The organism is Malikia sp. (assembly GCF_028687635.1).
Classification (GTDB): domain Bacteria; phylum Pseudomonadota; class Gammaproteobacteria; order Burkholderiales; family Burkholderiaceae_C; genus Malikia.
Map to the genome: position 1 here is coordinate 1 of NZ_JAQTZS010000023.1, position 46729 is coordinate 46729.

36 protein-coding genes and 1 pseudogene are annotated in these 46729 nt (G+C 67.5%); 17 read left to right on the plus strand and 20 right to left on the minus strand.

Going from position 1 to position 46729, the window contains the following annotated elements:
* Positions 1–109 (plus strand): IS4 family transposase (locus PHR85_RS12010; protein ID WP_300054644.1); only part of this gene is annotated, 109 nt, incomplete at its 5' end.
* A gap of 290 nt (positions 110–399) precedes the next feature.
* On the plus strand, positions 400–1029 hold the full coding sequence (locus PHR85_RS12015; protein ID WP_300054592.1) for a hypothetical protein: 630 nt from the start codon (positions 400–402) through the stop codon (positions 1027–1029).
* Between the two features lie 253 nt (positions 1030–1282).
* Here PHR85_RS12015 and PHR85_RS12020 read toward each other — a convergent pair whose 3' ends face one another.
* A complete protein-coding gene (locus PHR85_RS12020) occupies positions 1283–2413 on the minus strand; it encodes an ISAs1 family transposase (protein ID WP_300054594.1) in 1131 nt (376 codons plus the stop codon).
* A gap of 254 nt (positions 2414–2667) precedes the next feature.
* Here PHR85_RS12020 and PHR85_RS12025 point away from each other — a divergent pair, with 254 nt between their 5' ends.
* The 4 genes from PHR85_RS12025 to dut are packed head-to-tail and all read left to right on the plus strand — an operon-like array spanning position 2668 to position 7066.
* Positions 2668–3576: a polyprenyl synthetase family protein gene (locus PHR85_RS12025; protein ID WP_300054596.1), complete on the plus strand. Its 909-nt coding sequence runs from the start codon at positions 2668–2670 to the stop codon at positions 3574–3576.
* Between the two features lie 53 nt (positions 3577–3629).
* Complete coding sequence (dxs, locus tag PHR85_RS12030) at positions 3630–5504, plus strand: 1-deoxy-D-xylulose-5-phosphate synthase (protein WP_300054597.1); 1875 nt, start codon at positions 3630–3632, stop codon at positions 5502–5504.
* Positions 5501–6580, plus strand: coding sequence for an ABC transporter substrate-binding protein (locus tag PHR85_RS12035; RefSeq protein ID WP_300054598.1), 1080 nt, complete (start codon positions 5501–5503; stop codon positions 6578–6580). The genes dxs and PHR85_RS12035 overlap by 4 nt, the downstream gene beginning before the upstream one ends.
* Positions 6581–6616: 36 nt before the next feature.
* On the plus strand, positions 6617–7066 hold the full coding sequence (gene dut, locus PHR85_RS12040) for a dUTP diphosphatase (RefSeq protein WP_300054600.1): 450 nt from the start codon (positions 6617–6619) through the stop codon (positions 7064–7066).
* A gap of 70 nt (positions 7067–7136) precedes the next feature.
* Here dut and PHR85_RS12045 read toward each other — a convergent pair whose 3' ends face one another.
* Complete coding sequence (locus tag PHR85_RS12045) at positions 7137–7679, minus strand: peptidylprolyl isomerase (RefSeq protein WP_300054602.1); 543 nt, start codon at positions 7677–7679, stop codon at positions 7137–7139.
* A gap of 14 nt (positions 7680–7693) precedes the next feature.
* On the opposite strand from PHR85_RS12045, the gene PHR85_RS12050 reads away from it, so the two are divergent.
* Positions 7694–8842, plus strand: coding sequence for a cupin domain-containing protein (locus tag PHR85_RS12050; protein ID WP_300054603.1), 1149 nt, complete (start codon positions 7694–7696; stop codon positions 8840–8842).
* A gap of 619 nt (positions 8843–9461) precedes the next feature.
* Here PHR85_RS12050 and bamC read toward each other — a convergent pair.
* The 5 genes from bamC to PHR85_RS12075 all read right to left on the minus strand — a co-directional run bounded on the left by bamC (position 9462) and on the right by PHR85_RS12075 (position 13550).
* Complete coding sequence (gene bamC, locus PHR85_RS12055; protein WP_300054645.1) at positions 9462–10493, minus strand: outer membrane protein assembly factor BamC; 1032 nt, start codon at positions 10491–10493, stop codon at positions 9462–9464.
* Positions 10494–10647: 154 nt separating this feature from the next.
* Positions 10648–11535, minus strand: coding sequence for a 4-hydroxy-tetrahydrodipicolinate synthase (gene dapA, locus PHR85_RS12060; RefSeq protein ID WP_300054605.1), 888 nt, complete (start codon positions 11533–11535; stop codon positions 10648–10650).
* Between the two features lie 38 nt (positions 11536–11573).
* Positions 11574–12182, minus strand: coding sequence for a bifunctional 2-polyprenyl-6-hydroxyphenol methylase/3-demethylubiquinol 3-O-methyltransferase UbiG (locus PHR85_RS12065; protein ID WP_300054606.1), 609 nt, complete (start codon positions 12180–12182; stop codon positions 11574–11576).
* Between the two features lie 10 nt (positions 12183–12192).
* Positions 12193–12318 carry a hypothetical protein gene (locus tag PHR85_RS12070; RefSeq protein WP_300054607.1) on the minus strand — a complete coding sequence of 42 codons (126 nt, stop codon included), beginning with the start codon at positions 12316–12318 and terminating at the stop codon, positions 12193–12195.
* Positions 12315–13550 carry an MFS transporter gene (locus PHR85_RS12075; protein ID WP_300054608.1) on the minus strand — a complete coding sequence of 412 codons (1236 nt, stop codon included), beginning with the start codon at positions 13548–13550 and terminating at the stop codon, positions 12315–12317. Before PHR85_RS12075 ends, PHR85_RS12070 begins: the two co-directional genes overlap by 4 nt.
* 111 nt (positions 13551–13661) lie before the next feature.
* Here PHR85_RS12075 and PHR85_RS12080 point away from each other — a divergent pair, with 111 nt between their 5' ends.
* Entirely contained in the window at positions 13662–15650 is a 1989-nt protein-coding gene (locus PHR85_RS12080) for a DNA topoisomerase IV subunit B (RefSeq protein WP_300054610.1), read from the plus strand.
* A gap of 405 nt (positions 15651–16055) precedes the next feature.
* Positions 16056–17327 (plus strand): transposase, encoded by a 1272-nt coding sequence (locus PHR85_RS12085; protein WP_300054612.1) that lies wholly within the window; start codon positions 16056–16058, stop codon positions 17325–17327.
* 76 nt (positions 17328–17403) lie between these two features.
* Here PHR85_RS12085 and PHR85_RS12090 read toward each other — a convergent pair whose 3' ends face one another.
* The gene (locus tag PHR85_RS12090; RefSeq protein ID WP_300054613.1) at positions 17404–18204 is read right to left on the minus strand and encodes an SHOCT domain-containing protein; all 801 of its coding nucleotides are present in this window, start codon (positions 18202–18204) and stop codon (positions 17404–17406) included.
* Positions 18205–18491: 287 nt separating this feature from the next.
* On the opposite strand from PHR85_RS12090, the gene parC reads away from it, so the two are divergent.
* Positions 18492–20903, plus strand: a complete 2412-nt coding sequence (parC, locus tag PHR85_RS12095) for a DNA topoisomerase IV subunit A (RefSeq protein ID WP_300054615.1) — start codon at positions 18492–18494, stop codon at positions 20901–20903.
* A 58-nt stretch (positions 20904–20961) separates the two neighbouring features.
* Here parC and PHR85_RS12100 read toward each other — a convergent pair whose 3' ends face one another.
* Positions 20962–21855: a calcium-binding protein gene (locus tag PHR85_RS12100; protein WP_300054617.1), complete on the minus strand. Its 894-nt coding sequence runs from the start codon at positions 21853–21855 to the stop codon at positions 20962–20964.
* A gap of 623 nt (positions 21856–22478) precedes the next feature.
* Here PHR85_RS12100 and PHR85_RS12105 point away from each other — a divergent pair.
* Complete coding sequence (locus PHR85_RS12105) at positions 22479–22778, plus strand: PilZ domain-containing protein (protein ID WP_300054618.1); 300 nt, start codon at positions 22479–22481, stop codon at positions 22776–22778.
* 44 nt (positions 22779–22822) lie between these two features.
* Here the strand turns inward: PHR85_RS12105 and PHR85_RS12110 are convergent, their stop codons facing one another.
* From PHR85_RS12110 to PHR85_RS12140, 7 genes are all read right to left on the minus strand, one after another.
* Complete coding sequence (locus tag PHR85_RS12110) at positions 22823–23575, minus strand: sulfite oxidase heme-binding subunit YedZ (protein ID WP_300054619.1); 753 nt, start codon at positions 23573–23575, stop codon at positions 22823–22825.
* A 121-nt stretch (positions 23576–23696) separates the two neighbouring features.
* Complete coding sequence (locus tag PHR85_RS12115) at positions 23697–24899, minus strand: ammonium transporter (protein ID WP_300054620.1); 1203 nt, start codon at positions 24897–24899, stop codon at positions 23697–23699.
* 152 nt (positions 24900–25051) lie between these two features.
* Positions 25052–25519, minus strand: coding sequence for a RidA family protein (locus PHR85_RS12120; protein ID WP_300054621.1), 468 nt, complete (start codon positions 25517–25519; stop codon positions 25052–25054).
* Positions 25520–25571: 52 nt separating this feature from the next.
* Entirely contained in the window at positions 25572–26522 is a 951-nt protein-coding gene (locus PHR85_RS12125; RefSeq protein ID WP_300054623.1) for a transglutaminase family protein, read from the minus strand.
* A gap of 20 nt (positions 26523–26542) precedes the next feature.
* A complete protein-coding gene (locus PHR85_RS12130) occupies positions 26543–27634 on the minus strand; it encodes a transposase (RefSeq protein ID WP_300054625.1) in 1092 nt (363 codons plus the stop codon).
* Positions 27635–27742: 108 nt separating this feature from the next.
* Positions 27743–30280, minus strand: a complete 2538-nt coding sequence (locus PHR85_RS12135; RefSeq protein ID WP_300054627.1) for a circularly permuted type 2 ATP-grasp protein — start codon at positions 30278–30280, stop codon at positions 27743–27745.
* An 80-nt stretch (positions 30281–30360) separates the two neighbouring features.
* Positions 30361–33825: a DUF2126 domain-containing protein gene (locus PHR85_RS12140; protein ID WP_300054628.1), complete on the minus strand. Its 3465-nt coding sequence runs from the start codon at positions 33823–33825 to the stop codon at positions 30361–30363.
* A 137-nt stretch (positions 33826–33962) separates the two neighbouring features.
* Here PHR85_RS12140 and PHR85_RS12145 point away from each other — a divergent pair, with 137 nt between their 5' ends.
* The 3 genes from PHR85_RS12145 (at position 33963) to PHR85_RS12155 (ending at position 38855) form a co-directional block, all read left to right on the plus strand.
* Positions 33963–36347, plus strand: a complete 2385-nt coding sequence (locus PHR85_RS12145; protein WP_300054629.1) for a DNA internalization-related competence protein ComEC/Rec2 — start codon at positions 33963–33965, stop codon at positions 36345–36347.
* 86 nt (positions 36348–36433) lie between these two features.
* Complete coding sequence (locus PHR85_RS12150) at positions 36434–37882, plus strand: circularly permuted type 2 ATP-grasp protein (RefSeq protein WP_300054630.1); 1449 nt, start codon at positions 36434–36436, stop codon at positions 37880–37882.
* Positions 37883–37895: 13 nt separating this feature from the next.
* The gene (locus tag PHR85_RS12155) at positions 37896–38855 is read left to right on the plus strand and encodes an alpha-E domain-containing protein (protein WP_300054631.1); all 960 of its coding nucleotides are present in this window, start codon (positions 37896–37898) and stop codon (positions 38853–38855) included.
* 14 nt (positions 38856–38869) lie between these two features.
* Here the strand turns inward: PHR85_RS12155 and mltB are convergent, their stop codons facing one another.
* From mltB to PHR85_RS12175, 4 genes are read right to left on the minus strand one after another with little or no spacing between them, the layout of a single operon-like run.
* Positions 38870–40090 (minus strand): lytic murein transglycosylase B, encoded by a 1221-nt coding sequence (gene mltB, locus PHR85_RS12160; protein ID WP_300054633.1) that lies wholly within the window; start codon positions 40088–40090, stop codon positions 38870–38872.
* A 22-nt stretch (positions 40091–40112) separates the two neighbouring features.
* Entirely contained in the window at positions 40113–42167 is a 2055-nt protein-coding gene (locus PHR85_RS12165; protein ID WP_300054635.1) for a DUF3488 and transglutaminase-like domain-containing protein, read from the minus strand.
* The gene (locus tag PHR85_RS12170) at positions 42161–43201 is read right to left on the minus strand and encodes a DUF58 domain-containing protein (protein ID WP_300054637.1); all 1041 of its coding nucleotides are present in this window, start codon (positions 43199–43201) and stop codon (positions 42161–42163) included. Before PHR85_RS12170 ends, PHR85_RS12165 begins: the two co-directional genes overlap by 7 nt.
* A 10-nt stretch (positions 43202–43211) precedes the next feature.
* Positions 43212–44135, minus strand: coding sequence for an AAA family ATPase (locus tag PHR85_RS12175; protein ID WP_300054638.1), 924 nt, complete (start codon positions 44133–44135; stop codon positions 43212–43214).
* Positions 44136–44164: 29 nt separating this feature from the next.
* On the opposite strand from PHR85_RS12175, the gene PHR85_RS12180 reads away from it, so the two are divergent.
* From PHR85_RS12180 to PHR85_RS12190, 3 genes and pseudogenes are all read left to right on the plus strand, one after another.
* Positions 44165–45118 (plus strand): histone deacetylase family protein, encoded by a 954-nt coding sequence (locus PHR85_RS12180; RefSeq protein ID WP_300054640.1) that lies wholly within the window; start codon positions 44165–44167, stop codon positions 45116–45118.
* Between the two features lie 73 nt (positions 45119–45191).
* Positions 45192–46511 (plus strand): mechanosensitive ion channel domain-containing protein, encoded by a 1320-nt coding sequence (locus PHR85_RS12185; RefSeq protein WP_300054642.1) that lies wholly within the window; start codon positions 45192–45194, stop codon positions 46509–46511.
* 55 nt (positions 46512–46566) lie between these two features.
* A pseudogene (locus PHR85_RS12190) lies at positions 46567–46729 on the plus strand (electron transfer flavoprotein subunit beta/FixA family protein); the annotation flags it as partial.

A 46729-nucleotide genomic window follows, 5' to 3' on the forward strand; every position in this document is an offset into this window, starting at 1 on the left:
ACGAAAGGGTGACGGAGAACCGGGAGCCAAGGCGATCTGGCTGGGCATGCAGGATGTGGCCGTCTTTGTCGAAGGCATACGGTATGCGCGCCAAGCCGGTGGGATCTGACTTATGTATAACGGGATGGGCTTCAGGGCATCGGGAGTCAGCACGACCGGCACAGGCGCAGTTCTCCAAAATTTCTTGCAACTTGGTGGCATTTGCCTCATGCTTATTGGCGGACTTGATTGGTGGATATTCTCACGTGGTCGGTAGCATAGTGTTTTGAGTTCTTGTAATCAGCACGTCGTACCCTCTAGCCGCGTCATCGCAATGCCGTCCGACCTGATAATCCTTAGCTGCACCTGACTCGCCTACGGCGAGCCGGTGAACTAACACGTTAGCCTCCAGGAGAAAGTATGCAGAGTTACCTCTACCTCAATGAGAATCGTATCAAGAGCGTATTCTCTCAGTTAACGGATGGGCTAGTCACTAAGACGAATGTCGAGTCGTCAAAGTCCGTCGAAGCCGGGATTGGCGCGAGCCTGCTGGGGATGCTCACACCTTCACTGAAGGCGACCAAGGCTGGAAAGCAGTCAACAGAGAAGGTGATGGCACCCGAGAACATGGTCGCACACCTCATAAAGATCATTCCCAAAACGGGGAAGGCCAAGTTGCTTACTACACAAGAGGACTGGAGATCTGTGTATAAAGGAGATCTAGTTGTGTTTCATGGAGAACTCGAATTCGATTCATTTGGGCATACAAAGCAGGAACTCTGGGATGCCTCATGCGAAGAACTGGGACAACGGAAGTTGCGTCACGACCTTCGACTAAAGGGCCAGATCGGCGGAAAGTATGTTGAGATACCTTTCTCATCTAACTGGGTAACAGGCCCGTCTCAATTCACGATGCTTTGTCACGCGGAGTTTGATTCACTAGAGGGCCTTGCAATCGTCATGACAGACCCGGAAAGCAAGCCGGTAATGCTTCAGCCGTTGGCATTTGGGAATTGTTTCATTGCGCCCGACGGAGAAACTGAAGGCTAACCCTTCATTCCAGCTGACCACCTTCCGCGGACGCTGAATTCAAACGTTGAACGACAGCTTTCCTCAAAGCTCAATGTCGGCATTGGGTCGAAACCTGCCGGTCGCGGCGAAGTTTTTTCTGACCGCTCCTAGCCTGAACCCGTCATCGACTCAACGGGTTCGGTGGTGGTCAACTGCTGGCAGATTTCCGTCGATCATTGCACATACGGTGTGCTCAGTCACGCCCATGACTATCGTTCCCAGGGCGATCGCGCTATGTTGAGTCTGGCGAGATTTGACCGAACAGGATCTGCTGGCGGTAGTCGAGGCTGGTGCCGGCGCGCATCTTGCGCCGGCGTATGCTCACGTTGCTGCTGTCGTTGTCGCGCAGCAGGTTCAGCGCGGCCCGGCGAATGACGGCCAGATTGGCCGCCGAATGGTCCTTGCGCGCCCGATGGGCATCCTCGCCGAACTGCACGTCCAGCACCCAGTGCTGCTGGTTCTCGATGCGCCAGTGCTCGCGTATCGCCTGCGCGATGCGCGCGGGCTCCCTGATCGAGCACAGGTAGTAGCGCCGCTGCACGCTGGCATGCAGACGGGCCTTGCCGGCAGGCTCGCGCGTGGACTCCACCATCGCCACGGCCTTGAGCCCCGCCCATTCGGGCTTGGCTTCGAGCCAGTCGAGCTCGGTGCTCACGACCACGCGGCGCGTCTCCAGCCGTCCATGCTCCTTCTCGACGGACTCGACCTGATACACATCGCCGCTCGCATCACAGTAATCGAGCCAGCTCGCGACGTCCTCGTGCAGCGTCGGGTGGTTGTCCTTGAGGGCCAGCACATAGTCGGCCTTGTGCTCGACGATGGCCTGTGCGACCGACTTCTGGCAGCCCATGGCATCGATCGTCACGACCGCGCCGGCCAGCTCGAGCTGGGCCAGCAGATCCGGAATCGCGTTGATTTCGTTGGACTTGTCCGCCACCGCCTGCACGCCCAGCACCAGGCGCGCCTGCGTGGCGAACGCGCTCATCAGATGTACCGGTGGCTGCTGCCCGTCCCGACTCCCTCGCAGGCTTTTGCCATCGAGCGCGACCTGCTGCCCCGCCAGAGCTGGCAGGGACTGCCGCATCCACTGACCAAAGGCGCTCGCAAACGCCTGGCGATCGATGCGTCCCATCACGTCGCTCAAGGTGTCGTGCGACGGAATGCCGTTGCGCAGCTCCAGGAAACCGCGCAGCCAGGTCTCGTTCTCGCAACCGAAGTCCTCGATACTGACCCAGTCCTCGAAGCCGCACAGCACCGCGCACAGCGTGATCATCACGATGTCCTCGAGCTTGTGCAGCTTGTTGCGGGTCTGCCGCCTGGGGTCGGGCAACTCGGCGAAGTAGGTCTGGGGGTTGGCAAGCATGCCTTCAGTATCCACCCGGCCAGCTCAATAGCCCAGTCTCAGATCATTCCCGGGCTACATAGCGCAATCGCCCTAGGCCAATCCGGCCCGGATCGAGCACGTCGGTTGGCAGGCTCTAAAATGAGACTTTTGACTTCCTGTCGCCTGCGGCCCATTCCCGCAGCGGCCTCATTCATGGCCTCTATCCTTGCGCTCCGGGAGCTTGTCCCGTCCGCCTGCCGTTTCGGCCTGCCCCTCAAGCGGGGGATGGCGCAATGAGCGGGACCTCCGCCGATTTCAGCCAATGGAGCACGGCGCGTCTGGCCGAGGTCGAGCGCCTGCTGGAGCAGTGGGTGCCCGCGGCGGCTCCGGCCGGCCTGGGCGCCGCGATGCGCTATGCGGTGCTCGACGGCGGCAAGCGCCTGCGTCCGCTGCTGGTGCTGGCGACCGCCGAAGCGGTGGCCGGCGCGCTGCCGCCTGCGGGCGCCGCCGCCTGGCGCGCGGCCTGCGCGCTTGAGCTGATCCACGCCTACTCGCTGGCGCACGACGACCTGCCTTGCATGGACAACGACGTGCTGCGGCGCGGCAAGCCGACCCTGCATGTGCGGTTCGGCGAGGCGCTGGCGCTGCTCGCGGGCGACGCGCTGCAGGCGCTGGCCTTCGAGCTGCTGTTGCCGCCAGAGGCCTCGCTGGAGCCGGCGCTGATGGTGCGTCTCTGTCGCCTGCTGGCGCGGGCCGCGGGCTGGGACGGCATGGCCGGCGGCCAGGCGATCGACCTGGCCGGCGTGGGCCAGCTGCTGGACCAGACCCGGCTGGAGGACATGCACCGCCGCAAGACCGGCGCGCTGCTGCTGGCCAGCGTCGAGATGGGCGCCGTCGCCTCCGGTGCCAACGAGTCCGCGCTGCAGGCGCTGGGCCGCTATGGCCGCGCGCTCGGGCTGGCCTTCCAGGTGGTCGACGACATCCTGGACGTGACCGCCGACTCGGCCACGCTGGGCAAGACCGCCGGCAAGGACGCCGCCGCCGACAAGCCCACCTTTGTCTCGCTGCTCGGGCTGGAGGCGGCGCAGGCCTATGCCGACCGCCTGCTGGCGCAGGCGCATGAGGCGCTGGAACAAGCCGGCCTGCGACGGGCCGATCACCTGCACGCCATCGCTGACTGGGTCGTGCGCCGCAATCACTGACAAGCCAGCCGCTGCGCTGCCTGCCGACCCTCGCTACACGAGAACCCCGAACAATGACCGGTTTGCTGTCCACCATCGATTCTCCGGCCGATCTGCGCCGACTGACGCGCGCCCAACTGCCCGCGCTGGCGACCGAGCTGCGCGATTTCCTGCTGCACAGCGTCGCGCGCACCGGCGGCCACCTGAGCTCCAACCTCGGCACGGTCGAGCTGACCATCGCGCTGCACTATGTCTTCAACACGCCCGAGGACCGCATCGTCTGGGATGTGGGCCATCAGACCTATCCGCACAAGATCCTGACTGGCCGGCGCGAGCGCATGGGCAGCCTGCGCCAGCTCGGCGGCATCAGCGGCTTTCCGCTGCGCAGCGAGAGTCCGTACGACGCCTTCGGCACCGCGCACTCGTCGACCAGCATCTCGGCCGCGCTCGGCATGGCGATGGCTGCCAGGCAAAAGGGTGAGGACCGGCAGGCGATCGCCGTCATCGGCGACGGCGCGATGACCGCCGGCATGGCCTTCGAGGCGCTCAACAACGCGGGCGTGCTCGACGGCAAGCTGCTGGTGATCCTGAACGACAACGACATGTCGATCAGCCCGCCGGTCGGCGCGTTGAATCGCTACCTGGCCCAGCTGATGAGCGGGCGCTTCTACTCGGCGGCCAAGCAGGTTGGCAAGCAGGTGCTGGCCAAGGCGCCGCACCTGTTCGAGCTGGCCAAGCGGCTGGAGGAGCAGGCCAAGGGCCTGGTGGTGCCGGCCACGCTGTTCGAGAAGTTCGGCTTCAACTACATCGGTCCGATCGACGGCCATGACCTCGAATCGCTGCTCCCGACGCTGGAGAACATCAAGCAGCTCGAAGGCCCGCAGTTCCTGCATGTGGTGACCAAGAAGGGCCGGGGCTACGACCTGGCCGAGGCCGACCCGGTGGCCTACCACGGCCCGGGCAAGTTCGATCCCAAGGTCGGCCTGCAGCAGCCGGCCACCGCCCCGAAGCCGACCTTCAGCCAGGTGTTCGGCCGCTGGCTGTGCGACATGGCCGCGCATGACCAGCGCCTGGTCGGCATCACGCCGGCGATGCGCGAGGGCTCGGGCATGGTCGAGTTCCACCAGCGCTTCCCGGACCGCTACTACGATGTCGGCATCGCCGAGCAGCATGCGGTCACCTTTGCCGCCGGCCTGGCCTGCGAGGGCATCAAGCCGGTGGTCGCGATCTACTCGACCTTCCTGCAGCGCGCCTACGACCAGCTGGTGCACGACGCCGCGCTGCAGAAGCTGCCGATGGTGCTGGCGCTGGACCGCGCCGGCCTGGTCGGCGCCGACGGCCCGACCCACGCCGGCGCCTACGACATTCCCTTCCTGCGCTGCATCCCCAACGTCAGCATCGCCTGTCCGGCCGACGAGGCCGAGTGCTACCGCCTGCTGTCGACCGCCTACGCCCAGGATCACCCGGTCGCGGTGCGCTACCCGCGCGGCAGCGGCACCGGTGCCGCCTTGCCCGATGACCTTGCAGGGCTGCCGTTCGGCAAGGGCGAGCTGCGCCGTCAGGGCCAGCGCGTCGCGATCCTGGCCTTCGGCACCCTGCTGCAGCCGGCGCTGGTGGCCGCCGAGGCGCTCGACGCCACCGTCGTCAACATGCGCTGGGCCAAGCCGCTGGACCGCGAGCTGCTGCTGCAGGTCGCGCGCAGTCACGAGCTCATCGTGACGATCGAGGAGGGCGCGATCGCCGGCGGCGCCGGTTCGGCGGTGCTCGAAGCCCTGCAGGTGGCGCGCCTGCCCTTGCCAGTGCTCCAGCTGGGACTGCCCGACCGCTTCATCGAGCATGGCGACCACGGCCAGCTGCTGACCGGGCTGGGCCTGGATGCCGAGGGCATCGAGCGCAGCGTGCGCGCCTGGCTGGCGCCCGCCGAGCCGCAGCCAGGAGTCGCAGCTTGAGGCGTCGCCGCGTCGTGCAGCAAGCCGGCCTGGCCGGCATCCTGGCCGCCTGCGCTGCGCCGGCCGTCCATGCCCAGCCGGTCGTGCGCTGGCGCCTGGCCACGGCCTTTCATGCCACGCTCGACGCCATTCATGGCGGCACCGAGCAGTTCGCGCGTCAGGTCGGCCTGTTGTCGGGCGGTCGGCTCCAGGTCACCCTGCTGCCCAACGAGGAGCCGATCCCGCATCTGGCCCAGCTTGAGGCACTGCAGCAGGGCGAGATCGATGCGTTGCACGCGGTGCCCAGCTATTTCGTGGGCCTCGACGAATGCTTTGCCTTCGACAGCGCCATTCCCTTCGGCCTCAACAGCCGGCAGATGAACGCCTGGCAGCTCGAAGGCAATGGCCTCAGGCTGCTGCGGGATTTCTACGCGCCGCACCAGATCGTCAACTTCCCGATGGGCAACTCCGGCGCGCAGATGGGCGGCTGGTTCCGGCGCGAGTTGCACTCGGCGGGCGATCTGCAGGGGCTGCGCATGCAGATCGACGGACTGGGCGCGCGCGTGCTGCAGGCGCTAGGCGGCTCGCCGCAGCAGATGGCGATGGGCGAGCTCGTCGGTGCGCTGGAGCGCGGCGCGCTCGATGCCGTTGAATGGGTGGGGCCCCACGACGACCGCAAGCTGGGTCTGGGCCGGGTCGCGCGTCATTACTACTACCCGGGCTGGTGGGAAGGCGGATCCCAGCTCAGCCTGTACTGCAATCTCAAGGCCTGGCGCGCCCTGGCGCCCGAACTCAAGGCCGTGGTCGAGGCGGCTGCCCAGTGCGTCCATGCCACCATCCAGGCGCGCTACGACCTGCTCAACCCGGTGGCGCTCAAGCAGCTGGTGGCGGCGGGCGCCAAGGTCAAGGCCTTTCCGCTGCCGGTGATGGATGCGGCCTTCAAGGCTTCCAGCGCGCTGCATGCCGAACTGTCGCGCCGCAACCCGAACTGGCGGCGCATCCATGCCGATTTTTCCGCCTTCCGGCGCGAGCAAAACCTCTGGCACCGGCTCGCCGAGGCTTCCTTCGACCGCTACATGCAGTCGGCCCGGCTCTGATGCCCTCTGATGCCAGGCTCAATTCACCCATTCAAGATGCAAATCGACGTCAAGATCCTCGACCCGCGGCTCGCGCAGCAGCCGCCCGCCTACGCCACGCCCGGCAGCGCCGGCCTCGACCTGCGCGCCTGCCTGGAGCAGCCGCTCACGCTGGCGCCCAACGCCTGGCAGCTGGTGCCGACCGGCATGGCGATCCATCTGGCCGATCCGGGCTTTGCGGCGCTGATCCTGCCGCGCTCGGGCCTGGGCCACAAGCATGGCATCGTGCTGGGTAATCTGGTCGGGCTGATCGACAGCGACTACCAGGGCCAGCTGATGGTCAGCGCCTGGAACCGCAGCGAGGTGGCGTTCACCATCGAGCCGATGGAGCGCATTGCCCAGCTGGTGATCGTGCCGGTGCTGCAGGCCAGCTTCAACATCGTCGATGATTTCGCTGCCGCGACCGAGCGCGGCGCTGGCGGCTACGGCTCGACCGGTCGCGGTTGAGTCCTGGCTCCTGACCCCAGCTACCCGGCGCCGATCGGCCGCCGGGTAGCGGGCCGGTGGCTGGTCGTCCTCAGTGCAGGGTCTGGCCGCTGCTGTTGACCAGGCCCTGGTTTTCCGAGGCCTGGCCGCCGAGGCGGAAGAAGCCCGTGCCCATCGTGCCCTGGCCGATCTCCTCGGCATAGGCCTCGCGCACCTCGTGCACCTTCAGCTGCAGCCGCAAGGCGATGCCGGCCAGCGGGTGGTTGGCGTCGAGCACCACATGCTCGGGGTAGATTTCGCTGACGAAGTAGACCAGGTCGCGCGGCGCCTCCGGGTTGCAGCCCTCGGGCAGGCCCTCGAAGGTCATGCCTTCTTCCAGCTCCTGCGGGAAGGCCGCGCGCGGCTCCAGGAACAGCTTGCGGTCGTCGAAGTCGCCGAAGGCGTCCTCGGGCTCCAGGTGCAGCTCGAGCTCGGCCTCGGGCTCCAGGCCCTGCAGTTTTTCCTCGATCTTGGCCAGCAGATCGTCGCCGCCGAGCAGGAATTCGACCGGCTCGTCGAGTTCGTCCAGCGTTTCGCCCAGGGTGTCTTTGAGCGTCCAGGTCAGCGACACGACGCATTGTGGAGTGATTTTCATCGCACAATTGTCCCATGATCGCCACCTATCTGCCTTTCCCCCCCGAGTCCGACCAACCGCTCGCCTTGCTCGGCGGCCTCACGCCAGCCCAGTTCATGCGTGACTACTGGCAGAAGAAGCCGCTGCTCGTGCGCGGTGCCTTGCCCGGCTTTCAGCCCCTGCTGTCGCGCCCGCGACTGTTCGCGCTGTCCGGCCAGGACGATGTCGAGTCGCGCCTGATCGTGCAAAAGCCCGGCCAGGGCTGGACGCTCAAGCATGGGCCTTTCGCCAAGTCGGCCTTTCCGGCCTTCAAGCAGCCGCACTGGACGCTGCTGGTGCAGGGTGTCGACTTGCACGACGACGGCGCGCACGCGCTGATGCAGCAGTTCCGCTTCCTGCCCGATGCCCGGCTGGACGACCTGATGATCTCCTGGGCCAGCGAGGGCGGAGGCGTCGGTCCGCATTTCGACAGCTATGACGTGTTCCTGATCCAGGCCCAGGGCAAGCGCCACTGGCGCATCGGTCGCCAGGACGACCTGAGCCTGGAGGACGACGTGCCGCTCAAGATCCTGAGCCACTTCAAGGCCGAGGAGGACTATGTCTGCGAGCCTGGCGACCTGCTCTACCTGCCGCCAAAATACGCCCATGACGGCGTGGCGATCGAGGGTGAGTGCATGACCTACTCGGTCGGTTTCCGGGTGCCGCAGCGTGGCGGCCTGGCCGGCGAGATCGCGCAGCGCCTGGCCGATGATCACGAGGACGAGACGCTGTACGAGGACCCCGACCAGCCCGCGACCCGCCAGCCCGGCCGCATCCCGGCCGGTCTGCAGGCCTTCACGGCCGACGCGCTGCGCCGCCTGCTCGAACAGCCCGAGGACATGGCACGCGCGCTGGGCGAAGTCATGACCGAGCCCAAGCCCAAGGTCTGGTTCGACGAGCCCGAGGGCGACTGGGAGCCCGACGCTGTTCGGCTCGACCGTCGTACCCGCATGATGTACGATGAGCGCCATGTGTTCATCAACGGCGAGGCCTACCGTGCCGGTGGCGAGGATGCCGAACTGATGCGCCGCCTGGCCAATGAACGGCGCCTGGACGCGGCGGCCGTGCGTGACGCGAGCGAGGATGCCCAGGCGCTGCTGGGCGAGTGGTTCGTGGCGGGCTGGCTGCACGCGCGGGAAATCTGAGCCCGACCGGCCGGCCGGCGCTGCGATCCCGGGGCGCCTGTTGACAATTTGCTACAAAAAAAGGGGGGATCAGGGTTATCCCTCTCTTATTTTGGCGATATGATTGAAAATGAACTTGTGATCACTGACTCCGCTTGTCAGCATCGCGAAAGTTTCACTGGCGGCCATACCAGGATGGTGGCACCAGCTGATTCAAATGATCGTCCTGGTTGATTTTTTTTGGACCGTAACATGAACAAGACTCTCGTTATCGCTGCTCTGATGGCTGCCGCTGCTCTGTCCGCTTGCGGCAAGAAGGAAGAAGCTGCTGCTCCGGCACCGGCACCCGCACCCGCTGTTGAAGCTCCCGCTGCTGCTCCGGCCGCCGCCCCGGCTGCTCCGGCCGCTGAAGCTGCTCCCGCCGCCGCTCCGGCTGCTGAAGCTGCTGCTCCGGCTGCTGCTGCTCCGGCCGCTGAAGAGAAGAAGTAATCCCTTCTGCTCCCGGCAAGGAAACCGCCGCAAGGCGGTTTTTTTTCGCCTGCTTGATGTCCCCAGCCGAGCTGTCGCGGATTCATTTCCGGACACCGACGGAAAAAACAGCCCCTGTAAAGGGGCCGTTGCGCTGGATGCAAGCCGTGGCTTACTTCAGCTCGTCGGCCAGCAGTTGCAGGATCTTCCTGGCCGGAGCCGACCCGTCAGGCTGGCCGGCGGCGTCGAGTACCGACACGGTGCTCTGGGAGGCCGCGCTGTCGACCTTGATGCGGTAGCGCTGCGGCGTGGCATCCTGGGACTTGGAGCCGAACAGGCTGGCGAAGAAGCCGGGCTTGTCCTTCGCGGTGTCCGCTTCGCTGGGCACATAGCGCACGAAGTAGACGCCCTGCGTGCGGTCGCGGTCCTCGACCGTGAAGCCGGTCCGGTCCAGCGCCAGGCCGACGCGGCGCCAGGCGCGGTCGAAACCCTCGCTGACTTGAAGGGCGGACACGCCGTCCACGCTCGCGAGTCTGGAGGCCTGGGGCTGGGTCCCGGTTGTCAGCACGGCCTTGGCCTGCTCGGCCGAGGTGCCGAGCTTGATCATCAGACGGCGCAGGAACTCGGCTTCGAGTTCGGGGTCGGACGGGCGCGGCTGCCAGGCGGTCGACTCCTTCTTGTCGCTGGTGTAGACCTCCTGCATGCCGCGATGGCTGATGTAGATCTCGCTGTCGCCCTGGGCATTGCGCTCGATGCGGGTGCGGAACTTGTCGCGCTCGCCGCTCGAATACAGGTTGTCGAAGACCTTGCCTATGGTCTGGCGGATGAAGTCCTGCGGGATCTTGGCGCGGTTTTCATTCCACTCGGTTTCCATGATGCCGAGATTTTCCTGCTCAAGCGTGAGGGTGAAGCCGCTTTCCTCCCAGAACGATTTCAGCGGCTCCCAGAGCTTCTCGGGCGCGCGGTCGATCACCAGCCAGCGCTGGCTGCCGGCGCGCTCGATGCGCAACTCCGACTTGACCGGAGCCGCCACGACGCCCGCCGTGGCCTGGGCCGCTTTCGGCGCCTGCATGCTGGAGGCGGTGACCGAGGCACCTGGCGCGATGTAGCGGGTGTCGCGGCTGAGCTGGGTCAGGTCGGGCGGCACCTCAAGGGTGCTGACTTTCTTGGCGCTGCGGTAGTCGATCTTTTCCTCATCGAGCATGGCGCAGCCCGTCGCCAGCAGGGCCGCCAGGCTGACGGCTCCCCAGCGCAGGGCAGCGTGGGGGCGAGGGTCGATTCGGTGGCCGGCTTGGCGCTGAGAGGAGGGCAAGGTCATACAGGCAGTGGCTGGGTCAGCGAAAAAATAGGGACTGGTTTCAGAGCAGGCCGCAGGCGCGCAGCGCCGCCTCGACCACCGGCTCGCAGCCAGCCGACAGCCGGGTCATGGGCAGGCGCATGGCGTCGTTGCACAGGCCCAGGCGCTTCATGGCCCACTTGACCGGGATCGGGTTGGCCTCGACGAAGAGGTGCTTGTGCACCGGCAGCAGCTGCAGCTGGATCGCCATCGCGCGCTTGACGTCGCCGGCAATCGCCGCGACGCAGAGCTCGTGCATCAGGCGCGGCGCGATGTTGGCCGTCACGCTGACGTTGCCCTGGCCGCCCATCAGCATCAGGCCGACCGCAGTCGCGTCGTCGCCCGAGTAGACCGAGAAGCTGGCCGGGGTTTCCTTGATCAGCCACTGCGCGCGCTCGAGGTTGCCGGTGGCCTCCTTGATGCCGAAGATGCCGTCGACCCGGGCCAGGCGCAGCACGGTGTCGTGTGCCATGTCGGCGACCGCGCGGCCCGGCACGTTGTAGAGCATGACCGGCAGGTCGCCGCCGGTGGCTTCGGCGATGGCCTTGAAGTGCAGGTACTGGCCTTCCTGGGTCGGCTTGTTGTAGTAGGGCACGACCTGCAGCTGGCAGTCGGCGCCGACCTTGCGCGCGAATTTCGCGAGCTCGATCGCCTCGGTGGTCGAGTTGGCGCCGCAACCGGCCAGGATCGGCACCCGCTTGGCGGCCTGTTCGACCGCGACGCGGATGATCTCGCAGTGTTCCTCGACGTTGACGGTCGGGGATTCGCCGGTGGTGCCGACCACGCCGATGCAGTCCGTGCCTTCGGCGATATGCCAGTCGATCAGCTTGCGCAGCGCCGCGTAGTCGACGCTGCCGTCCTCATGCATGGGAGTGACGAGGGCGACGATGCTGCCGGTGATGGGTTTCATGGGCGGAGTCTCGAGAGTTTTGAATATCGACTTACATTCTACCCAGCGCCGTGCAGGGCATGGCGGGGCGGCGCGACGGCTTTGTCACCAGTGGTGACGGCTGGTTCTGCCGCGCCGCTCTCGCGCACCGCGGCGATGCGCTGCACATAGCGCTCGGGATGGGTCAGGAAGCCGTCCTCGTAGGCCACCACGCGCAACTCGGCACAGGCCCGCAGCAGCTCGCCAGGCTGCAGCAGGAAGTCGGGCCGCGATGGCCGGCCGACGCTGGCGTTGCCGTGGGCGAAGGTTTCGTGGATCAGCAGGCCGCCGGGCGCCAGGCTGGCCAGGATGTCGGGCCAGAGCGGGCGCCAGAGGTAGTTCGTGACGACGACCGCCTCGAACTCGCGGCCCGCCAGCGGCCAGGGGCCGTTCTCGAGATCGGCCCGCAGCGTGCGCACCCAGGGCGCGAGCTCGGCCAGGCCGGCCAGTGCCTGCGCGTCGCGGTCGACCGCGGTCACCTGGTGGCCCTGTCGCATCAGCCAGCGACTGTGGCGCCCCGACCCGCAGGCCAGGTCCAGTACGCGCGCGCCGCCGGGCCGGTCGGGAACCAGATGGCCCCAGCGGCGCACCCAGTCGGAGGGGGCCTGTGTGTTGTGCTCGATCGTCATGTCCCGGATTCTAGAGACAGGACCAGATCAGGTCGGCCATGTCGCGCATGAAGTCCGGTTGCCGGTAGAGCGAGAACACGCCCAGCAGCGCCAGCAGGCTGACGCTCCAGAGCAGGACGCGCAGCCACGGTGTCATGGCGCGCTGGTGGCGACGCGTTGCGGCGCGCGCGGGATCGCGGTCTCGCGCACCGGCAGGCTGACGGCGGTGGCGAGCAGGCCCAGGCCGATCGAGATCAGCCAGACCAGGTCGTAGTTGCCGTTGCGGTCGTACAGCAGGCCGCCGAGCCAGACCCCCGTGAAGCTGCCGACCTGGTGGCTGCAGAACACGAAGCCGCTGAGCATGGAGAAATGCCGCACGCCGAAGATCTGCGCGACGATGGCATTGGTCGGCGGCACGGTCGACAGCCACAGCAGGCCCATGCAGGCAGCGAACAGGTAGACGCTCCAGGGCGTCAGCGGCGCCAGCAGGAACAGCGTGATCGCGACCGAACGCGTGCCGTAGATGCCTGCCAGCAGGTAGCGCTTGGGCCAGCGCTGGCCCAGCAGGCCGACGCCGTAGCTGCCGAAGACGTTGAACAGGCCGATCAGTGCCAGCGCGGTGCTGGCGACATGGGGTGCCAGGCCCTGGTCCCTGAGGTAGCTCGGCAGGTGCACGCCGATGAAGACGACCTGGAAGCCGCAGACGAAGTAGGCGGCCATCAGCAGGCGAAAGCTCGGATAGCTGGCCGCCTCGCGCATGGCTTGCCAGATGCCCTGGTGCTGTGCTGCCGCGCCCGGTGCAGCTGCAGGCGTGGCCGGCTCGCGCAGCAGCAGCGCCAGCGGCGCGATCAGCAGCGTGGACGCGCCCAGCACCAGCAGCGCCTGCTGCCAGCCAAAGCTGCTGATCAGCCAGCCCTCGGTCGGCACCAGCAGGAACTGGCCGAAGCTGCCGGCTGCCCCGGTCAGGCCCATGGCCCAGGAGCGCTGTTCCGGCGCGATCTGGCGTCCGATGATGCCGTAGAGCACGCCATAGGTGCTGGCGGACTGCGCCGCGCCGATCACCACGCCGGTGCTGAGCGTGAAGGCCAGCGGCGACTCCGACAGCGCCATGCCGCACAGGCCCAGCGTCCACAGCAGCGCGCCGCCGAGCAGCACCCGCCAGCCACCCCAGCGGTCGGCCAGCATGCCGGCACCGATGCCGAACACGCCCCAGGACAGGTTTTGCACCGCGATCGCCCGCGAGAAGGCCTCGCGCGTCCAGCCCTGGTCCTGCGTGATCGGCTGCATCCAGAGCCCGAAGCCATGCCTGATGCCCATGGCGAGCGTGAGGATCAGGCTGCTGCAGATCAGCAGTCGCAGCAGGGGCAGGTGGCGGGGGGTGGAATTCATGTCTCGATCGATAGGGTTATGGTTATGGCTGGCATTCTAGGTCGTGCGTGCAGTCCGACTCGGGCCAGGGGTCGGATCGGACCCGATCGCTCTCTACAATCGCGCTCCATCATGGCAGACAAACCGAACTCGACGAATTCCGCCGGCATCGCCTACGCCGAGGGCTCGATCCGGGTGCTCAAGGGCCTGGAGCCCGTCAAGCAGCGCCCCGGCATGTACACCCGCACCGACAACCCGCTGCACATCGTGCAGGAGGTGCTCGACAACGCCGCCGACGAGGCGCTGGCCGGCCACGGCAAGAAGATCAAGCTCACCTTGCATGCCGACGGCTCGGTTGCGGTCGAGGACGACGGGCGCGGCATCCCGCACGGCATCCACCCGGAGGAGGGGGCGCCGGTGCTCGAACTCGTCTTCACCCGGCTGCACGCGGGCGGCAAGTTCGACAAGGGCTCGGGCGGCGCCTACAGCTTCTCGGGCGGCCTGCACGGCGTGGGGGTGAGCGTGACCAACGCGCTGTCGACCCGGCTCGAAGTCAGCAGCCACCGCGACGGCCATGTCGCGCGGCTGGTGTTTGCCGGCGGCGACGTGGTCGAGCCGCTGAGCCGCCGCCCGCTGGAGTCCGGCGAGCGCAAGCAGGGCACGACGGTGCGCGCCTGGCCCGATCCGAAGTACTTCGAGTCCGCCGCCCTGCCGTCGGGCGATCTGCTGCAGCTGCTGCGCTCCAAGGCGGTGCTGATGCCGGGCGTCTCGGTCACGCTGGTCAACGAGAAGACCCGGGAGGTCCAGACCTGGCAGTACAAGGGCGGCTTGCGCGACTACCTGCAGCAGACATTGAGCGGCGAGCCGGTGATCCCGCTGTTCGAGGGCGAGGGCCATGCCGACGCCGGTCACGAGAGCTTCGCCGAGGGCGAGGGTGCGGCCTGGGCCGTGGCCTTCACCGAGGACGGCGCGCCGGTGCGCGAGAGCTATGTCAACCTGATCCCGACCCCGTCCGGTGGCACCCACGACAGCGGCCTGCGCGACGGCCTGTTCCAGGCGGTGAAAAGCTTCATCGAGCTGCACGCGCTTTGCCCCAAGGGCGTCAAGCTGATGCCCGAGGACGTGTTCGCGCGCGCCAGCTATGTGTTGAGCGCCAAGGTGCTCGACCCGCAGTTCCAGGGCCAGATCAAGGAAAAGCTCAACTCGCGCGACGCGCTGCGGCTGGTCTCGGGTTATGTGCGCCCCAGCCTGGAGCTGTGGCTGAACCAGCATGTCGACTACGGCAGGAAGCTCGCCGAGCTCGCGATCAAGGCCGCGCAGTCGCGCCAGCGCGCCGGCCAGAAGGTCGAGAAGAGGAAGGGCAGCGGCGTGGCGGTGCTGCCGGGCAAGCTGACCGACTGCGAGAGCCGGGACCTGGCGCACAACGAGCTGTTCCTGGTCGAGGGCGATTCGGCCGGCGGCAGCGCCAAGATGGGGCGCGACAAGGAAACCCAGGCCGTGCTGCCGCTGCGCGGCAAGGTGCTCAATACCTGGGAGGTCGAGCGCGACCGTTTGTTCGCCAACACCGAGATCCACGATATCGCGGTCGCCATCGGCGTTGATCCGCATGGCCCGCTGGATGCGCCGGACTTGAGCGGGCTGCGCTACGGCAAGGTCTGCATCCTGTCGGATGCCGATGTCGACGGCTCGCATATCCAGGTGCTGCTGCTGACGCTGTTCTTCCGCCATTTTCCCAAGCTGGTGGAGGCCGGCCATGTCTATGTGGCGCGTCCGCCGCTGTTTCGGGTCGATGTGCCCGCGCGTGGCAAGAAGCCGGCGAGCAAGGCCTACGCGCTCGACGAGGGCGAGCTGACGGCGATCCTGGACAAATGCGCCAAGGATGGCGTGGCGCGCGAGAAGTGCCAGATCAGCCGCTTCAAGGGCCTGGGCGAGATGAACGCCGAGCAGCTCTGGGACACGACCTTGAGCCCCGATACGCGCCGTCTGCTGCCGGTGCAGCTCGGTGGCCTGAGCTTTGCCGCGACCGAGGGCATCATCACCCAGCTGATGGGCAAGGGCGAGGCGGCGGCGCGGCGCGAGCTGATGGAGCTGCACGGCGACGAGGTCGAGATCGACGTCTGATCTGTGCGGGTGTCTTGCTGGCGTTGTGGCGTGAGCCGGACCGGCGGCCACCTCATGCTGGGGTACCAGAAATCGGCGTCCGCCGGTCCGACCCACGCCGCGCAGGGTGCGGCTTCACGCTGAAGTCGTAGCAATCCGCTTGCCAGTTCTACTCATGCAATGCTGTGGGTAGGCGCCGGTGGCAGGGCGGGCGGACGCCGATTTCTGGTACTCCAGCATGAGGTGGTCGCCCGCCCTGTCACCGGCAACCATGGCAGACCTTGAACAGATCCTGCTGATCGGCATCGAATTGATCGAGATGCGCGTCAAACCCCGTCCTTCAGGACGGGGAAGGATAGCGCGGACGCCGAAGGCGTCCCTGGGACGGTCAGTGCAGCGTCTACCGGACCCCACTATACTGACCCCATGCAGCGCCTGCAGGCATTCAAGTACGAACTGCGCCCGAACTGCGAGCAGGAGCGGCAGATGCGCCGCTTCGCCGGGGCGTGCCGGTTCGTGTTCAACCAGGCGCTGGCGTTGCAGAAGGCGAATCACGAGATGGGCGGCCAATTCATCGGCTATGTGGCGATGGCCAAGCACCTGACCGTGTGGCGCAATGGCAGCGAGACGCCGTGGCTCAAGGACGCCCCCGTCCATCCGTTGCAACACGCGCTCAAGGACTTGGATCGGGCGTACCGGAACTTCTTCGCCCAGCGCGCGGCCTTCCCGCGCTTCAAGAAGAAGGGTCAGCGCGAGAGCTTTCGCTACCCGGACCCGAAGCAGATCCAACTCGATCAGGCCAACGGTCGTATTTTCTTGCCCAAGCTCGGCTGGCAGCGTTACCGCAACAGCCGCGAGGCGCTGGGGACGCTGAAGAACGCCACGGTGTCCTGTAACGGCGGCAAATGGTTCGTCTCGATCCAGACCGAGCGCGAAGTCGAGCCTCCGGTCCCGAAGGCCAGCAGCGCCATCGGCATCGACGTGGGAATCAACCGCTTTGCCACGATGAGCGACGGCAGCCATCTGGTGCCGCTCAACAGCTTCAAGAAGCACGAGGCGCGCTTGCGCCGCCACCAGCGGGCCATGAGCCGCAAGGTGAAATTCAGCCAGAACTGGAAGAAAGCCAAGGCCCGAGTCCAGCGTCTCCATGCCCGCATCGGCAACGTCCGCCGCGACTACCTGCACCAGGCCACGAGCGCCATCAGCCAGAACCACGCGATGGTCTGCATCGAGGACTTGCAGGTCAAGAATATGTCGAAGTCGGCGGCCGGCAGCGCCGAGCAGCCGGGCAAGAACGTGAGGGCCAAGTCGGGACTGAACAAGGCCATCCTTGACCAGGGCTGGGCCGAGTTCCGCCGCCAGCTCGACTACAAGCTGGCCTGGAACGGGGGTCTGCTGATCGCCGTGCCACCGCAGAACACGAGCCGGACCTGTCCCGCCTGCGGTCATGTCTCGGCGGACAACCGGCAGACGCAAGCGAGATTCGCGTGCGTGCAATGCGGTTACGAGGAAAACGCCGATATGGTCGGCGCGATGAACATACTGGCGCGGGGACACCGCGTTGCAGCCCGTGGAGAGGCAGTCAGTCAAGCCAGGCCCGCAAGGGCCAGGCGTGCCGCCTCGGCGAAGCAGGAACCCACCGAAGCGACGGAGTCAGGCGCCATGCCCCTCCGCGCCGTAGGAATCCCCTGCCTTTAGGCAGGGGAGGATGTCAAATCCCGGATTGCCGCATCAAGTCGTGCAGGGAATGGACGATAGCGCAGCAATATCTGCGTCAGAGACGGGACAGCAATTCGGCTTTCTTGCTGCCGTATTCCAGATCGCTCAGCAGGCCGCGTTGGTGCAATTCGGCCAGTCGTTCGATCAGCGTGAAGATATCGCTTTCGCCCGCAAGCGGCCGCGCGGGGGCCGGCTGCCAGGCGCCGGGGTCGCTGGCCAGCGGTGGCTGCGGTGCAGCTGCCACTGGTGTCGCCGGTGTTGCCACCACCTGGCCATCGATGCTGAGCACCGGCAGGCGGTTGACGTCGATCAGGCCGTACTGGCTGTTGAAGCTCAGCGAGCCGCCGTAGCCCTGCTGCTGCGAGATGCCGCCGATCTGGTGGTCTAGCGTGTCGTAGATCGTGACCTGGCCGTTGACCTCGATCGCGAGCCGGTGCGCCTGCGAGAAATAGGCATAGCGCACGCCGTTCTGCGCGCCGCTGCTGTCGGGCCAGCGCAGCTCCGGCCCCCACCAGTCCGGACCCGGCGGCGCGAACAGGCTGGCGCCGTTCTGGTCCTGCGGCTGGACGCTGCCGCGCTGGATCAGGTCGGCCTGGCTGGCGAGCAGGGCGGCCAGCTCGGCGCACAGGTTGTCGACCCGACCCTTGAGGTAGTGGTTGAACATGTCGGACAGCATGGTCATGCCGCCCGCCATCCACTGACCCGAGCCGCCGAATTCGGGGTGGCTGAATTGGGCCATGCTGCCATTGCCGTCGAGGACTGCGTCGAGCATGACCAGTACGGCCTCGACGCTGAAGCCATGGCGCTGCGCGAGCTGGTTGACGGCCTGCTGGCCGGAGGGGGTGAGGGGTCGCATCGTCTGGATCCTGTGGGCCTGGAAATGAATGGGTTGGGATTGTCTTCGATAGCGGGAATTCCGCTGCCTGGAATGGATAAATGTAATCCAGTCGCGCGCTGCAGGAATTTTCCTCAATTCGATCGTTGGCATTCTTGTGGCCTATTGTGATTGCGCACGATAGCGGTGCATAAAGGCCCGAAAATGGGCGTTGAATGGCAGGTTTTGGGCTTCTGGATGCCGCTTGCACCCGCCTGGCCGCCGCTGCTGCGTGGGGCCTGGGTCCGAGGCGCTACGATAGCGTCCCCATGACCGAAGCAATCCTCGACCTCAAGCCCGCCACGGGCGACCCCGACAGCCTGGCCGGCTACGCCCAGCGCGCCTACCTCGAATACGCGCTCAGCGTGGTCAAGGGCCGCGCGCTGCCCGATGTCTGTGACGGCCAAAAACCCGTGCAGCGCCGCATCCTGTACGCGATGCAGCGCATGGGCCTGGGCTATGGCGGCACCAACAACAACACCCCGGCCAAGCCGGTCAAGAGCGCGCGCGTGGTCGGTGACGTGCTGGGCCGCTACCACCCGCATGGCGACAGCGCCGCCTATGACGCGCTGGTGCGCATGGCGCAGGACTTCGCGCTGCGCTACCCGCTGATCGATGGCCAGGGCAACTTCGGCAGCCGTGACGGCGATGGCGCCGCCGCGATGCGCTACACCGAGGCGCGCCTGTCTCGCATCACCAGCCTGCTGCTCGACGAGATCGACCAGGGCACGGTCGACTTCATTCCCAACTACGACGGCAGCACCCAGGAGCCGAAACAGTTGCCCGCGCGGCTGCCGTTCGCGCTGCTCAACGGCGCCAGTGGCATCGCGGTCGGCATGGCGACCGAAATCCCGAGCCACAACCTGCGCGAGATCGCGACCGCCTGCGTCGCGCTGGTCAGGAACCCGCAGCTGGGCGATGTCGAGCTGTTCGAGCTGATCCCGGGGCCGGACTACCCCGGTGGCGGCCAGATCATCAGCAGCGCGGGCGACATCGCCGACGCCTACCGCAGCGGGCGCGGCAGCCTCAAGGTGCGCGCGCGCTGGAAGATCGAGGACCTGGCGCGCGGCCAGTGGCAGCTGGTCGTGACCGAGCTGCCGCCCGGTGTCAGCTCGCAGCGCGTGCTGGAGGAAATCGAGGAGCTGACCAACCCCAAGTTCAAGGCCGGCAAGAAGGCGCTGAGCCAGGACCAGACCCAGCTCAAGGCGTCGCTGCTGGCGGTGCTCGACGGCGTGCGTGACGAGTCGAGCAAGGACGCGCCGGTGCGGCTGGTGTTCGAGCCCAAGAGCCGCAGCACCGGGCAGCAGGAGCTGATCACCGCGCTGCTGGCACACACCAGCCTGGAAAACTCGGCGCCGATCAACCTGACCATGGTCGGGCTCGACGGCAAGCCGGTGCAGAAGTCAATGCGCCAGATGCTGGTCGAATGGGTGGCCTTCCGCCAGACCACCATCACGCGCCGCACCCGGCACAAGCTGCACAAGGTGCTGGACCGCATCCATATCCTGGAGGGGCGCCAGCTGGTGCTGCTCAACCTCGACGCGGTGATCGCGATCATCCGCGAGAGCGACGAGCCCAAGGCGGCGCTGATCGAACGCTTCAAATTGTCGGAGCGCCAGGCCGAGGACATCCTCGAAATCCGGCTGCGCCAGCTCGCGCGGCTCGAAGCGATCAAGATCGAGCAGGAGCTGGCCGAACTGCGCGGCGAGCAGGGCAAGCTTGAGGACATCCTGGCCAATCCGAACAGCTTGAAGCGGCTGATGATCAAGGAGATCGAGTCCGACGCCAAGACCTTCGGCGACGAGCGCCGCACCCTGATCCAGGCCGAGAAGAAGGCCGTGGCCGAAATCAAGGTGGTCGACGAGCCGGTCACGGTGGTGATCTCGGCCAAGGGCTGGGTGCGCGCGCGCACCGGACACGGCCACGAGGCGGGCGGCTTCGCCTTCAAGGCCGGCGATGGGCTGCACGGCACCTTCGAGTGCCGCACGGTCGACCAGCTGATCGTGTTCGGCAGCAATGGCCGGGTCTATTCGGTGCCGGTCGCCAGCCTGCCCGGCGCGCGCGGCGATGGCCAGCCGATCACGACGCTGATCGAGCTCGAAGCCGGCACCCAGCCGGTGCATTATTTTGCTGGCGCGGCGCCCGCGCTGCTGCTGCTGAGCAGCTCGGGTGGCTATGGCTTCCTGGCCCGGGTCGAGGACCTGGTCGCGCGCAACAAGGGCGGCAAGGCCTTCATCACGCTGGCCGGGGATGAGACGGTTTGCCTGCCTTCGCTGGTGCAAGGCGGCGGCGCCGTCCGGCTGGCCGGCCAGGACGGCAGCGTGCTGGCGCCCGTGCCGGGCGAGGGCGCCGAGGCCGCCGGCGCCGCGCTGGCGGCGACCCATGTCTGCTGCATCTCGCAGGCCGGACGCATCCTGACCTGCGAGCTGGCCGAGCTCAAGCACCAGCCCAAGGGCGGGCGCGGCCTGCAGCTGCTGGCGCTGGAGGAGCCGGACCGCTTGGCAGGCGCCGTCGGCTACATCCGCAGCGTGCGCATCGAGGGCGTGGGTCGCGGCGGCAAGCTGCGCGAGGAGACGCTGGAGATCCGCAGCCTCAACAACGCGCGCTCACCGCGCGGGCGCAAGGGCAAGGACGCTACCAGCCTGGGCTTCAAGCCGAACCGGGTGCTGCGCTGGGTCTGAATGAAAAACCCCTGCCTCCTGGTGGGAGGCAGGGGTTTGAGCTGAAACTCAAGAGCGATCAGGCAACAAGGATGTCCGCACCCTCCATGTCGGTCACGCCGGCCAGCTTGATGACAGTGCCCCAGCCGAAGGCACCGTCATCCGCGACGAGGTAACCATCGCCGTTGAATACTCCGAAGTAGTAATCGGAACCCTCAGCATGCGCCGCCGCAGCAGCAGTACCCAATGCATCCAAGGATTCGGCAGCGACGAGGTTTTCAACGTAGCTGCCTGCAACGCTTCCGGCTTTGAAATCGCCGATTTCGTCGTTGAGTGCCGCGAAAACAATCTTTTCCGAGCCTGAATTGAAGTCGGTGATGGTGACGATATGGTTGAAATCCGACTGGCCATCGCTCCAGGTAAGACCGGTGAAGTCGAATACGTCATCGCCCTTGCCGCCGGTCAGCGTGGCCTCGACGCCTTCCGACCAATAATTGGCTTGCACGTACAGCATGTCGCTACCGCTGCCGCCATCCAGAACGTCGGCGGAAGCCGATCCATAACCGGCGTCGGTATAGAGTGCGTCGTCACCGTTGCCGCCAGTCAAGGTGTCTCCGCCGGTGCTACCGTACAGCGTGTCATTTCCGTTCCCACCATCCAGGATGTCGCCGAAATATTCCACGGAATAGGTGTCCCCATCCTGATATTCCCAAGCATCCTCGCCTGCGTACAGCACGTCGTTACCGTTGCCGCCAGACAGTATGTCAGGGTTGTTGTAATCGTCTGGAGCTGTCCCCTGATGGGAATCGTCGCCAGCGTAAAGCGTATCGTTGCCGTTGCCGCCAATCAGGTTGTCGGCGCCCTCATCCCCGAACAGGATGTCGTCACCGTTGCCACCATCCAATATGTCTGCGCCGGTGGTGCCGTGCAGCAGGTCGTCACCGTTGTTGTCGGGTGCTTTTTTGCTTGCCATGATGTTACCTCCACTGATTTGGGTTAATTTGGCGACTCGGCTGGTTAGTGGTATTCACGTCTATTCCATGTCAAGTGCAAAATTTCGGATTTGCATGCGGCTTTTGCAAGTCGATGCAAGACCCATTATTTTCCATCAAGATGTTTTTGAAATAGGATAAACCACTGAATTTTCAGGGAGTATTTGTCCTGTTGTGTGCGTGGTAGCTGGAAAGCATGGTTTTGTTTTTGCTTTTTATTTGATAATTTTAGCACTTCATATCGATATATCTGGTATTGAAATTCATTGTGTAATTGGTGTTGTTGCAGTATTTTTTATTTTTTGGTGTGGCTCATGTGAGCTGTTGGTTCATCTGATTAGCTGGTGCCCTATTGTTTTTTCCAGGTTTACCAGGATAAATGTCCTGTTGACAAAGTCCGACTATCTGCTTAATTTTTGCTGTCGTGACGGAAGTGGCGCGTGGCGTGGCTCGGACCCTTCATGCCGGCTGCCGCCAGTGAGCTCCAAGTCACTGGGTTTCATTCAGTTACCGTAAAACCTGCTCAATTCTGCTCTTTCATGCTCATACCTGCTCACGCACTGTGACAGAACGGTCAGCCGATTCGCCTGCAGAGAGGCCGCCCATGTCTATATCGCCAGATCCTGACCGTCGTGCCACGAAGCGCCACCGCTTCGAGTGCCCGCTCGAATTTCGCGGCGGTCAGGGCATGACGCGCAACCTCAGCACGCACGGCATCCTGTTTTCCACCATCGAGCCGTTCGCGCCCAGGCAGCGCTTCGCTTTCACCTTGCAGCCCTACCACTCATCGCCGGTTCATTGCCTGGCCGAGGTGTTGCGCGCCGAGCGCCAGTCAGACCACTACGATGTGGCGGCGTTGCTGACGGTCGTGACGGTCGACCGGCCGGTGCCAGGCTTGGACTGAATCCAGCGCCTGCAACGGCTGGGCTGTGACCAGGCTGGACCGACTCAGCGTGAGTCCTTGCCGGTGGCGGGCCGCTTGCGGTGGAAGGTGATCGGTGCGATCTGCGCTCCCATCGCATCTGATGGTCGGGAGGGCGTGGTGCTCGGGCCATGGGCATGGCCGCAGCTGTGGGGACCAGCCGAGAAGAAGCCCGCGAAGCCGCCTTTCCTCCACTTGTCGTGGATGCGCCAGCCCAGCAGGACGGTCAGCAAGCCAGCATGGACCCAGACCTCGGCGAAATCATGCTTGCCGGCTTTCTTCAGCAGGAAATGCAGCACCGAGAGGATGGCGACCAGATAGACCAGTCGGTGCAGGCGCTGCCATTTCCGTGCGCCCAGCCGCCGGATCGCGCCGTTGGTCGAGGTCGCACCGAGCGGCAGCATGAAGGCCAGCGCCAGCCAGCCGACCGTGATGAGCGGGCGGGTCATGAGGTCGTGCAGGATCTCGGCCAGGTTCAGCCCCAGGTCGAGCCAGGCATAGGCGGCCAGATGCAGCAGCGCGTAGACGAAGGACCAGACGCCCAGGAGGCGTCGCCAGCGCGCCAGTGCGTGCAAGCCCAGCTGCTTGCGCAGCGGCGTGACCGCCAGCGTGGCCAGCAGCAGCCGCAGCGACCAGTCGCCGGTGCTGGTCACGATGTGCTCGACCGGATTGCTGCCGAGCTGATCGTGCAGGCCCGCCCACAACAGCCAGGCCAGGGGCAGGGCACAGGCCAGCAGCGCGAGCGGTCGCAGGAGGTTGAGCAGGCGGGTGGAGGTCATGCGACGATTGTAGGCAGCCGCTGCCAGCAGGTTGACCAGTAGCGCGGCTTGTCCTTGCTGCCTGGCCGGATATGAAAAAGCCGCCTGGGCAGGCGGCTTGGATACGCGCTGGAAACGCGTCTTACCAGCTGGCCTCGCGCTCGGGCGTGGCGCGGATCTTGTGGATGCTGAGGTCGGCGCCCTCGTATTCCTCCTCCTGGCTCAGGCGCAGGCCGAAGACGGCCTTGATCGTGCCATAGACGACGAAGCCGCCGGCCAGCGCCCAGCCCACGCCCATGGCGGTGCCGATGAGTTGCGCGCCGAAGCTCACGCCGCCCAGGCCGCCGAAGGCCTGCAGGCCGAAGATGCCGGCCGCGATGCCGCCCCAGGCGCCGCACAGGCCGTGCAGCGGCCAGACGCCGAGCACGTCGTCGATCTTCCAGCGGTTCTGTGTCAGCGTGAACATGCCGACGAACAGGGCACCGGCGACGGCGCCGACCACCAGTGCACCAATCGGGTGCATCAGGTCGGAGCCGGCGCAGACCGCGACCAGTCCGGCCAGCGGGCCGTTGTGCACGAAGCCGGGGTCGTTCCTGCCGGCGAGCAGCGCGGCCAGCGTGCCGCCGACCATGGCCATCAGCGAGTTGACCGCGACCAGGCCCGAGATCTTGTCGATGGTCTGTGCGCTCATGACGTTGAAGCCGAACCAGCCGACGATCAGGATCCAGGCGCCCAGCGCCAGGAAGGGGATGTTGGACGGCGGGTGCGCGCTCATGGCGCCATCCTTGCGGTAGCGGTTGGCGCGCGGACCCAGCAGGATCACCGCACCGAGCGCGATCCAGCCGCCGACGGCGTGCACCACCACCGAGCCGGCGAAGTCATGGAATTCGGCGCCGGTCAGCTGCTTGATCCAGCCTTGCACGCCGAAATGCTGGTTCCAGGCGATGCCCTCGAAGAAGGGGTAGACGAAGCCGACGATGACGGCCGTGGCCAGCAACTGGGGCCAGAACTTGGCGCGCTCGGCGATGCCGCCCGAGATGATGGCGGGGATCGCGGCGGCGAAGGTCAGCAGGAAGAAGAACTTGACCAGCTGGTAGCCGTTCTGTTGCGCGAGCTGCTCGGCGCCGATCAGGAAATGCGTGCCGTAGGCCACGCCATAGCCGACCAGGAAGTAGACCACGGTCGAGACCGAGAAGTCGACCAGGATCTTGACCAGGGCATTGACCTGATTCTTGTGGCGTACGGTGCCGAGTTCGAGGAAGGCGAAGCCCGCATGCATGGCCAGCACCATGATGCCGCCGAGCAGTATGAAGAGGGCATCCGTGCCCTGTTTGAGTGCGTCCATGCTTGACTTTGGTGAATGAAGTGGAGGTTTGCTGTCTGGAAATAGGCCGTCTCAGCCTCTGCACCAAACTCAAGCATGAAATGTGCCAGTTTTGGGGAAAATGCCCCGGCGATGCATCAGATTGGTGATTGAAATCCGATGGGCAGGCCGGGTCAGGCGAGTTCGGCGATCAGCTCGATCTCGACGCAGGCGCCCAGCGGGATCTGTGCCACGCCGAAGGCGCTGCGCGCGTGCGTGCCGGCGGCGCCGAAGACCGCGCCCAGCAGTTCCGAGCAGCCGTTGGTGACCAGATGCTGCTCGGTGAAGGTGGAAGTCGAGTTGACCAGGCTCATGACCTTGACGATGCGCTTGATGCCGTCGAGGTCGGTGCCGGCGGCGCGGCAGGCGTGCTCCAGCGTGCCCATCAGGTCGATGGCGATGGCGCGGGCGGCGGCCCGGCCTTGCTCGGTGGTCATGGTCAGGCCGAGCTGGCCAACCCAGGGCTTGCCGTCCTGCTTGGCGATATGGCCGCTCAGGAAGACCTGCTTGCCGCTTTGCACATAAGGCAGATAGGCCGCGGCCGGCACGGCGACCGGGGGCAGGGTAATGTTCAGGGCTTGCAGTTGGTCGTAGACGCTCATGGGGGCTCCGTTAAGGGCTGTCGGTGAAGACGGGTAATGGTCGAAGCTGATTCTAGTCAGCGGCCGAGCCGCCGGGATCGGTCGCCGCTGGCGGACTGGAGCTGTCCGCGCACAGCTGCTCATACTCCTCGGCCGGCGCGACCGTGACCTCGACTTGCAGGCTGTGCGCGCCGCCGCCCTGGATCACGCCGCGCAGCGGCGAGATGTCGCCGAAGTCGCGGCCCAGCGTGAGCGTGACATAGTCCTCGCCGGGACAAGGGCTGCCGCAGCGGTCGTTGGTCGGGTCGAAGTCGTGCCAGCCGCCGTCGCACCAGACCGAGACCCAGGCGTGCGAGGCGTCGGCGCCGATCAGACGCGGCTGTCCCGGCGGGGGCTGCGTCAGCAGGTAGCCGCTGACATAGCGCGCGGCCAGCCCCAGGCTGCGCAGGCAGCCCAGCATGATGTGGGCGAAGTCCTGGCAGACGCCCTTGCCCTGCGCCAGGGCTTGCAGCGCCGGCGTGTTGACCTGGGTGCTGGCGGTCTCGTACTGCAGTTCCTGGTGGATCTTGCCGCAGAGTGCTTCGCAGGCGTCGAGCAGCGCACGTTCGGGCGTGAAGACGGGGCGCGCGAAGGCGGCGAAGGCTTCGTCGAGCGGGACATAGGGCGAGGCGAACGTGAACTCGGTGGCCGGCTCGTAGCTGGCGCCGGCATGGTAGCGGAAACCGTCGCGCACCTGTTCCCAGGCCGGCGAGTCCGGCAGCGGGCCGGGCGGCGAGGTGCGCACCAGGCTGTCGGCGCTGACGTCCAGCTTGTCATGCGCGCTTTGCAGCGCGAAGAAGCAGCGCCAGTTGCCGAAGGCGTCCAGACCCTGGAGCCACTGGGCCGGTTCGGGGCTGATGCTCAGCTGGTGCTCGATGACTTGCTGGCCCTGGCGTTCGAGCGGGCGCAAATGGGCCAGGTGCTGGGCCAGCAGCACCGGGGTCCGATAGCGGTAGCGGGTGTGGTGAATGATGCGCAGCAGCATGGTTTGACATCCTCCCCGTCTTAAAGGACGGGGATTCCTCCCACGAGACGGCCATGCCCGGCCGCGAGAATGTTCCTGGCCGCGTTGACGTCCCGGTCGTGGACCGTGGCGCAGGCGCTGCAAGTCCATTCCCTTATTCCAAGACCGGCTCTACCTTTTGGACTGCTGGCAGGGATGACCCTGCAGCACGAGCAAGTCTGGGTCGAATACGCTTCGTTGACTACCTCGAAGACGATGCCGGCCTGATGGCTCTTGTACTCCAACATCGTCTTCAACATGGTCCAGCCCGCGTCGAGCGTGGACTTGGCCATTCTTGTCTTGACCAGCTTGGCGCTGGCCACATCGCCCACGAAGAGGGCGGCGTTGTTCTGTACCAGTTGGGTGCTGAACTGGTGCAGCGCGTCCTTGCGCTGGTTGGCGATCCTGGCGTGGATCGCATTGACGCGGCGTTTCTTGCGCGCCCGTTGGGCGGTCGCCAGCTTGTGCTCATGCGCTCGGTACCAGCGGCCTTCGAGGCGCTGGCCGTCCGAGGTGGTGGCGCAGTCCTTGAGCCCCAGATCGATGCCGACGCAGGCGGTCGGGCCGGGGAGGCGCGGGCCAACGAGTTCCGGGATCTCGACGGCAACATTCAAGTACCAGCGGCCCCGGCGGTCCTCGCTGAACGAGCCGCTGCGGAGTTCGTAGTCCGCCAGGCCATAGCTGTCCCACAGGCTGAAATACTGCCCGGCGAACTGGATCCGACCGGCCTTGTAGCGGGCGTGACCGATCTTGAACGGTATCCAGCCCAGCGAATATTTCGATGATTTCGGATTCGAGACGCGCCAGTTCAGGCGTGAGCGTTTGAACTGCCTGCGCCGGGTGGCGTATTCCGCGCAGACCACCTGCACGGTGCCACTGCCGACCGAGATGTCCTCGCACTGGCTGAAGCCGGCGGTGAGCTTTTGCAGGTCGTAGCCCGAGAGGTAGCGCGGTTGGCCCGAGAAAGGGCGAGCGGCCTTGGCCGATACTGCGTTGATGTGGTTCCAGACCTGATTGACCTCGCGCGCCATCTGACGCAGCACGCGGGCGTGCTTGTCCTTGATGCGCAGCTGGAGGGTCTTGGTCGTGTTCACGCCGAATATCATAGAGCACATGACCGCGCAGCGGACCACGGGCCGTGCCGGCCTGATCGCTCGAACCTCGGGCTGAACCCCGAGGCTTGCCGCTCAGATCGGGTCAGGTCAGGTCATCAGGCTGGTGTTGACGCGGTCGGCGTGGCTGAAGTAGCGCTGCGCGAGCTGGTCGGACAGCGCCAGCATGGCGGATTCGATCTGGCGCATCAGCGGCAGCAGGGGCGGGTCCATCAGCGAATCCAGCGTCCAGTCGTCGGGATTGGGCAGCAGGTGCTTGAGCTTGATCCCGTCCTCCTTGGCGCGCGGCAGCTTGGACAGGCGCGAGCGCAGCGACGAGAGCACCCAGCCCAGCGAGCGCGGGTTGTCGCGGTTGACGATCAGCACGTCGAGCAAGGCGATCCGGTCGCGCCGCTGCTGGTACTGGAAGTGGAAGGTGATCGTGCTGTCGAACAGCGCCAGCACCGCCTCGAAACCGTCGTCATGGCGCAGGCAGCCGCTGTCCATCGCCAATGCCAGCGCGCCCGCCAGCGTGTGCAGGCGCTCGATATGGCGGCCGATGCTGAGCATGCGCCAGCCGTCGTCGCGCACCATGCGGTCGGTCTGCTCGCCGGTGATGGCCGTCAGCAGCCCGCTGGCCTCGTTGAGCGCGTCGAGCGCGTCCTGTGGCGCGGAATCGGCATCGGCGCAGAGGATGGCCTGGCGTGCCGTGAACTGCGCGTCGACGCGCTCGGTCAGTGCCCGCAGGTCCAGCGACAGGCGCTCGCGTACCTGGCCGGCGGCCAGGCGCAGGGCGCGCAGGTTGTAGCCCACGCTGCTGGTACCCGATTCCGCGCCGAGCTGTCTGATCAGCGCGCGCTCGAAGTCGCGTGGGGACGGTGCGGTTTTTGTCGTGCCCCAGGGCAGCAGGCCCTGGTGGCGCGCGGCCATGCCGAGCCAGTTCAGCAGGTTGGCGCTGTTGAGTTGTTCGCCCTGCAGCAGGCGCAGCGTCAGCCTGGCCAGCCGCAGGCTGTTGTCGGCGCGCTCGGTGTAGCGCCCGAGCCAGAACAGGTTCTCGGCCGAACGGCTGGAGACGATGCGTTTTTGCTGGGCGTGCGCGCGCGCGTTGTGTGCGTCGGACAGCAGGCTGGTGCGGTCGATCTCGCCCTCGGTCCGGACCCAGCAGTCGGCGCTGCTGCCGCCGCTTTGCATCGAGGCGATCGCCTGTCCGGGTGGCGCCATGCGCACCAGTCCGCCGGGCAGCACGCGCCAGGATCGCGGCCCGTCGCAGAGCGCGAACACGCGCAGCATGGCCGCGCGCGGCACGATCTCGCCCTCGCGCCAGGTCGGCTGCTGCGACAGCGGCAGGTAGGACTGCAGCGTGTACTGGTCGGGCTGGTCGCGGATGCGCTCGCGCAATCGGGCCATTTCCTTCGGGCTCAGCAGGGGGCCGATCTCGGTCTCGTTGCTGGCCCTGGGGTAGGTGCGCTTGACCACGCTGCGTTCGAGCCGGTGCAGGCCGTCCGCCAGGCTGGCGGCCTCGCCGCACCACCAGGTGGGCAGCGAGGGCAGGCTGAGTTCCTCGCCCAGCAGGCGCCGGCTGATCGCGGGCAGGAAACCCTGCAGCGCGGTCGATTCCAGTGGCGCCGATCCCGGTGCGTTGGCCAGCAGGACATGGCCGGCACGCACCGCCTGCATCAGGCCTGGCACGCCCAGCGCCGATTCCGAGCGCAGCTCGAGCGGGTCCAGCCACTCGTCGCCCAGGCGCTTGATCAGCACGTCGATCGGCTCCAGCCCGTGCAGGGTCTTGAGGTAGACGCGCTGGTCGCGCACGGTCAGGTCATTGCCCTCGACCAGCGGCAGGCCCAGGTAGCGCGCCAGGTAGGCATGCTCGAAATAGGTCTCGTTGTAGGGGCCGGGCGTCAGCAGGGCGATGCGCGCGTCGGCGCCCTTGGGGCTCAGCGCGCGCAGCCCCTGCATCAGCGCCTGGTAGCTCGCGCCCAGACGCTGCGCCTTCATCGCGTTGAAGGCGTTCGGGAACTGGCGGCCAATCGCGATGCGGTTTTCCAGCAGGTAGCCCAGGCCGGAGGGGGCCTGGGTGCGGTGCGAGACCACCCGCCAGCGGCCGTCGGGACCATGGGCCAGGTCGACCGCGACCACATGCAGCCAGGTGTCGCCAGGCGGTCGCACCCCATGCATGGCGCGCAGGTAACCCGGGTGTCCCTGCACCAGGGCTGGTGGCAGCAGGCCCTCCCGCAGCAGCCGCTGCGGGCCGTAGAGATCGGCCAGGATGGCGTTGAGCAGTCTTGTGCGCTGCAGCACGCCAGCCTCGATCCCGGCCCATTCGGTCGCCGGGATGATCAGCGGAAACAGGTCGACCGACCAGGGGCGCTGCAGGCTGTCTTGGTCGGCATAGACGTTGTAGGTCACGCCGTTGTCGCGCAACTGGCGCGCCACGCTCTGCTCGCGCCGGTCCAGTTCGGCCAGCCCCTCGCTGTCGAGATGGGAGAAGAACTCGGCCCAGTCTGGCGCCAGCTGGTCTGGCAGGTCCGCGCCGGCCAGGCCGCCGCGCAGTTCGTCGTGGTGGCCGGCGGAGACCGGACGCGCGAGCGCCAGCGCCTGCGGACAGGCGATGGCGGGTTCAGGCTTGGGCTGGAGGGTGTCGTTCAAGATCGGAGGGCGCGCAGGCAGCTGGGACAGTGGCAAGTATGCCTGCTTCGCCCCCTGGCGCCCGCCGGTCGCTCGCGCTTTCAGCGCCTCAGGTCGAGCGTGAACGGGAACTCGCGGCTCGGCGTTGCCGGCTCCACCTGCATCCGGCCCGGCGTGTGCCCCAGCTGGAAGAAGCGCGCCAGCCGGCGGCTCTCGGCCTCGTAGGAGTTGACCGGGAAACTGTCGTAGTTGCGCCCGCCCGGGTGCGTGACATGGTACTGGCAGCCGCCCAGCGAGCGCTGCATCCAGCTGTCGACGATGTCGAACACCAGCGGCGCGTGCACGCCGATGGTCGGATGCAGGCTCGACGGCGGATTCCAGGCCTTGTAGCGCACGCCGGCCACGTAGTCGCCCACGGTGCCGGTGTTGTGCAGCGGCAGCGCGCGGCCGTTGACGGTCAGACAATAACGGCTGTCGTTCCAGCCGCGCACGCGCACCTCGATGCGCTCCAGCGACGAATCCACATAGCGTGCCGTGCCGCCCGCGGTGCTTTCCTCGCCCATCACATGCCAGGGTTCGAGTGCGTTGCGCAAGGTCAGCTCGATGCCGCGCGTGGCCAGCTGGCCCACCAGCGGGAAGCGGAACTCGAAATGCGGCGCGAACCAGGCCCGGTCGAAGCGGTAGCCGAAGGCGGCCAGATCGTCGAGTACGTCGTCGAAGTCCATCCGCACGAAGGTCGGCAGCAGGAAGCGGTCGTGCAGCTCGGTGCCCCAGCGTGCCAGCTGGCCTACCTGGGGCTGCTGCCAGAAGCGGGCCACCAGCGCGCGCAGCAGCAGCTGCTGGGCGATGCTCATGCGGGCGTGTGGCGGCATCTCGAAAGCGCGCAGCTCCAGCAGGCCGAGCCGGCCCGTGCTGCTGTCGGGCGAATACAGCTTGTCGATGCTGAACTCGCTGCGATGCGTGTTGCCGGTGATGTCGATCAGGATGTTGCGCAGCGTGCGGTCGACCAGCCAGGGCGGCATCGATTCACCGTGCAGTTCGCGGTTGCGCGCGATCTGTTCCAGCGCGATCTCCAGCTCGTAGAGCTGGTCGTTGCGCGCCTCGTCGACCCGCGGCGCCTGGCTGGTCGGCCCGATGAACATGCCGCTGAACAGGTAGCTCAAGGAGGGGTGGTTGTGCCAGTAGGCCAGCAGGCTGGCCAGCAGCTCGGGCTTGCGCAGGAAGGGCGAGTCCGAGGGCGTCGCGCCGCCCATCACGAAATGGTTGCCGCCGCCGGTGCCGGTGTGGCGGCCATCGGTCATGAACTTCTCGGCACAGAGGTGGGTCTGGTGCGCGGCCTCGTAGAGGAACTCGGTGCGCTCGACCAGCTCGGGGAAGCTGCTGGCCGGGTGGATGTTGACCTCGATCACGCCCGGGTCGGGGGTGACTTGCAGCAGCTTGAGGCGCGGGTCGCGCGGCGGCGGGTAGCCTTCGAGCACGATCTTGACCTGGAGCTCGGCGGCCGTGGCTTCGAGCGCGGCGAGCAGGTCGAGGTAGTCCTCCAGGCGCTGCAGCGGCGGCATGAAGACGTAGAGCTGGCAGCTGGCGCCGCCGTTGCTGACCTCGGCCTTGGGGCCGTTGGCGCGCTGCGGGTCGCGCGCCTCGACGCACAGCGCGGTGCGCGTGAGCCAGCGCGCCGATTCGTGGCGGGTTGGCAAGCGGGTCGCGTCGGCCGGCGTCAGACCGCTGGCCTGATCCGTGCTGGTGCCCTTGCCGGCGCCAGCCTCGTGCCAGCCGTATTCGCGGTTTTGCATCGCGACCGTGCCACCTTCGGCAAAGCCGCCGCCGACCTGGTGCGGGGCGTACTGGTGCAGGAAGGTCGCGCCGGCCGGCAGGGCGTCGCGCGGCACGCTCGGGTCCTGCTCGATGTGATGCGGGTAGTCGCGCGCCGCGATCCAGGGCAGCGAGTCCAGCGGCAGCCGGTAGCCCATCGGCGAGTCGCCCGGGATCAGGTACATGCGCTCGTCGCGCAGGAACCAGGGGCCGCTGCCCCAGCGCGGACCGCTCGGCTCGACATCATGCCTGGCCTGCAGCGGCAGCACATAGCCCACCGCCGCTTCCAGCCCCTGGCTGAAGACGCGGCGCAGGCGGGCGCGCTCGAGCTCGTCGCCGAGCCTGGAGTCGAACGGGTCGACGTTGATCGGCAGCTTGCGCTCGCGCCACAGGTAGTACCAGCTGTCCTCGTAGCCTGGCGTGATGAAGTCGGCGGCCAGTCCGAGCTTGCGCGCCAGCGCCTGGGTGAAGCGCCGCGCGTCCTCGGCCGTATAGCGGGCCGGGTCGCGCTCGTCGGCGAACAGCGACGGGTCGTGCCAGATCGGCTCGCCGTCGGCGCGCCAGTGGAGCGACAAGGCCCAGCGCGGCAGCTGCTCGCCCGGGTACCACTTGCCCTGGCCCAGGTGCACGAAGCCGCCCGCGCCGTACTGCTCGCGCAGGCGACCGAGCAGCTCGGTGGCGTAGTCGCGCTTGGTGGGGCCGAGCGCGTCGGTGTTCCATTCGGCCGCGTCACGGTCGCGCGTCGCGACATAGGTCGGCTCGCCGCCCATGGTCAGGCGCACGTCGCCCGCGACCAGGTCCTGGTCGACCTGCTCGCCCAGCGCCAGGATGGCCTGCCACTGCTCGTCGCTGTAGGGTCGGGTCACGCGCGGCGACTCATGGATGCGCGTGATCTGCATCTGGTGCTCGAACGAGACTTCGCACTCGTCGAGCGCGCCATCGATCGGCGCGGCGCTGGAAGGCTGGGGCGTGCAGGCCAGCGGGATATGGCCTTCGCCGGCCAGCAGGCCCGAGGTCGGGTCGAGTCCGATCCAGCCCGCGCCCGGCAGGAAGACCTCGCACCAGGCGTGCAGGTCGGTGAAGTCGACCTCGGTGCCGCTCGGGCCATCGACGGCCTTGACATCGGGGGTGAGCTGGATCAGGTAGCCCGAGACGAAGCGCGCCGCCAGGCCCAGCTGGCGCAGCAGCTGCACCAGCAGCCAGCCGGTGTCGCGGCAGGAGCCGCTGCGCTTTTTCAGCGTGTCCTCGGGCGTCTGCACGCCTGGCTCCATCCGGATGGTGTACGAGATGTCCTGCTGCAGCTTCTGGTTGATGCCGACCAGGAAGTCGATCGTGCGCTGCTCCTTCAGGTCCACCTGTTTCAGGTAGGCCGCCAGCAGCGGCGTCAGCTCGGACTTGATGCGGTAGGGCGCGAGCTCGGCTTCGAGTTCGGGGGCATAGCCGAACGGGAAGTTCTCGGCGCTGGGTTCGAGGAAGAAGTCGAACGGGTTGTGCACCGCCATCTCGACCACCAGGTCGACCGTGACCTTGAACTCGCGCGTCGGCTGCGGGAACACCAGCCGGGCCTGGTAGTTCGCGAACGGGTCCTGCTGCCAGTTGATGAAATGCCCGGCCGGCTCTATCGTCTGCGAATACGACAGAACCTTGGTGCGACTGTGCGGCGCCGGGCGCAGGCGCACGACCTGGGGTCCCAGATTGACCAGGCGGTCGTAGCGGTAATGGGTGACGTGATTCAGGGCAACATGGATCGCCATCGGTGACTTTCTGGGATGGTGGACAGGGAGGACTATGGACCTTATCGATCGCTTGAACCTTGTTCTTTGCATCCTAGCAAGTAACGCGCCAGTTTCCATGACAAGGCGCTTGATTTCCATCAAGGATTGATTGGCCCATGATCATCGTCTTGCTGGGCGCGGTCGCGGGCGTTGCCTTGCAGCTGTTGCAGGCCGGGCTCTGGGCGCCGCGCGCCTACCAGGGCCTGATTTTTCTTGGGCTGCTGCTGGTGCTGGCGGCCTGGGGTGGCGGTCGGGGGACTCGCCGGCGCCTGCTGCTGGCGACACTGGCGGCCACCGCGCTGATGGCCGGCTCGACCGGGCTGCGCGCGCTCGACCGCCTGGGGCAGATCCTGCCGGCCGCGCTGGAGGGACAGGACCTGCTGCTGGTCGGCCATGTCGCGGGTTTGCCGCGCCCGGGGGACAAGGGCGTGCAGTTCGAGTTCGAGGTCGAGTCGGCGCGCTGGAACGGCCAGCCGGTCGCGATCCCCAGGCATGTCCAGCTGGGCTGGTGGAGCCGGCCCGCCGAATCCAAGGCTGACCTATCCGCTGCCGCTGAGTTGCCGGCCGTTCTGCCCGGGCAGCGTTGGGAGCTGGTCGCGCGTCTGCAGCGCCCGCACGGCCTGGCCAATCCGCAGGGTTTCGATCTGGAGCTCTGGCTGTGGGAGCAAGGCCTTGGGGCGACCGGATCGGTGCGTCTGGGGCGAGGGCAGCCGGCGCCCCAGCTGTTGCCGGGGCGGGTCAGGGTGCCGGTGGCACGGGCACGCCACGCGGTGCGCGCCGCCATCCAGGGCGCGGTGCCGGACGCCCGTGCCGCTGGCGTGCTGGCCGCGCTGGTGGTGGGCGACCAGGCCTCCATCGACAGCGCCGACTGGGAGGTGTTTCGCCTGACCGGGGTCGCGCATCTGGTCAGCATCTCGGGGCTGCATGTGACGATGTTCGCGCTGTTCGCTTCGGTCCTGGTCGGTCGGCTCTGGCGCGCGCTGGCCCGGATCTGGCCCGGCCTGCTGCTGTGGCTGCCAGCTGGCAGCGCGGCGGCCATCGGCGGCCTGGCGCTGGCCTTTGCCTATGCGCTGTTCGCCGGCTGGGGGGTGCCGGCCCAGCGCACCTTGCTGATGCTCGCCTGTCTGACCTGGCTGCGCCTGAACGGCCTGCGCTGGCCCTGGCCGGTGCTGCTGCTGGCCGTCATGGTCGCGGTGCTGCTGCTCGACCCCTGGGCGCTGCTGCAGGCGGGCTTCTGGCTCAGCTTCGTCGCGGTCGGCGTGCTGCTGGCCTCGTCCTGGCTGGGTCAGGTCGAGCCGGGCGGCGCGCGCGCCTGGTTGGTCGGACTGCTGCGTACCCAGGCCATCGTGAGCGTGGCGCTGGCGCCGCTGACGCTGTGGTGCTTCGGCCAGTTCTCGCTCGTGGGCCTGTTGGCCAATCTGGTCGCCGTGCCCTGGGTCACCGCCGTGATCACGCCGCTGGCCATGCTGGGCCTGCTCTGGTCGCCACTGTGGCGGCTGGCGGCCTGGGGCGTGCAGGCCATGAATGCCGGCCTGGAGTGGCTGTCCCGGCTGCCCTGGGCCGCGTTCGAGCGTCCCGAGTTGCCGCCAGCGCTGGCGCTGTTCGCGCTGGCCGGCGGCGTGCTGCTGGTGCTGCGCCTGCCCGGGCGGTCCCGCGCCTGGGGTCTGTTGCTGGCCTGGCCCTTGCTGGCCTGGGCGCCCGCGCGACCGCAGGCCGGGCAGTTCGAGCTGATGGCGCCCGATATCGGGCAGGGCAGCGCCATCGTGGTGCGCACGGCGCGCCACACCCTGGTGCATGACACCGGACCGGGGCAGGGGACGGCCAGCGCGGCGCGGCGGGTGCTGCTGCCGCTGCTGCGCGCCGGCGGCGACCGGCTTGATGCGCTGGTCGCCAGCCATGACGACCTCGACCATGTCGGCGGCCTGCCCGAGCTGCTGCGCCAGCACCCGCGCGCCGAGCTCTGGGCCTCCTATGACACGCGGCGCGACGCGGGCCGCCTGGCGCGCACCTGCGAGGCGGGGCAGCAATGGTCCTGGGATGGCGTGAATTTCGAGTGGCTGCACCCGCGCGCCGAGGACCATGCGGCGGGGCTGACTGACAACGCGCTGTCCTGCGTGCTGCGGGTCACCAGTGCCGATGGCCGGGTGGCGCTGCTGACGGGTGACATCACGGCACGCGAGGAAGCGCGACTGCTGCGCGACCAGCCCGGCTTGCGCGCCGACCTGCTGCTCGCGCCACACCACGGCAGTTCGACCTCGTCGAGCGAGGCCTGGCTCGACGGGCTGCGCCCGGGCCGGGTCGTGATCCAGTCGGGTCATCTGAACCGCTTCCAGCACCCCGCGCCCGAGGTGCTGCGGCGCTACCGGGCGCGCGGCATTCCCTGGACCGACAGCCCGGCCTGTGGCGCGGCCAGCTGGCGCAGCGCGCAGCCGGCCGACATCCAGTGCTGGCGCCATGCGCGCCCGCGCTACTGGCAGGCTGGGGCCCGGGCTGGCAATTGATCCTGATCAAGGATCCTGTGAACGTGGCTCAGGGACTGGCCCGTTACTTGCTAACATGAAACTGCCAACATAAACGCGAGCCTCCCATGAGCCGACACCAATTCGACGAAATGTATGCCGCACCCGATCAGGTCCGCGGGCATTACCTCCAATACGCGCGCTGGCTCGCCGAGCAGCCTGACGATGTGATGCGGGCTCGGCGCGAGGAAGCCGAGCTGATCTTCCGCCGCGTCGGCATCACCTTCGCGGTCTACGGCGCCAAGGACGAGGACGGCGCGGGCACCGAGCGCCTGATCCCGTTCGACCTGATCCCGCGCGTGATTCCGGCAGCCGAATGGCGCTCGATGGAAAAGGGCCTGGAGCAGCGCGTCACGGCGCTGAACCGCTTCCTGCACGACATCTACCACGAGCAGGAGATCCTGCAAGCCGGCATCGTGCCGCGCGAGCAGATCGAGGGCAACGCGCAGTTCCGCCCCGAGATGGTCGGCGTCGATGTCCCGGGCGGCATCTACTCGCATATCTCGGGCATCGACATCGTGCGCGCGCCGGTGCCGGGCGGTCAGGGCGAGGCCGAGTACTACGTGCTGGAGGACAACCTGCGCGTGCCCAGCGGCGTGAGCTACATGCTGGAAGACCGCAAGATGATGATGCGGCTCTTTCCCGAGCTGTTCAGCCAGAACCGGGTCGCGCCGGTCGCGCATTACCCCGATCTGCTGCTCGATACGCTGCGCTCGGTCAGCCCCGCGCACACGGTCAATCCGACCGTGGTGGTGCTGACCCCGGGCATGTACAACAGCGCCTATTTCGAGCACGCCTTCCTGGCGCAGCAGATGGGCGTCGAGCTGGTCGAGGGCCAGGACCTGTTCGTCAAGGACGGCTTTGTCTGGATGCGCACCACCCGAGGCCCCAAGCGCGTGGACGTGATCTACCGCCGCGTCGACGACGACTTCCTCGATCCGCTGGCCTTCCGCTCCAGCTCGACCCTGGGCTGCGCCGGCCTGCTCGACGTCTACCGCAAGGGCAACGTAACGCTGTGCAACGCGATCGGCACCGGCGTGGCGGACGACAAGTCAATCTACCCCTATGTGCCGCGGATGATCGAGTTCTACCTCGGCGAGAAACCGATCCTGAAGAACGTGCCGACCTATCTGGGCCGCAAGCCCGATGAGCTCAAGTACATCCTGGCCAACCTCAAGGACCTGGTGGTCAAGGAGGTGCATGGCGCCGGCGGCTACGGCATGCTGGTGGGGCCGGCCTCCACCCAGGCCGAGATCGAGGAGTTCCGCCGCGCCGTGATCGCCAAGCCCGAGGGCTATATCGCCCAGCCCACGCTGAGCCTGTCGAGTTGCCCGACCTATGTCGAGCGCGGCATCGCGCCACGCCACATCGACCTGCGCCCCTTCGTGCTGTCGGGGCAGAAGGGGGTGCAGACGGTGCCGGGTGGCCTGACCCGCGTCGCGCTGAAGGAGGGCTCGCTGGTGGTGAACTCGTCGCAAGGCGGCGGCACCAAGGACACCTGGGTACTGGAAGACTGAGGAAAGACTGATCATGCTGTCGAGAACCGCCGACCATTTGTTCTGGATGTCGCGCTACACCGAGCGCGCCGAAAACACCGCCCGCATGCTGGACGTCAACTACCAGACCGCGCTGCTGCCACAGTCGGCCGCGGTGGCCAAGCTGGGCTGGGAGGGGCTGCTGCGCATCAGCGAGCTGATGCCTGCCTACGAGTTCCTGCACGGCGAGGTCAACAGCAAGGATGTGCTGGACTTCATGGTGCGCGACGAGTCCAATCCGTCGAGCATCCTGTCCTGCCTCAAGGCCGCGCGCGAGAACGCGCGCGCCGTGCGCGGCGCGCTGCCGACCGAGGTCTGGGAAACGATCAACCACACCTGGCTCAAGCTGCTCCAGCTGCTCAAGGGCAAGGACTTCGAGCGCGACCCGGCCAAGTTCTTCGACTGGGTCAAGCACCGCTCGCATCTCTCGCGCGGGGTCGCGATCGGCACCATGCTGCGCGACGAGGCCTTCTACTTCTACCGCATGGGCACTTTCCTGGAGCGGGCCGACAACACGGCGCGGCTGCTCGATGTCAAGTTCCACGCGGTCGAGAGCGACTTCTACGGCGCCGCCTCCGAGCAGGACCAGGAGTACGATTTCTACCACTGGAGCGCGATCCTGCGCAGCGTCTCGGCGTTCGAGGTCTACCGCAAGGTCTACCGCGACGTGATCACCCCTGAGCGCGTGGCCGAGCTGCTGATCCTGCGCGCCGACATGCCGCGCAGCCTGCACGCGAGCCTGCAGGGCGTGGTGACCAACCTGGGCCGGGTCAGCAACTCGGTCTCGGGCGAGACCGAGCGCCGCGCCGGCAAGATGCTGTCCGACCTGCGGTACGGCAGCCTCGACGAGATCATGGAGACCGGCCTGCACGCCTACCTGACGCAGTTCCTCGACCGCGTCAACGAGCTCGGCGGGCGCATCAGCCGCGACTTCCTGGTGCCCGCGTCGGTCTGAGTCCCTTTGTCGGATCAGCGCGCGGCGTTCGGTTCGGCCAGCGCGGCCTGCACCGCCTGGCCCAGCTCGATCACGGCCAGCGCGTAGTAGCTGCTCCAGTTGTAGCGCGTGACGACGTAGAAGTTCCCGGTCCCGGCCACGAAGCTGGGCGCGGCGCCGCCTTGCAGCGGGTCGCCGTTCTTCAGCTCGACCAGGGCCAGCGGTCCGGCGTGCTGCAGCGCCTGGCCCGCCAGCCGGGCGCCCAGCGCCTGGAAGCGGGCCGCGTCGAAGCTGGGCTTGATGTCGGGCGCGAGCAGGGTGGCCAGCTCCGCGTCGCTCGCCTCCACCTTGACCGGGTAGTGGGTGGGCATGCCGCTTTGCCAGCCATGCTGCCGCAGGTAATGCGCCACCGAACCGATCGCGTCGGCCGCGTTGGTGCGCAGGTCGATGCGGCCGTCGCCGTCGAAGTCGACCGCGTGCCTGGCCCAGCTGCTGGGCATGAACTGCGGCAGGCCCATGGCGCCGGCGTAGCTGCCGCGCCAGCTGTCGGGATCCAGCCCCTGATCGCGCGAGAGCCGCAGCAGGGTTTCGAGCTCGCCGCGAAAGTAGGCCTGGCGCTCGGCCGCGCGTGGGTGGCTGCTGGGGAAATCCAGGCTCAGCGTCGCGAGTGCGTCGAGCACCCGGTAGTTGCCGGTGTGGCGGCCGTAGAGGGTCTCCACGCCGATGACGCCGACCACCAGCCAGGCCGGCACGCCGTAGCTCGCCTCGGCGCGTTCGAGTGCCGCGCGTTGCGTCTGCCAGAAGCGTTTGCCCGCCTCGATGCGGGTCGGCTCGATGAGGCGTGCCCGATAGGTGGCCCAGTTCTTGGCGGCGGCTGGCGCTGGCGTGACCAGCCGGATCACGCTGGGCAGCTGCTGCGATTGCCCGATCCAGTGTCGTACCCATTCGACATCCCAGTCATTGCGCTGCGCGATCTCGCGCGCAAGTTCTTCCGCCGCGGGCTTGCCGGCGTAGCGGCCACCCTGGGGCTGTTTCCTGGCCTGCGTGCGCTGGCTGGGTTGACTGGTTTCGGCTTGGCCCGGGCGGGCCGGTGCCGGGCTCTGGTCGTTCGCTATTGTGGTGGCGGCGGTGGCGCTCGTGCCCGCCAGGATCAGCCCCAGCGCGGCCAGCCACAGGGCCTTGCGCCCGGCTCTGGCCCGCAGGTGCAAGGCGTTACGGCTGGACGCCGGGTCGGTGGGCAGGAAGGTGTCGGGCATGGCGGACGAGCGTGAAAAACCTCTAGCGTAATACAGAAGGTGGCACGGGACGGCTGGTCGCGCGCAAGGGTGGCGGCCAGTCCAGTTTGTCCGCCTGGCGCCGCAGCTCGGCCAGCGAGTGGCGGCTGGACGGGTCGTAGCGCTGGCGTTCGAGCGCGAGCAGCCAGTCCCGCAGCGCTGGCCAGCGCCCGGCGGCGGCCGCATCGACCTCCAGCAGCCCAGCGAGCTGGCGCGGCGTGGCCTGCGGCGCCACCGGGTAGCCGGCGCGCAGCAGTCGTTGCCGCGCGCGCTGCAGCAGCCTCAGCCAGGGGTCGCGCCTGTGTCCCTGCCGCAGCGCCCAGGCGGCGCCGGCCAGGCCCAGCAGGCCGAGCAGGCCGGCCAGCAGCCGCACCAGGTCGGCCGAATCGGGGGCGGCAAAGCCCAGCCGCCTGAGCAGGTCGAGCTGGCGGGTCTGGCTGTAGTCGAGCACCCACTGGTTCCAGCGGTGGTTGAGCGCCTCCCAGGCCTGACCCCATTGCGCCACCAGCGTCGGGCTGACCCGGATCATGGCGTCGGCCAGCAGGCCGGGTGCGGGCCGCAGGCGTTGCAGCGTGCCGATCCGGTCGGGCTGCACCGCGGCGGTCGGATCGACCCGGGTCCAGCCCTGGCCGGGCAGCCAGACCTCGGCCCAGGCATGGGCGTCGCTCTGGCGCACGCTCCAGAGGCCGTCGACCGGGTTGCGCTCACCGCCCTGGTAGCCCGTGACGACGCGCGCCGGCACGCCCGCCGCGCGCAGCAGGATCACGAAGCTGGCAGCGATATGCTCGCAAAAGCCGGCGCGGCGATCGAACCAGAACTCATCCGCGCTGTCGCGACCGTAGCCACCCGGCTCCAGCGTGTAGCGGTAGCCGCCGCGCCGCAGGCGATCGAGCCCCCGCTCTATCAACGCCGCGCCGGGATCCTGCCCCGCTGGCAGCGACCGCTCCAGCTCGCTGCGCAGTTGTCGCGCCAGTGCCAGGGTGCGCGGGTTGTAGCCGGCGGGCAGTTCGACCTGTTCCTGCAACGCGCCGTTGGCGCGCTCGGGGCCGTGGCGGAAACTGGTGTAGCTCTGCGCCTCGTAGCGCACCAGCTCGGTCAGTGGCTGGCGCGTGAGCCACTGCAGGTCGGCGCTCATGTAGGGCCGGTGTCCAGGGACCAGCGGCGCCTGTGGCGTCGCTTCGAGCACGAACAGCCAGGGCCGGCGGCTGGGTTCCAGCGTGACCTGGTAGCGTACCGGCTCGCCCGCGACCCGCAGCGCGGCCCGCGCCGCGTCGGGCAGGGTTGGTGCCGGCCGCCATTCGATGCCGTCGAAGCGGCTCAGTACCGGGCCGCGGAAGTAGAGCGCATCCTGCGTCGGCGGCTGGCCGTCGAAGCGGATGCGCAAGGCGACGCTGGGGTCCAGCGCCAGTTGCGCGACCTGACCGACCTGCATCCGGTCCGACAGGCCGCTGCGTCCGCCCAGCGCGTCGGCGGGCAGTCCCCACAGCGGCGCCAGCCGCGGGAACAGCAGGAACAGCACCAGCATCAGCGGCGTGCCGAGCAGCATCATGCGACCCGCCAGCCGCGCCGACAGCAGCAGGGGCGGGCGTCCGAGCGGCAGGTTGGCGTTGACCAGTGCCGTCAGCAGCCCGAGCAGCGCGAGCAGGATGCCCAGCGCGGTCGGCAGCGACTGCGAGTGAAAGAACAGCGTCAGCAGGGCGAAGAAGCCGAGGAAGAAGACGACGAAGGCGTCGCGGCGCGCGCGCAGCTCCAGCGTCTTGAGCGCCAGCAGCAGCGCGACCAGCGCGACGCCGGCCTGCTGCCCGAGCAGGGTCCGGTAGTCCAGCCAGGTCGCGGCCACGGCCAGCGCCAGCAGCGCGACGCGCCAGGCCAGTGGCGGCAGCGCGCGTTGCGTCAGCGCCAGCCAGCCGCGCCCCAGCAGCATCGTCAGCGCAAGCGCCGTGCACCAGAGCGGCAGGTGGCCAGCCTGCATCAGCAGCACCCAGGCGATCACGGCCAGCAGGAACAGTGTGTCGCGCGTCTCGCGCGGCAGGGTGGCCAGGCTGCGGGCGTTCAGCACAGCGCGAGCGCCTCCAGGCAGCGCTGCTGCTGTGCCGTGCCGTGGCCGGGCGCGATCTCCAGCGCGCCCAGGCGCAGGCCGTAGTCCAGCCCTTGCGCCTCGGCGGCCAGCACCCAGGCGCAGAGCCGGCTCAGGCGCTGCTCCGGATCGGACAGGCCGGTGCGGGCCGGTTCGAGCCAGCACCGGCGCCCGCTCGGCTGGGCGAAATCGCGGCTGACCCAGTCATCGCGGCCGCTCTCCGCCTGGCGGGCCACCTTCTTCCAGGCCACCCAGCGCAGCGGGTCGCCACGGCGCCAGGGGCGCAGGCCTTCCCACTCGTCGCTGGAGCCGCTGGTGGCCTGGGTGGCCAGACCTTCCTCCTCCCCGGTTGGGGCTGGCAAGGGCGGCGCCGGGCTCTCGGGCGCGGGGTAGACCAGCTGCAGCGCGGCCGGCCGCCACCAGCACCAGGCGCGGAAGGTGCCCAGCGGAAAGCGGGTCTGCGCCTGCAGTGGCGCCAAGGCGTGGCGTCCGCGCCGTGGCATGACGCAGCGCAGCCGCAGCGCGACCTGGCCTGGCCCGGGCAGGTCGGCCCAATGCCCAGGTGAATCGCTGGCGCAATCAGTCGTGCCCGGCGCCAGCCAGTCCAGCGCGATCGCCCAGCGCTCGCGCCGTGTCGGGTTGTGCAGCGTGATGCTGACCGTGGCGGCCTGGCCGGCGAAGACCGGCTCGCCCGGCTGCAGTTGCAGCCGCAGGCCGTTGAGGTTGCCGTGCGTGAGGTGCAGCGCCGCCAGCGCGCTGCCAGCGATCAGGAAGGTCAGCAGATAGCCCAGGTTGAGCTGGTAGTTGATGCTGCCGATCAGCAGCACGAGCAGCGTCAGCGCCAGCAGCAGTCCGGCGCGCGTGGGCAGGATGTAGACATTGCGTTGCGTCAGTTCGAGCTGGTCGGTCGCGGGCAAGCGGCGCAGCCACCAGTCCCGCCACCTGGCTGGCCAGCGCAGGCGGGCGCGCCTTTCACTGTGGGGGGCGGGTCTGGTGTGTGCGACGCTGGCGGACATTTGCTGTGCCTCAGCGCAACGGGGTGGCCGCCAGCAGCGCCTGCACCTGTTCGACCGGGTCGCGGCCGGATGACGACAGTGGCGTGAGCCGGTGCGCGGCGGTCTGCGGCAGGATGGCCGCGATGTCGTCGGGTGCCAGGTAACGCCGGCCCTCGACCAGCGCGTGCGCCTTGGCCGCGCGCAGCACCGCCAGCGCGGCGCGCGGGCTCAGGCCCTGCGCGAACCAGCGCCCGCTGCGGGTCGCCTCGACCAGATCCTGCAGGTAGTCGAGCACGGCGTCGCCGGCCTGGACCGCTAGCACCTCCGACCGCAGGCGCGCGAACTCGGCGGCGTCGAGCCGCGCGGGCAGTCCCTGCAGCAGCCCGCGCCGGTCCTGTCCCCGCAGCAGGCTGCGCTCGGCCGCGCGGTCCGGATAGCCCAGGCTGATGCGCATCAGGAAGCGGTCGAGCTGCGACTCGGGCAGCGGATGGGTGCCGACCTGGTCGTGCGGGTTCTGCGTCGCGATCACGAAGAAGGGGCGTGGCAGCGGCCGGGTCTCGCCCTCGACCGAGACCTGCTGCTCCTCCATCGCTTCGAGCAGCGCGCTCTGGGTCCGGGGGCTGGCGCGGTTGATCTCGTCGGCCAGCAGCACCTGGGTGAACAGCGGTCCGGGGTGGAAGACGAAGGCCTGCTGCTCGCGCTGAAACACCGAGACGCCCGTCAGGTCGCTCGGCATCAGGTCGGAGGTGAACTGCACGCGCGAGAACGCCAGTCCGAAGCTGCGCGCCAGCGCCTGCGCCAGCGTGGTCTTGCCCACGCCCGGCATGTCCTCGATCAGCAGATGGCCGCCCGCCAGCAGGCAGATCACACAATCCCGCACTTGTAAGCTTTTGCCAGCCATGACCGTGTTAAGCTGGTCAAATAACGAGGAGATTTGGGTTTGAGTTGACTGCATCGACTCGACCTTAACGGAAAACGCCAATCATGAATGCGACAGGTTATTACACTCACCGATTGTTCCGCAAACACGAAATGGGGCCGGGCCACCCGGAATGCCCGGAACGGCTGGGGGCCATAGAGGACCGGCTGCTGGTCACCGGGGTGTTCGATGCGCTCGATCACCGCGACCCGACCCCGGCCTCGGTGGCCGAGATCGAGCTGGCGCACGGCCGCATGCACATCGCCGCCATGCGCGGTCTGTGCGACTTCCTCAAGGAAGACATCGTGGCCGGCGGTCCCACCCATTACCACGTCGATGCCGACACCGCGCTCAACGAGTTCAGCTATGACGCCGCGCTGATGTCGGCCGGCGCCGCGATCTGCGCCACCGACGCGGTGATCGCCGGCGAGATCGAGAACGCCTTTTGCGCGGTGCGTCCGCCCGGCCACCACGCCTGCCGCGACAAGGCCATGGGCTTTTGCGTCTTCAACAACGTGGCGATCGCCGCCAAGTACGCGCTGGAGCGTCACGGGCTGGAACGGGTGGCGATCGTGGACTTCGACGTCCACCATGGCAACGGCACCGAGAACATCGTCGCTGGCGATGACCGCATCCTCATGTGCAGCTTCTACCAGCACCCCTTCTACCCGGAAGGCGGCGCGCTGTCCGACGCGCCCAACCTGCTCAACCTGCCGGTGCCGGCCTACACCAAGGGCCTGGAAGTCCGCGAGCTGATCGAGGCCAGCTGGCTGCCGCGCCTGGAGCAGCACCAGCCGCAGATGATCTTCATCAGCGCCGGCTTCGACGCCCACCGCGAGGACGACATGGGTCAGCTCGGCCTGGTCGAGCAGGACTTCGCCTGGATCACGAAGCAGCTCAAGGCCGTCGCCAAGCGCCACGCCCAGGGCCGCATCGTGAGCTGCCTGGAGGGGGGCTACGACCTGAGCTCGCTCGCGCGCAGCGTGGAGGCGCATCTGCGCGTGCTGGCCGACGTCTGAGACCGATGGGGGCGCCGGGAACGCCTTGAATCTGTGGCAAGCTAGCGGTTTTGTTGCAACGCCGCCGCCCCCAGTGACCGCCACTCCCACTCCCATCCCCATCAACGATTTCTCGCTCTGGCTGACCTCCTTCGGTCAGCCGGAGGCACTGCTTGAGCTCGCCATCCTGGCCACTTGCGGGCTGCTGGCCTGGGGCCTGGTCGCGCTGCTGCGCCGCGTCTTCTCGCCCGACGAAAGCCATTCGATCTGGTTCGGCAGCGGCTTGGTCGATGGCGTGCTGTTTCCGACCCTGCTGCTGGGCCTGGGATTCGCCGCGCGCACGCTCTGGTCCGCCAGTCATCCGGTCCATCTGTTGCGCATCGCGATTCCGGTGCTGTTGGCGCTGGTCGTGATCCGCGTCGGCGTCAAGGTGCTGCAGGTCGCCTTCCGGCAGGCCGCCTGGCTGCGCCCGATCGAGCGCACCATCTCCTGGGTCGCCTGGCTCACCATGGTGCTGTGGGTCAGCGGCCTGCTGCCCGTGCTGCTCAACGAGCTCGACCAGATCAGCTGGAAGATCGGCGGCAGCAAGCTCTCGGTCCGTACCCTGATCGAAGGCGCGCTGACGGCCTGCGCGGTGCTGCTGGTGACGCTGTGGATCTCGTCGGCGATCGAGTCGCGGCTGCTGCGGGCGGCCACCGGCAGCGAGCTGTCCTTGCGCAAGGCCGCCAGCAACGCGACCCGCGCGCTGCTGATGTTCGTCGGCCTGATCGCCGCGCTGACCTCGGTCGGCATCGACCTGTCGGCGCTGTCGGTGCTGGGTGGCGCCATCGGCGTCGGCATCGGTTTCGGCCTGCAAAAGCTCGCGGCCAACTACGTCAGCGGCTTCGTGATCCTGACCGAGCGCAGCATGCGCATCGGCGACATGGTGCGGGTCGACAATTTCGAGGGCCGCATCACCGACATCAAGGCCCGCTTCACCGTGATCCGCTCGATTGCCGGGCGCGAGGCCATCGTCCCCAACGAGATCCTGATCACGAGCCGGGTCGAGAACCTGTCGCTGGCCGATCCGCGGGTCTCGCAATCGACCCTGGTCAACGTGGCCTACGAAAGCGACGTCGATCGGGTGGCCAGCCTGCTGACCGAGGCGGCGCGCGCCCAGCCGCGCGTGCTGGCCGATCCGGCGCCGATGGCCGCGCTGTCGGCCTTTGGCGCCGATGGCCTCGAATTCACGCTGAGCTACTGGATCGCCGATCCGGAAGTCGGCACGCTGGGCCTGAAATCCGACATCAACCGAGCCATCCTGACCACTTTCCGCGCGCAGGGCATCGATATTCCCTACCCGCAGCGGGTGCTGCATGTGACCGGCAATCAGCCGACTGTCGCCACGCCGGGACGTCCGCCGGGCGTGGTCTGAAGTCCGGGCAAGCTGGAATAGAATTCCTGTCGATCATTTACAGCAGGAGTCAGACATGAAGATCCTCGTCCCCGTCAAGCGCGTGGTGGACTACAACGTCAAGGTGCGCGTCAAGGCCGACGGCACGGGCGTTGACATCGCCAACGTCAAGATGAGCATGAACCCCTTCGACGAGATCGCGATCGAGGAAGCGGTGCGCCTGAAGGAAAAGGGCGCCG

Excerpts from the sequence above, each read along its gene's own strand:
- PHR85_RS12015 (WP_300054592.1), top strand. The coding sequence starts at position 400 with ATGCAGAGTTACCTCTACCTCAATGAGAATCGTATCAAGAGCGTATTC.
- PHR85_RS12145 (WP_300054629.1), top strand. The coding sequence starts at position 33,963 with ATGATCATCGTCTTGCTGGGCGCGGTCGCGGGCGTTGCCTTGCAGCTG.
- mltB (WP_300054633.1), bottom strand. The coding sequence starts at position 40,090 with ATGCCCGACACCTTCCTGCCCACCGACCCGGCGTCCAGCCGTAACGCC.
- PHR85_RS12070 (WP_300054607.1), bottom strand. The coding sequence starts at position 12,318 with ATGACACCGTGGCTGCGCGTCCTGCTCTGGAGCGTCAGCCTGCTGGCG.
- PHR85_RS12085 (WP_300054612.1), top strand. The coding sequence starts at position 16,056 with ATGCAGCGCCTGCAGGCATTCAAGTACGAACTGCGCCCGAACTGCGAG.
- PHR85_RS12075 (WP_300054608.1), bottom strand. The coding sequence starts at position 13,550 with ATGAATTCCACCCCCCGCCACCTGCCCCTGCTGCGACTGCTGATCTGC.
- PHR85_RS12100 (WP_300054617.1), bottom strand. The coding sequence starts at position 21,855 with ATGGCAAGCAAAAAAGCACCCGACAACAACGGTGACGACCTGCTGCAC.
- bamC (WP_300054645.1), bottom strand. The coding sequence starts at position 10,493 with ATGCTCGATGAGGAAAAGATCGACTACCGCAGCGCCAAGAAAGTCAGC.
- PHR85_RS12115 (WP_300054620.1), bottom strand. The coding sequence starts at position 24,899 with ATGGACGCACTCAAACAGGGCACGGATGCCCTCTTCATACTGCTCGGC.
- PHR85_RS12125 (WP_300054623.1), bottom strand. The coding sequence starts at position 26,522 with ATGCTGCTGCGCATCATTCACCACACCCGCTACCGCTATCGGACCCCG.
- PHR85_RS12110 (WP_300054619.1), bottom strand. The coding sequence starts at position 23,575 with ATGACCTCCACCCGCCTGCTCAACCTCCTGCGACCGCTCGCGCTGCTG.
- PHR85_RS12155 (WP_300054631.1), top strand. The coding sequence starts at position 37,896 with ATGCTGTCGAGAACCGCCGACCATTTGTTCTGGATGTCGCGCTACACC.
- dapA (WP_300054605.1), bottom strand. The coding sequence starts at position 11,535 with ATGAAACCCATCACCGGCAGCATCGTCGCCCTCGTCACTCCCATGCAT.
- PHR85_RS12090 (WP_300054613.1), bottom strand. The coding sequence starts at position 18,204 with ATGCGACCCCTCACCCCCTCCGGCCAGCAGGCCGTCAACCAGCTCGCG.
- parC (WP_300054615.1), top strand. The coding sequence starts at position 18,492 with ATGACCGAAGCAATCCTCGACCTCAAGCCCGCCACGGGCGACCCCGAC.
- dxs (WP_300054597.1), top strand. The coding sequence starts at position 3,630 with ATGACCGGTTTGCTGTCCACCATCGATTCTCCGGCCGATCTGCGCCGA.
- PHR85_RS12045 (WP_300054602.1), bottom strand. The coding sequence starts at position 7,679 with ATGAAAATCACTCCACAATGCGTCGTGTCGCTGACCTGGACGCTCAAA.
- PHR85_RS12050 (WP_300054603.1), top strand. The coding sequence starts at position 7,694 with ATGATCGCCACCTATCTGCCTTTCCCCCCCGAGTCCGACCAACCGCTC.
- PHR85_RS12150 (WP_300054630.1), top strand. The coding sequence starts at position 36,434 with ATGAGCCGACACCAATTCGACGAAATGTATGCCGCACCCGATCAGGTC.
- PHR85_RS12020 (WP_300054594.1), bottom strand. The coding sequence starts at position 2,413 with ATGCTTGCCAACCCCCAGACCTACTTCGCCGAGTTGCCCGACCCCAGG.
- dut (WP_300054600.1), top strand. The coding sequence starts at position 6,617 with ATGCAAATCGACGTCAAGATCCTCGACCCGCGGCTCGCGCAGCAGCCG.
- PHR85_RS12170 (WP_300054637.1), bottom strand. The coding sequence starts at position 43,201 with ATGTCCGCCAGCGTCGCACACACCAGACCCGCCCCCCACAGTGAAAGG.
- PHR85_RS12025 (WP_300054596.1), top strand. The coding sequence starts at position 2,668 with ATGAGCGGGACCTCCGCCGATTTCAGCCAATGGAGCACGGCGCGTCTG.
- PHR85_RS12175 (WP_300054638.1), bottom strand. The coding sequence starts at position 44,135 with ATGCAGTCAACTCAAACCCAAATCTCCTCGTTATTTGACCAGCTTAAC.
- PHR85_RS12140 (WP_300054628.1), bottom strand. The coding sequence starts at position 33,825 with ATGGCGATCCATGTTGCCCTGAATCACGTCACCCATTACCGCTACGAC.
- PHR85_RS12105 (WP_300054618.1), top strand. The coding sequence starts at position 22,479 with ATGTCTATATCGCCAGATCCTGACCGTCGTGCCACGAAGCGCCACCGC.
- PHR85_RS12080 (WP_300054610.1), top strand. The coding sequence starts at position 13,662 with ATGGCAGACAAACCGAACTCGACGAATTCCGCCGGCATCGCCTACGCC.
- PHR85_RS12120 (WP_300054621.1), bottom strand. The coding sequence starts at position 25,519 with ATGAGCGTCTACGACCAACTGCAAGCCCTGAACATTACCCTGCCCCCG.
- PHR85_RS12065 (WP_300054606.1), bottom strand. The coding sequence starts at position 12,182 with ATGACGATCGAGCACAACACACAGGCCCCCTCCGACTGGGTGCGCCGC.
- PHR85_RS12180 (WP_300054640.1), top strand. The coding sequence starts at position 44,165 with ATGAATGCGACAGGTTATTACACTCACCGATTGTTCCGCAAACACGAA.